This window comes from Mycoplasma testudinis ATCC 43263, from assembly GCF_000687795.1.
GTDB lineage: Bacteria > Bacillota_I > Bacilli_A > Mycoplasmatales > Mycoplasmoidaceae > Mycoplasmoides > Mycoplasmoides testudinis.
The window spans coordinates 1-57671 of sequence record NZ_JHXT01000007.1 but is presented as its reverse complement, the minus strand read 5'-3'; the positions used below and the strand labels follow the sequence as shown (position 1 = coordinate 57671).

Genomic DNA, 57671 nt, shown 5'->3' with positions numbered 1-57671 from the left:
TCAAACATTATTTGAAATGTTAGGTAATTTTTCAATTGGTGATTACTTTAAAAAGCAAGCCATTCATTTTGGTTATGACTTATTAGTTAACCATTATGGATTAGATGTTAATAAACTTTATATTAGTGTTTTTGAAGAAGACGACGACGCATATAATAACTGAATCGAAGTTGGAATCAAACCCGATCATTTAGTACGTTGTAATCGTGAACGTAACTTTTGGGATTTAGGGTCTGGTCCTTGCGGACCTTGTACCGAAATTTTTTACGACCGTGGAGAAAAATATGACCCTCAAAAAATCGGTGTAAAGTTATTTCAAGAAGATATTGAAAATGATCGATATGTGGAAATCTGAAATATCGTTTTCAGCCAATTCAATAATGATGGGAAAAATAATTATAGTGAATTAACGCAAAAAAATATTGATACGGGATCTGGTTTAGAAAGATTAACTAGTGTTCTACAAGAAGTTCCAACTAATTTTGACACAGACCTATTTTTACCAATCATTCAAGAAATTGAAAAATACACCAACCAAAAATATGTTATTGACGATTATTTTTCTAAAGACCCAATCAAACATAAACGCTTAATTTCGTTCCGGGTAATTGCTGATCACTTAAAAGCGTGTGTGTTTGCAATATCAGACGGAGTAGTTCCTGGTTCTAAAGAACGTAGTTACATCATTCGACGTTTACTCCGAAGAGCTTTAGTACACTCTTTTAAATTAAATATTAAAGAAGATTTTTTCGAAACTGTAGTTAAAAAAATCATTGAAATTTACCAAGATTTCTTCCCATATTTAGCAACAAGTAGTGACTTTATTATCAAAACCTTAAAAGCTGAAGAACAAACCTTTAAAACAACAATTAATAATGGTTTAGCAATTTTTAATCAAGCTGTTCAAAATGAATCATTAGATGGCAGGACATTATTTAAATTAGTGGAAACTTATGGCTTTCCTGTAGAGTTAACTAAAGAATTAGCAGCTGAAAAAAACATCAAATTAAACTGGAATGAATTTGACGTTTTATTTAAAGAACACCAAGCGATATCAAAGGCAAAAAACGGTAATGTCATTGGGATTGAAAAACAAAATCCAAATTTACTTGCTTTAGAAGTTAAAAGTGAATTCGATTATTACGCAAACAATATTCAAGCTCAAGTTGTAGCTTTATTTGATGATCAATTTAACCGAGTTGAGTCGATTGTTAACTCATCGGGTTTTGTTGTCTTTGATAAGACAGTCATTTACGCAACTTCTGGTGGTCAACGTTTCGATGAAGGGTATGCCATAAAAGATAACATCAAAGTCCACTTTGATAACGTTTTAAAAGCGCCGCATTTGCAACACTTACATCATTTTACAAACGCTTCATTTAAATTAAACGAAAAATGAACGTTAAGCCACGATCCTGAATGGAGAAGACTAGTTCGAAAAAACCATACTTTAGAACACGTTTTACACGCCGCTTTAAAAAAAATTATAGGACCAACAATCAAACAAGAAGGTGCATTTAAAAGTGCGCAAAAAGCAACCCTTGACTTTACTTATCCAACACGTCTAAGTGATGAACAAATAACTAACGTTGAAAACGAAATTCGCCGGATCATTGCTTTAGATATTCCGATTCAAGTTATTCACACAGATCTTGAGGGATCAAAAAAACTCAATGCCATTGCATACTTCGCTGACGAATATAAAAAACACGACCAATTACGTGTTATTAAAATAGGTGATTATAGTGTCGAATTATGTGGTGGTACTCATTTGGATAAAACAAGCGAAATTGAAGATTGCTATATTTTTGATCATAGTTCTCGAGGTGCTGGATCCTGACGAATTGAAATTTTGAGTTCGTTTGAAACTACCAAAAAATATTTACAACAAAAAAATGAATCCTTTGTAAATACGATTGAAGAAATTAAAAAAGAATATCAGCAATTGAAACTAAACAATCCAGAATTTATCAAATCGTTGCAAGACTTTAAAATTCCTCAGGACATTAAACAATTACGCTCTAGTTTGAGACACTTCGAAACGATATTAGACGATTATCATAAGATTAAATTAGAACACGATAAATCTGTTCGTTTAAACGAAATTCAAAATTACAAAAAACTATTTGTAAATAACATTGAAAACAATGTATCTTTTACCTTCTTACAAAATGGCATAATTCACGAAATTAACGATGCATTAACTGCGGCTGTTAATGAAAATCAAGATATTTTATTTATTGTTTTTAATCAAGAAGACAAAAAGATACAATACTTTGTAGCAACAAAATCTGCAGCTCATAAAATGAACGCTAACCAACTAGTTCAAGAAATTAATAAGAAATTTTTAGGACGTGGTGGAGGCAAGCCTAATTTTGCACAAGGTGGAACAACACAAGTTTTATCACTTAACCAAATCCGAGAGTTTTTAAAGGAAATTATTTAATTCTCAATGCACTATCTTGCAATCGACGTCGGCAGCAAATATTTAGGGTTGGCCCTCTCAGACAGCGAAACATTAATCGCGTCACCGTGAAAAACAATTTTGTTTCCAAAAAATAATTTTCAATTCGCTATTAATCAATTAAAAAGTTTTTTAGAAAAAGATGGCTATCAAATTCTAATTTGTTTTATTGGATGACCACTTAACATGGATGGTTCAAAAAGCCAAACAACTTTAATGGTGGAAAAGTTTAGTTCTCTTTTTGAAAGAATATTTCCTCAAATTCATTATTTGTATGCCGATGAACGACACACCACATTGCAAGCGAAAGAATTACTTTTTGAAATGCAATTAAAGGGTTCGGTTCGAGACAAAAACGTTGATCGGTTAAGTGCGAGCGTAATTATGCAAAACTTTTTTATTAATCATTCATTAGAACTTCATATTCTAAAAACAAGTTTAATCCAAAAAGTTGCTGTGATGCGTGAATCAAACCTACAATTTCTTACACAATATTTAAACACCCGTGATGAAATAAAAAATATTTTAGAAGTTGGAACAGGTTGTGGATATAGTGCTTATCGATTAAGTAAAATCAATTCGATTCAAAAAATAACTTCTATAGAAAAAGATCTGAACCGCTTTAAATTAGCAAGTGATTATTTAAAAGAAAACCCTAAAATAAAACTTATCAACAGTGATATCAACAAATGGCAAACACAAGAAAAATATGACTTAATAATTTTGGATGGACCAAAAAAACAACTAGTTGAAATGTTTAATGAATATCAAAAAAAAGTAACCAACCATGGTGTGCTTGTCATCGATAATATCTGATTAAAACATGTTTATCACGAATATGAATTAACAAAAAATAAACGGTTTGAACCATTAATTGAATCAAACCGTCAACTAAGAAAGTTTTTAAACAATTTAGATATAAATAAATACAATTTAATAATTGATGAAAGTGGCGATGGTTTAGCCATTATTGAAAGAAAATAATTATGCAGCTAATCACAATGCCTTACGATTTAAATCAAGCATTAGAATTCGTTCAAAAAAAGATCGACTGTATTTTAATCGGTCATCGAGACGTTAGTTTGCGTTGTGCAAATTACTTTAAATGAAACGAAATTAAACAACTTGCCAAAAACAATAAACAAACTAAAATTTTTGTATTAGTTAACCAATTCTTTTTTGAGCCACAACTACAAAAACTTGAAAAATTTTTAAAAAAACTTGAGACGTTACAAGTTGATGGCGTCTATTTTCAAGACTATGCAGTTGCTGAAATTATTCAAGATAATAATTTGAAAATTAATTTAATATATCATCCCGAAACACTAGTAACAAGCTACGGACAGTTTAACTTTTTTCAAAAGAATAACATTAATCATGTTGTCCTAGCAAGAGAACTATTTTTAACAGAAATCGCTCAAATTGCTAAACACAAACCGGCAAATATGAAAATTGAATTACAAGCTCAAGGTTTTATGTTTATCATGCATTCGCGTTGGAACATGATTTCCAACTTTGAGAATTATAATCATATTAAAGGTCTTGCAAAGCAAAAGCAATTATGAATTAAAGAAGCTTTGCGAAAATGACCAAACGCAATCTATCAAGATCAAACTGGTACTCACATGTTTAGCGGATATGAACTATGCGTTGTAAGTGTACTTGAAAAATTAATTTCTTATAATATAGATTATATTCGAATCGATAATGTCATGCAAACTAGACAATGGTGCGAACAAATGACATTAATCTACCAAAAATTATTAAACGAACTTGAAGCCAAAAAATTAACTGCTTTAGAAATAGAAGAATCAATTAACCAAATTAAGAAAATATCAAGCCCTCACGCAATTACCCCAGCGTTCTTGGGAAATATCAAAGACATCTATCATTTGGAAAAAACTAATGAAAATGAAAGTAAAAAATAAATTAACAAAATCTGAACTATTAGCACCTGCAGGAGATTATGAAAAAGCTAATATTGCTTTAGAGTATGGTGCTGATGCTGTCTTTTTAGGTGCAAAAGCTTATTCATTAAGATCTCAAGCATCTAATTTTTTTATGAGTGATATCAAGAACACTTGTGATCGTGCTCACGAACTTAATAAAAAAGTATACGTTACAGTAAATGTTATTTGTCACAATGCATTATTAGCTGGGTTTCCTAAGTTTATGGCCGATTTAGCAAAAACCGGGGTCGATGCTTTAATTGTAGCTGACCCATTCATTATCGATTATGTCCACCGAACATATCCACAATTAGAAATACATTTATCAACCCAACAATCAGTTACTAATAGTCTCGCAGCTAAATTCTGGAAAAAAAATGGCTTACAACGAATAGTATTAGGACGTGAAGTTACCATGAATGAATTATCATCATTAATGGAGAACGTCAAGGGAATTGTTGAAATCGAATATTTTATTCATGGTGCTGTATGTATCTCGTATTCAGGAAGATGCATGATGTCAAACAATTGGTCTTTACGTGATTCTAATGTTGGTGGATGTGCCCAATCATGTCGCTGATTATTTGACCTTAAAAACGAAACGCAAACCAAATCTTATGGATCAACATTCACCATGTCACCAAAAGATATGATGTTATTAGATGAAATTAAAAACTTAATGCAAATTGGAGTTATTTCATTCAAAGTTGAAGGTCGAATGCGATCGTTAAATTACATTGCCACAGTCATCAAATCCTACCGGGCAGCAATCGATGCATATTATAAGAATAACTTAAATTTAAAGCAAGAAAAACAATTAATAAAAAACATCAAAAAGACATTAACCTATGCTGAAAATCGCCCGACCAGTTCAGCCTTTAGTCGCGGTCAGCCCGGAACAAAAGCAATGCTATTACATGAAGAAGACCGGAAAGTTAAACAAACATTTGCTTTTGTGATCCAAAAGGCTGAAGGTTCACTATATGAAGTTATTTGTCGCAACAATTTTCAACAAAAACAAATTTTTAGTATTTTTGGACCAAAGCATGAATACCAAAAAATTAAAATCAAAAAATTATATGACGCTAATAAAAATTTAATCGATGTTGCTAAAACGCCGATGCATAAATACTACATTCAATTTCATAAGAAACTAACCCTGCAAAAGAACGACATAGGACGAATTGAAAATAAAGATTAATTTTTTATTCTTATAAAACGTTAATGAATTTAATCCTTTCAAAATAATTTCAATAATGTTGTTAATAGTCTATTACGACCACGATTCAGAATAACAATATAAAATTACTTAATTCTGATATAGAAGAAAATGGCTTGATAAAATTTAATTCAAGTGAAAGGTAAAATATGAAAAAAATAAATAAAGCCTCAAAAGTTTCAGCAGAAACAACTCCAAAAGAAATTAAGAAAAAATGAAACTTCCATTTCAAAACATGAATTGGCATTTGGTCTCTTCTTGGAATAGCGGGATCTATAATTGTTATCGCACCAATTGCCAATTTTCAAATTAACGACCTTCCAAAACTTGAAGAACAACAAGATCAATTAAATCAACAACAAGCTCAACAACAAATGATTGCCAATTTTTATGCTGAACTATCGCGGACCAAAACATATGACGTTAATTCGTCACAAACCAATTTCTTACCAAGTCAATCTACGATTCCAGAAACTACAGACACAACCACTTTTTCTAGATTTATTGTTAATCCAGCAATCCCTAGTTTATCAGTTACTTTAGCCAATCAAGGGTTTGTATTACAATTTATAAAAGGCAGTTCTGATAATAGCAACGGTTCTTTAACGATAAAAGGTGTTTTAACACAAAATTTATCTTCAGGCCAAATATTTTATAACTCTGATGGAACAACAGCTAATTCCATAGAAAATGCGGGAATTACAATAACCCTAACTGGATTTAATACAACAACAAATATCATTCAAAACGCAATAAGCTCCTATTATAAAAGCATTCAACCAATTTTAAAAACCAATAGCGCGCAAGCGAATGTCTTTGCGGATAATCCATCTGTTTTAACAACCACCCCAACAATTAATCAGTTAAATGCAATCTTGGATTCAAGTTCTCAATTACCTGCATTTCCTCAAGTTTTAATTGCAAGTGGTTTTAACATCACCATTACAAAGGGAAATGTAGATCGTAATAATGGGACCATCATAGTAAACACCGTGATTAAAGATGCAACAGGAAAAGCGTACGGAGCAGATGGAAATTTATCTACAGACTCAGGTTTTAACGGAACCGAACACACTATCCAATGATTCAAAGCAGCGTTTCTAACTGCAAGTGTTAATACACCAGCATTGGGATCCAATTTTGTTTTAGCCCAATTAGATAATGGAAAATTAAACGGAATACAAATAACTCCCGATATTATTTCACGTTCAACATTTACTGCAAACGCAACAGGTTTCATTAGCGGCCCATATCAGTTCATTCGTTTTTACCCTAATGCCAATCGAATTGCTTTTTGACAACGTAACGGAAACAGCTTCCAAGGAATAGTTGGAAGTCTACAAATTAGTAATAATGCTATTACTATAAATCTGACTCAAGCACAAATAGTAAGTGTTTCAGCACAAACAGATACAAACGCATTCTTAGCTAATACACCAGGATTTTTAACTCCAACTAATCAATTTTTATCTAACACTAACGGATATGGCTTAAATAATTTAGTATGAAGTTTTGACAATTCAAAATAAAATAATTTAGCTATTATATTTTTAACAAAGTTATACAAAAACATGATAGTAGCCCCAAAAAGTTGGACTAAGAAAACCAACCGAAGGGACCTTTTTCATGAAACTATCATGCTCAATACGTAAAAAAAATAATTGGGACATAGTTTGATCCAGATACAGAAAATAAGAACGATGGTCCGTTAAAACATTATTTGGCACGCAATTTATCTCCTAGCATATTGTTCAACTTTGAGTCACATCACATAAATAACAAAAAAATAGTAGTGCTAAAAATACCAGCTGCTGAAGAGAGTCCAATAACATTTTTACGTGAAATATTTATTCGGATAGGATCAAGCAAAACGTCTCTTCATCGTTATCCAAAGTATACTATTCAACTGTTCAATTCACTTAAATCTAAAGACTTTGCTGAAATTGAATCGCCAGTTCAAGAATTAACATTCGGCTTTTTACAAACTTATTATTCTTCCAAAGGACTAAAATTGAAGAATGAACTTTTTAAAAAAGAATTAAAACTATATATTAGAAACACAAAAAAATATAATCTCCTAGCTTATCTACTAGCAGATAATAATAAGATTAGTACTCGTTTGAATAGTTTTTTGGGAATAGATAAAACATCAGTTTTAAATGAGACCAAAGAGTTTGGAAACAAATGCATTTTAAATTCTTACGAAAGCATATTAAATTTTATAGATTCAAAAAATGTAAACATAGTTAATGAAAAAAACCGAAAAATAGAACGCACAGAAACTGAGTTATTTAACGAATCAGCTTTAAGAGAAGCTTTATTAAATGCATTTATTCATAACGATTATATTGATATGCTTGGACTACAAATATTTGTTTTTTCAAACCGAATAGAAATTTTATCTTATGGGTTACTACCAAGAAATCAAATAGAAGAAGGTTTTTATGATGGCCTGAGTATTCCAAGATCTAAAGAACTATCAGACGTTTTCTTACAGCTAAGGTTAAGCGAAAGGTCAAAAAGAGGCGTAACTAAAATTATAAGAACTTATGGTAAACAAGCTTTTAAATTTGTGGAAAATTCAATCACCGTAGTTATTCCTTTTGCTGCTAATCCCAATCTAGAAAATTTAAATCTGTCTAACCATCGTTTAAATAATAAACAAGATAAAAAATTAAATCAAGAATCCTTAAAAGTCAAAATAACAAAATCCAGAATCATTGACCAAATACTAAATAATCCGTACGTTTCAACTAGTATGCTAATTGAAACAATTGGGTTGAAGAAAACAAAAATCCAAAAATACTTAAAAGATTTAAAGAACGAAAAGAAAATTCAAAAATCGGAAATCCACAAAGTGGATACTGAAAAATAATTGGCAAAAAATAAAGCCCTTTTGATGATGACGTCTTTAAAACGTTATATTTCTAGTTTGATAAATCATCATCGAAATTAATAAAATAATAAAATAACTAATTCGCATGATGAATAATATTCAGCTGTTAGAATAAGTTAGACAGCCACACCAGTTCCATTAAATGACATTAATACTAATCACGAATTTTCATTAGCAGTAGTTACAAACCGAATATATCGACCATAGATATTTGAACTTGAAACATCAATGTCTATAGCTCCATTTGAAGTTGCTGCACCTTGTTTGACAGAAACCCAATTGCTTCCATCAGTAGATACATCAATACGGTAATTACGCCAATAGTGGCCTACATCTGATTGTTCCAAATCAAAATGCGGAACTGTGGAAGCAGCAGGAGCTCCGTTAACAATGTGGATGGTTTTCAGTAAATACAAGCGTCCTAAGTCAGAAGAAATATAATCTCCAGCTAAAAAACTAGGACGGGCTCCACTTGTTCAAACAAATCTAGCATATGTTGTTGTGTCGTTATTGTCGTTTAAACTATTGCTCGCACGACCAACGTCATTAGTTCCACCATTATCAGAATAATCAATTTGAATCGGCGTAAAATTCTTTGGCTCTAAAATTGGACCATTATTGACCCCAACGCCGATAGTACCTCGTAAACTAGTTGCTGCTGGCGCAGGATAAGTTACTTTAAGATTACTAATTCCGTAATTTTGTAAAGATATTACATTTGGATTTGAATAATCAATGTTAGCGATTCGAGAAATACTATTAGCCGAATTTGCTTTGCTTAAAGAAATTGCTCGATTATAAGTTCCCATAAGAGTACCATCTTGAACTGTCAAGGCAACCTCGACGCCTTTAAAATCAGTGGCTGTTTCTTGTCATAAATACAGAATTGTTGATCCTGTAGAATTTTTAACTCAAGCATAATTATATGGCGTACTTGTACCCATTGCCGAGCCGCTTGTGGATGCTGAAAAAACAAAATTATTCATAACAAAATCAAGCGATAAATTAGTTGGGAATGTTCCATACGGAATAATCGTAAACTGTTGGTTTGGAGCAATTGATTCAATGGTATTAGTAAATGATGTCGGATTATTAACTGGTGGCTTATTAAAGCCATTAATTGTAAATGGAGTTCCTGCATAAGAATTATTTATTTCACCAGTTCGATCGTAAACCATTTTGTCTTTCTTTAAGAACGCATTTATGGTAATTGAACCATCATTTGGATTAATTGCTCCTTTAGTAAATGAGACTGCAAATCCAGCGTTACTAAGACCTAAAGGAAGTGTTGGGATCGGACTACTCATCAAAGCATTTACATCATCTAACGAAGGGTTATCGCTAACTGAAATATCTTTAACAAAACTAGAAGTTTTTGATTCAGCTGCTGTTGCATTCAAATTTTGAATAGCATTATAAAAATTATCTACTAGATTTGTCGATTTAGAATATCCTGATAATGAAACATCAACCCCGGCTGTTTGTAAATCTTCGGTAACTCTTCCTGTAGCGTCATAATAAATGTCACCAGTAGGTGTAGTTTGTTTTAAAATTGCCTTTAATTGAATTGATCCTGAATCATTATCAGTTGTTTGTTTATGAAAGAACAAGGAAAAATTTAGGTTATTCAAGTCAACTGAGATACTAGGAACTGGAGTATTTACTGCAATAACTGATGCAAATTGAACAACTGAAGCATCATCTGGCAAAGTGTTATTGCTTGCAATATTGATTCCTTCAGAATTATTAACTGTGAATTTTGAATTTTTTAATAACTCTTGATAATACCCAGTAATCTGTCGTTGTCTTTTTTGTTGCACTTCAAGTTGTTGTTGAGCCAAAATATTTAGTGGTTGCTGATTAATCTGATATCATGCAGTAGGTGCTACGATAACAACAGCACCCACAACACCTAAACCAGCTCAAATAGCAGTTCATGCTTTAACATTAAAGCGCATCAATTTTTTTGGAGGGTTTGAATTAGACATAGTTTTTCTTTCTAAAAAAATCAAAATAAGACGATAAAATATTTAAAAATATGTACATCTTCTAAGGGTAATAATTATTCTAACATTTAAAACATTAATATACAAAAAAGGGTCTGTTTAGACCATCCCTAATTGCTGGTTCTTTTAAAAAGTGTGCAAGATGACTCATCTAAATAGTATATAAACGTTTAGTTTTAATGTTAAAAAATAATCGCCGTATCAAAAAATAGAAAATACTTATTTAAAAAAAATAACCAATGATTAATTATTATGTGACGCGTACGTGACGCGAGAAAAATAACTTTTGGTAATCAAAACCAACAAAAGCAAAGAATATTTGTCAATGTCACCACTAAAAACTACTCTAAGCATTTTAATCCTTAAACTTTATTATTACATTTTATTCCTTTTATCAAACCCTAATTTAAACCCCATTAGGAAATACTGCAGTTGGGTAATTATTAATCCCTTTTTGTTGCATCATTTCTTTGAGATTTGATCGATATGAATTCTTCTGAAAAGGATGACCTGTTTTATCAATTAGATTGTAAGAGTGCATAATTGCTCGACCATCTGCAAAATCTGTATATTCATCTTGGGATTGAGCAAACGGAATGAAAAAGCCCCCATTTTTGCCATCACTAACGCTACCGGCATAAATTCCTATTGGTAGTCCAAAATCGCTCATAACTAACGATCCGCTAGCACCAGAACCTAAAGCTCCATAACTAAAACGTCCTTGATATCCATAATAATCAAATCAGTATTTCTTCATAAAATAGTCAAGGCTCAAATTATCCATACCATTAAATTCAACTCCAGCACTATTACCATCTCGATTTTGCAAATCAATGGCAGCCTCCTGGTTGGTTAAAGTTGTAAAATAATTGTAATTTGGCACTGCAGCAAACGAGCCGCCTGAAGTAACAGGGTAGCCAAAATCAGACAATTCTTGAATAACATTAGCTCCGTTTGTTAGTTTAGTTGGATGCATTCCGTTGTTATGGGTTGCGCTAATATAATCTTGATCCATGTAGGGAATAGATCCACTTGCATTAGGAACTTTTTTAGTCAAAACTTTTGCTATAGAATTATCTAAACTATTTTTGGCATCCATAAACCATTGGTTAATTCTTGTTAAACCTTGTTGCGTCGATGCAAATGAATATGAGTTTACAGAATCCGTGTCTAAAATTTGCAAGTTTTGGTTGCTTAAATCAACGTCTACAGAGAAAACCATAAAATCTTTCATAAAGCCAAAACTCTTTTGGTTTCGTAAATTAGTTATTTTTTCTTTATAGTCAGAATCACCAGAGTTTAAAAATTTGTTTTCAGCGCGATTCTTGAACACATTACTAAACTGAGCGTTAGTGGTTTCGCTCATAAAATCGGCGGCCGCAAATATCATTCTAGGCTTTCCAAGGCCAGGGTAATAAGATCCAAAATCAGCTTGTTTTGATCCGAAGTTCTTATTTGTAATATACGCAACATTAATAAGTCCATTTCTTGCAGTCGGATTAACACCACCGTCCAACGGGTTAAAATTTAAGTCACCTTGTGATTTTCCTAACATAATATCAACTTCTTCATTTGGATTAGTTACATTGTAATCAAAATCTAATCCGGTTGCTGCTGTATTGTGTAGTGGATCACCACCTACGTGAATATTAGTAGCCAAATAAAAAGTAAACTTTTTTAAATTTTCAGGATCTTGATGATAATCTAAAACTCATGAGGTCCCTCTATAATTGGACGGTGCTAGGATATTTCCATTTGCTTGTTTAACGGCAAAGCGAACAGAGAAAGTACGATCATAAATACTTTTTAAAACATCGACTTTTGATTCTCGCGAAATTTGACCATTAATCTGGTTATTATCAATACTTGCTTTAAAATCGGGATCGTTTGGCGTTGCACCATCACTACTTTGGGTCGCCAATTTTTGAGGTGGAAATGTTGCTGATAAATTTCAAGTCCCATCTGATAGCTTATCACCGTTACCAACCGGAACTGGTTTTTCTTTGGGTTCTTCTGGTTTTGCTGGTTGTTGGTTAGGCTGACCACTATTTACATCTGGGTTAGTCTCATCTGGTTTTGCATCCGAAATAACTGTCGATGCAAAACCAAATGCAAGATCAGTGTGATAATTATGATCACCTAATTGCAAACTAACAATTAAAAAGCCGTCGTTAACACTTAATTTAAGAACGATCACATTTGTTTGAAATTGAATGTTTATTTGAGCATCTTTTTGAATTTGTTCTCATTGTAACTTTGCCGAAAATGTATTCAAAAAAGACAAGTAACTATTTAAATCTTTTTGATTGGACTTGATGGTAATTTGGCTTTGTGTTGAAACTAAATTGTCCAAAGCCTTTTTGTCGTGCTCAAAAGCAATTTGCTTTTGGGCGTTTCCGTCATTCATAGCCTGGGCACAAGATCCCAGAACTGGCGCAAGTAAACTAAGACCTGTGAACATTAAAAGAAAAAGTTTTTTCTTATTGTGTTTCATGAGGTCTCCTTTCGAGATTATAGTTAAAGTTATTCGTTAATAACAACGTCAGCAGTTGAACCAATGAAGCTGAATTTTTCAGGATTCACTCCTTTGAATTTTCCGTTGATAATTTCAATTACAGAATCAACGGTTTGTTCTAATGGAACAAAGACTCCTTGTTCTTTTGTGTATGTTTCTGCCACAAAAAATCTTTGGGTAAAGAAGTTTTGTAACTGTAAAGCTTTTTCAACGACGATTTTGCTCTCTTCATCCAGTTCGTCAAAACCTAAGATTAAAATAACGTCTTCGAGTTCTTTATATTTTTGCAAAATCGATTTAGCTTGTAAAATTGCATTAAAATGTTTTTCGCCGATGATATCAATATTCACACTACTTGAATTTGAAGCCAACGGATCAAATGCTGGATACAAGTTTTTTTCTACTTGTTCACGCGATAATACCAACGCTGAATCTAAATGACTGAAAACAGAAACCGCTGCAGGGTCAGTTAAATCATCCATTGGTAAAAACACAGTTTCAAAGGCAGTGATCGAACCACGATCACTAGTTGTCAAACGATCTTGAACAGCTGATACATCACTATCCAAAGTCGATTGATAGCCACCGATTGATGGTTTGTTTCCAAGTGATGATGAAACTTCATTTCCTCCTTGAATATAACGGTAAATGTTATCAATAAAAACGAAGACATTTTCTTTTTGGTAATCCCGTAAATACTCAGCACTAGTTATTCCAAATGGGACAATATTCATTCTTGCTCCTGGAGGTTCATTCATTTGCGAAATATACATAATTGTATTACTCATCAATTTAGAAGCAACTAATTCATTATATAGTTCTAGACCTTCGCGGGAACGTTCGCCACTACCAATAAAAATTGAAGAAACATTGCCTTGAGTTTTTTTAGAGTTAAAAATTATTTCTTTCATTAAAACTGTTTTACCAACTCCTGCACCACCTAAGATACCTAATTTAAATCCCTTAAGAATAGGAATAAAAAAGTCAATAGCTTTAATTCCGGTTTCAATAATTTGTCGATTGGGAACTAGCGAATTAGTTTTTAAAGAAATCGAATTCATATCAATGTAACGGACTGGCTCGCTTGTTTTATTTTGCGTTAATGGAACACCCCGGATATCGAAAACATTATTTTTTGCACCGTTACCAACTGGAACCAATAATCCGTGCATCGTATTTTCAAAAATATCTCCAATACGAATTGGTTCGTCTGTATCAACCACAATTGCTAAAACATTAGTGTCTGATAAAATCTTTTTGATTTGAATAAACGAACGATTCGAGGCATTTTTTAGAATGTGATCTAAAACCAAGTCATTGGATTTTTGATCAAATTGGATTTCAACGACGTTCGTGAATATATTAATTACTTTACCAAACATTATGCATTCTCCATTTTTTTAATTATTGTATTCATTTCCGCAGTTGTAAATTTAATAAATTCAATATCTAAAGGAATATAGTTATCAATCTTTGCGGCTGTAAAATATTGATTTAAAGCTGAAGCGAAATAATTTTTCATTAACACATTATCAAAGTTTTCGCCAGAAACAACCATTTTAAAAATTGCTTCAGCAACTGGATCTTGGTCAATTAATGTCGTAATAAATTTCTTGGCTTTTTCAGAATCTGAAACATATCGTAAAATACCCCAAGTAATTAATTTTGCCATCAACAACAAGAAGCGTTCACTATAGCCAGCTAATCCTTTTTGGTTTAACATCTTTTCGATTTCACGGCCCTTATGAATTAATTCACTAGTTTCTTTATTTAATTCATAATCCAAATTAGCCAAACGAATTTGTTTTTTATAAGCTAAATAAATTTTTGAAATTTCTCCAGCAATAGTTTTTGTTGTTTGGTTTTGCACGGAGTTTCCGGTCCGTGACACTGATAAGTTAAAGTTAATAGCAGGCAATTTTCCTTGCGCAAATAAATCAGTATCAGTAACAATTTGACCATCAGTGATGGAAATAATATTTGTTGAAATCAATCCGGTAACATCGTTGTTAATTGTTTTCACAATCGGAATACAAGTGATTGATTTTCGACCAATGAACTTTCCACTTTTTTCAAGAAGTTTTGAATGGAGATAAAACACATCGCCAGGGAAAGCTTCTTTCCCTATTGGTTTATCAATTAATAGTGATAACTCACGGTAGACATGAGCGTGTTGAGTCAAGTCATCAAATACAACTAGGACATCATCTTCGTACGAAAAATTTTCGGCATGAGCCATCGCCACATAAGGGGCTAGAAACTGCTGGTAGGCACTAGTTGCACTAGCTTCAATAATGATGGTATTTGATAACGCACCATGTTTTTTTAATAAGTCATAAACTGAGGCTAAATTTTCCCGTTTTTGACCAATGGAAACATAAATACATTTAACGTTGCGTTTGATTTGATTAATAATCATATTTAAGGCAATATGACTTTTTCCAGTTTTGCGATCACCCAAGATTAATTGCCGTTGTCCTAAACCAATTGGAGTAAACAAATCAATCCCTAAAATTCCAGTATAAAGTTGGGTATTTAATTCTTGTCTTGCAAGCATATTAACTGGTTTAGATCATAAATCTGCAACATAAGGAACATCATATGTTACTGTACTTGGTTTAGGTAAAATGACATTGCCATAAACGTCAATGATATTTCCAAAGAATTTATGTGACGAACGAACAAATTTTAATTGCGAATTTTCAATTAGCTCATCCCCAATTTTAAGATTGTCTGATTTATTGTCAATTAATAAATAAGCACCTTTTTCTGTTGCAGTAATTAAATAAGCATTAATCTGGGGTTTATCTTTCAAATAAAAGAATTGTCCCTCATGGAAACTATAGTTTCCTTGCACTTCGACAATATTGTCCAAAATTGCTTTAATAATAACTTTATTTTGCATAATTATTTTCCTTTGAGACCTTGCTTTTTAAACCATTTAAAACGAAGGGTAATGATGGTAATCACTAAAGCACCCGTTAGGGCCCCTAACACTCCAAGAACGATTGCTGTCACGTTGGTTGGTGTAGTAATCGTAGCAACGCTTTGCTTAAATTCTTGAACCACTTGGTTTTGATTTTGGTTATCAATTGGAGGTTGATTGGTTGCAAGCTGCATGATGTTAAACAACGGGCGATAGAAAACGTTAGCATTAATTGATAAATTAAGAAGATTGTCAAATCCTGAAATTGCCGTATTGTTTGATGTTAAATCAATGTTTTCCATCGCGTCTGCTTGGGCTTTCAAGCGATTAAACAATAACACTGCATCCGAAGTTGACAAACCTAATTTTTCATAAAACGAATTCAAAAGTAAGCGGTTATCTTCGTATAGTTTTTGGAGGTTATTAATTCTTGAAACTAGTAAGTTACGAATGTATTGGGCTAAAGGAGTGCTGTCTATTTTACTGTTAATAATGTAACTGATAAATAAATTGTGAACACGATTGGCAAAATCATTTAAAGAAGCATCATTACTTCCTTGCTGAATTGCTTGTTCCATAAACTCGGTAATTGTTGTTTGAAAATTATTATTAGCTTGTTGATTAAAAACAATTTTTGTTAAAGCAAATAAAATGTTTGATACCCGGATTTGATCGTCAGGAGTTAACCCTTCTAATTTACTAACATCAAAATTATCAGTCACTTTCAAAGCGTCCTGGATTTTATTGAAAGCTTTTCTTAGAGTTGTAAATTTAGTATATTCTAAATCGGTATTAAATTGCAAAGCACTAGCCGCATTAGGCGCAGCATTAAACGGAACGATGTTAGTAACATTAGCTTGATAATCACGAGTGTTGTTGGCTACTAAATTATCAATTAGATGAACGTTACCTGCAATCGTGCTTCCTGATTGAGATAGATTAGTAAAGGTATAAGTGAAGCGCTTATTAATCGGGTTATCAAAATAGATGATTTGGTCTTTTTGTTCTTGGGTTAAGGCGTTATTGTAGGCTTGAATTAATTGCAAAACAGACATTTGGTCATAACGCTTGTGAGTTAATGGATCTGATAATGAAGTTATCTTTGGATCAAGGTTTGGAATATCACGAATTTCTGTTGCTTTATTTGCTGGTAATGGTGTTTCATTATTATCAATTGTAACGTTTTCGTTGGGATTAGTAGGTGGTTGTTCAGGTTCAGGAACAACTGGCGCAACCGGGGGTGGTTGAATTTGTTGAGATTGTTGACTATTAATGTTTTGGTTTAAATCAAAATCAGCAAAGCGGGGTTTAATTTTCGAAATGATATAGTCATCTCAAGTTGTAATTCCTGAAATATTAAGTGGATCAGAAGCAACAAAGACAATTGAACCGTCGGCCTGAGATTTTGGTGTAAAAACATAATCGCGGCCCAAAACAGGTTGATCTTCTTGATTTAAGAAAATCGTTTGAAAGTCTTTTGTTAAAGCGGCGTTGTAGTCAGTGAAAATTTTGATAAATTCTTCATTTGTCACCGTATTATCTTTTTCACCAGTACTAGTTAAATCACTTGGATTAGCCACTAACTTAGCATAAGTTGGTAACGTTGAATTAGAGTCAGCTGGACTCGCAAATGAAATTTTTTCATAAGTTTTACCATTATAAGTAATGTTGCCCGAATTGATTTTTAAGTTAGTTGCAAACACAGCTGGATAGATTCATTCAAATCCATATTTCATCGGATCTTTTTTAATATTTTCTTCATTATTTTGCAAGAACTCTTTAACTTTTTGTAAGTAGAAAATTCGGGACTGACGTTGTCCGGTTTCTGTTGCTGTAGTTGTTGTATCATCGTTTTGAATTAAAGAGGTAATTTCAGTATTAATGGCAGTATCAATTGTGTTAATTAAAGTGGTGATATCTGTAATTAAAGTTCTTTGGTAATAACCTGCATTTTGTTGCAAAACTGTATCATCGATTGCTGGCTTTGTTGTGGTTTCATTTTCTTGTGAAACTAAACCTAATGCATTTGCAGATGAAAAAGTTTTTGTGTGGGTTGGTTGAACAGCACTGATGACAATTGGTGTAACTACCAATGCTGAAAAAAGACTCAATCCAAGCGTTCATTTTTGTTTATTCTTTTTCATGGTTATACCTCCTAATCGGTTTCTCTTGCAACTAAACTAAATTGCATCATTAATTCGTATTTTTTAAGCTCGATCATCGCTAATTCTAATTCAATTTGATCAGCAATCCCTAAGCCCCAATCTTGTGCTTGTTTTAATTCTTGAATTTTGGTTTTTAATTGTTTAATCTTTTCAATCGGATTTTTAGCTTGGATATTTAGATAATCTTGATAGTAAACTACTAATGGTTCATTTAGATAAAGGTTTATTTCATTACCTTGTTTTTTTAATAAGCTTTTTGATAATAATAAATAGCGAGACCTTTTAGAATGACGATCAAAACGGACAAAAAAGTTTTCGCTTTTAACAAGTACATTATCATCAAGCTCATCCCATACTTGTTCTAAATCGTTATAAACAAAAACAGAATTGGCAGATCATATTTTTGTTTTACCGTCATTCTTAATAAGATTGACTTTAAGTAATTGAAAAGTATTGGTGTTTAATTTATCCATGAGATTGCTCCCCTAACCGCTTGTTACCTTCAGTAATCATAACGATTTCTTCAATTTCTTTTTCCCGCATAATTTTGATTAGATCAATTTTGTTTTTCTTGATTAAATCGTCAAGCTGTTTTAATTGTCGGTTTTCTTCAATCAACTTATTTTTAAAATTGATAAAAGAAGCTTCGACAACCATAGTATCAACAACGTTTTCAAAATAATTTGTAGCCATTGATTCTAAAAATTCGTTGACTCCAGGATAAATTTTAAAGTCCTGTAATTGCATTTTATCAATATCTTGTTGTAATTCATTTAAAGACATTTTGAAATCGAATTTTTTAATGGGAAAAATTGTTGCTACATAATCGTCAATTTTGTTGGTGTTTAAAATGAATTTAACTTCTTGAAATTGGTTTGAAACAATATAAGTTTTAATCAAGCGAGCGAGTTTAGTGGATACTAATTGATTATTAAAATCATCAAATGCGTGCAAAAGGGTTAAATTATTTTGCTTTACAAACTCTTGAGCTTCTTTGCCTAATGTAATGTAAGCGTCTTGACTTTTGTTTTGTGATAATAATTTTTCATTAGTTTTAATATAAAAGTTCTTGGTATATTTTTGGACATTAGTCAAATAGATTCACAAGGTCTTGTGAGCAAAATTATTTTTGGTTTTTTGTTTTGTTAAATCATTTTCATTTTTTCAAATTGGTGAAATTAAATGTTCGCGATTAACCAATAATTCGATCAAATGTTGACTTAAAAGCACGTTCTTTAATAAAAAACGCGTTTTCTTGATCAATTGATTAATTTGAATCATAGAAATGTTTCTTTTTAAAGCAACGATTTTCTTAATTGAAATAAAGTTTTTAAGTCTTAATTTGATTTTTTTAATGTTCATATTTAATTCGCTTTAGCTAATGTGGCAGCATTAAATGCAATTTTTAATTTTGTTGTTCCTTTAATTTTGTATACAACAACATTAGGAATCACTTCAATGTAGCGATTTTCATCAATACAATAAGCATTGATTAATGTGTTATACATTTTAAAGAAGGCATCAAGTGCAGCTGACTCTGTCGGAATTGTAGTATTGAGAGCATCAACATTTGAAGATTCAGGATTGTCTAATGTGGGAATCAATTTTGTTAAACTGATGCGAATGTTACGCACTCACGAAATAACAAAAGAGTTAAACACGATATCATACCGTTTATCGTATGCAGTGGCAAGCATTCGTTTGAAAACATCAACAACTTTACTATCAGGTCCTTCGTTGGTCATTAACATTGTCGAACCCAATAGTTGATTGAAAGAAATAAAATCGCGTAATTGAACAATCTGATCGTATTTATCATAAATATCAGTTTCCTGTTCGAAAACAGTTTCTTTGGATACAATTTTTTTAGCTTTAAAAATGGACATATATTTTACCTACTCTCGTGAATGAATCATTGTTTTTCGAATCATTTTAATTTTCTTTTTCTTCGGATGCAAAGCGCGATATTGTTGATAAACAATTGCACTACTAAGACCAATCAAACCAGCAAAAATTACCACAACTATATAAACTACTAATTCAGCGACAAATGGTAATTGTGATAAGTCTAATGGCAAGATATTTTGGTGATTTATTAGAATCATCCGAAAACCAATTATTGTCAAAACCAAGAAAATACTAGTTACCATAAATGCCAACATCACAATTTGGTAATTACGAATGCGTTTTTTCAAGCGAATTAAAAGATCAAATAATAAAACTCCAGTAGTTCACGCACTACTTCAAACAATTTTATAAACTTCGTTATCAAAACGATTAATATTAACTGATATTAAAGTCATAATCCATGATATCAAGATGACAAATCCAGATAATAAGAATGAATTCAAAACTCCAGAAAATATCGGTAACTTAAGTGATTTTAAGATAAAATAAGCAACCAAAATAATGAGATTTAAAGCCACTACAGCACGGAAGTTATTTAAAGGTTTAATGGTCCCTAAAATCGGATCGAATACAGGAAAAATTCCAAATGCAATTGAACTAAACCAAATTAGAATACTTAAGAAAATAACACCAGCAAAACTTATTATATGTGCAAAGTAATTTCGGGCAGATTTAGTTTCCCGAGCATAAAAGATATTAGCTAAATTATTTAATGAAAATAAAATAAACCCAGCCAAAGTTAAAAAGAAAACAATCACCACAGCGGGTGCTGAAGTGATATTGATTAATAATGCATCAACACCAGAAACCAAAACATTATTGTCAAAGGAATTAAGACTTTGATTTCCAGTAAAAGCCATTAAGCCAAAGACGATATAAAAAATAATTAAGGTTAATAATTTGCTTGCATAACTGATGTACAGCAATTTCAATTTAATGTTATTGTACGGACTTAATTTTAAGAACTTACGTTCCACGATTAAAAAGTGCAATAAACTAACCACATAAATATAAAGTCAGATCAAACTAAAAATGAAAATATTTGTAAACGAAAAATTATCTTGATATAAAAAGAAACTAAAAACTCCAACATAAGCCGGAATTAAATTTAATGTTGTTCATCAAATTATTTTAATGTAATGCTTATTAAATTGGTTCAGGTTTTTATAAGCATTTGAAAATGCGGCTAAAATAATTAAATAAAGAATAACCGAGCGAAAAGCAGCAGCATAATTTTGAAACTTTAACAATGGCGTGTTAATTTTTAAAATTTCTTGTATGCCAATCGTTTTGGCATTAAAGAAATAATCACTTAATCCATATAATGTGATTAAACTAACGATAAATAAAGAACCTAAAATGATAAATTTAATGATGAAGGTCGTTAAATTCGACTTTGTGTTAATTAAACTAAAACTAGCACGTTTTGTTTTTAAGAAAGTGCTTTTAATGGTTTTTATTAAAGGTTGAACTTTAAAAGTGAGTTTTTGCATTGTTAATAAATCATACCTTTTAATTAGTTGATCCAAATAATCATGAATCAGCTAGTGCGTTTTTACCATTACTATCAGTTTGTTTTTGGAGCCATTGTTTAAATGAATTAGTTTGGTTAACGCCTCCACCATTAATTAAGTCATATCCGTATAAAAGATTGTGGCCGTTAGCATCCTTCAATTCAGGACTTACAAAAGCATCAACTAAACCAGTGTTAGCACCCTCCACAGTTCCCCAATAGATTCCAAGAACATTACCATTTCCATCAACAACTAAAGATCCAGATGCACCACCTTGTAAGTTCGTATCATCAACTCCTAAGGTTAAACCAAAACGTTGGTACCAATTACCTTGGTATTTTAAATCAAGCGCACGACGTGCAATTCCGTTAATAGTTGTTGTATCTGACGTATCAACAATTCTACGAATGTCATAAATTCCAGGTAATGATTGATCGTAATTATTAACAAATTGATTATTGGTAGAATTTGCATAACTTTGACCATTATTACGATCAACTGATCCCGTTCGTTTGTTAATTACAGGATATCGTCCAACTGATGTACCACCAGTTAAAGGGAATCCTAAAACATAAATATTTTTGTTATTAACTAAAGTTTGACTACTGTGTCCTAAAACTCCGGCTTTATCAAATTTAAATTTAGGTGTACGATATTTAGTTGCAAAATCAGCAGTGGCTTTTTTAGCAGTTGCTTGATCTGGATAAGTAACCTTAATAACGGCAAAGTCTTTAAAGTAATTATCTAGCGTGTTAAGACTGTTAGGATTACGTTGGTCATAAACGTTAATCGATGATTTATTGTTAATAAAGTCCTTAGCTTCAAAAACAATTTCAGGATAAGTTTCGTGTTGTAATGTTGTAAATTCAGTTGTTTTAGTAACTGGATTATACTTCCCAATACTAATAAATTCATTTGGTTGCAAGTTATTTTTATTGTTATTCATATTCGCAATAACGTGCATGTTAGTTCCATAATACCAAGTTGTTGGATATGAACCATCACTTGTTTTTTGATAGTCTAAAATCCACGCCGTTCCATCTTCAGTTTCTTTGGCAGGAAGACTGCTATTTGGTTGGGTAATGATACTTCCATCTTTACCTTTTTGGTCAATATTCGTGGATACAATGATTTTTGAAGTGTAATCGTTTAAAGCATTATAAATATCATTTGAAACATTATTGTATTGGGGGTTGTCTAAACTAATGTATAAACGACGGTCATTTCCAGCTGGAGATGGAACATTACCTTTATAAATACTATCAAATGCAGGAATGGTACTATTGCCAACTTTAACAGGGGCAACATTTCCTGAAACATCTACTGAAGAATCTGCACTTACTTGGAATGTTCCATTAGCAATAACTGGTGGTGTTGGATTACCTTTAACAGTTGGGTAGGCATTTGGGTTTTTATAAACTTGGTTGTTACCATAATAAATGTATTCAACAGTTTTAGGTCAACTAGCACTTTCAACTGCTTGCTGATTAAATCCAGTTGAATAAGTCGTTCCTTTAGCATCAGTATAGTCGCGTAAATCGATATTACGAATGTATTGTCAAGCGCTATTCGCATAATTATTAATTGTTGCTAAGTTAGCACTTGTCGAGCGGTTTGAACCACCAATTACTTTAACGTAAGCTTGGGGGTTATTTGGCGATGAATTAGCAAAGAACACCCCTTTAGTAACATCGTCAACTTGATATTGAACTTTATCGGTATTGTCAATTTTTAAATTTTGCAAATCAAGTGGTGCAGCAACGCCACCAACTAAAGAAGCATAAGTGATTTTTTGAAATTTCGAGAAATTAGATATTCTTGGGACATTAACGTTATTCATATCCCATTGATTGTTATCTTGGAAATTTCAATTTACTGGATAACCTCCTTCGCCACCAAATGATCCTTGGAATTCACGCCGGTTCTTACCTTGAACATAAGCATAGTTCATAGCATTGGAAATATCTTGTCGTGAAGAATTAGCTTTAATTGATAAAGTATTAAAAATAGCATTGTAACCATAATCAAAAGCAGTCGGATTAACTTTTTGATAAACTCGTGGGTCTATTCGAGTTAAATTTGTTGCTTTATCTACATCCGGATTTTTTTGACCTAACGGAGTATCTAAATCTGTATAAATATTTAATTCTGTTAAGTTGGTACTTGGACTATTGTAATTGGGATTATCAATTAAAGCATTAACAACTTGGGGATTGTTTCAATCATAAAACAAAGTTAATGATTTCACTAAGTTAGGCATACTAGCAATAAATTTAGAACTAATATCAGCTGTTGTAGCATTGATATTCCGAATCGCTACACCGATTCCAGAATTAGGACTAACAAATTGCATCTTACCATTTTGCGCACCATCATTTCTTGCCGCATCGATTAATCCTATAGCAGTTGGCTTAGCTTTGCTTGCCAAATTTTGCATTGAATGAATATTAATGATGTAGCGGTTTTCACGAATGTTGTTCGGTGCTGAAACGCTGGTGTATTCTAACAAGTTAGCAACATCTTCATAGCCTTTAATAGCACCAAGGTCTTTTTTATCATATCCGGATTGACCTTCACCTGCATTTGGTTTAAAGTTCAAATTTAAAATGTCATTTTCGGTTCTTTCTCAATTTGATGTAATTGATAAGAATCGGTTCATATTATCTTGAGTTCTTTTAAATTGCACGGCATTAACAAATGCAGGTCGAGGTTGCGATGTCCCACCAAATGATCCGTCAAGATTCATTAAAGTTGGCATTAATCCTTGCTCTAAGGTATTTAATTCTTGAGCATTAAAAGATAATTTTAAAGTAATGTTTTTAATAGCCTGAACTGATAAATCACTTGGCGAAATTTTACTATCATCAACCATCAAACGCGTTGAATTAGGAACGTTTACTTTAGGAACGCCATTAAAAATATTGGTATTATTAGCGTAATAATCTTTATTTGAATCAAAATTAATGATTGTATTAAAGACATCAAATAAATCTTTTTGTGGTTTGGTTAAACCAGTAATTGGTGTACCACTTCTAAAGGCGTTACCTAAATTAACTAAATCATTTAATGAACCACGAACAACACCCCCATTAAAGAATGAAACTTGAACATTTTCATTAATTTCTTTCAAAAGTTTATCTTTATCGGTTTGGCTATCAAGGTTAATAACTTTTTGTCCTGGAACCCAAAACAAGCTGTTTTCCTTTAATTTTTCAATATCACTTAAAGAAATTGGTTCACTTAAACGGGGCAAATTATCTAAAGTCACACCATTAGCGATTAATTTTCCTAAAACTTCAGCACTATCTTGCGACCCTAATGAAAATGAACCATAATTAAATTTATCGTTAGGATCAGTATTAGAAACTAATCCGTTGCGGCGGATTGATGGAGTTGACGAACCTACTCCGCCAATAGAATGATGGCCTTCAACTAAACTTGCAGATTCACCATTATCAGTTAATCTAGCAATTAATTCAGCTGTTGATTCACTAGGCCGATTTTGGGTTTCACGCGGCGCAGGCAGAACTGCTGGCGTAGGAGTTTCTGGCATTAATTCTGGCTTACTAGCAATAGGGGGGATTGGTTTTGGTTTTTGAACTAAAGCAGCATTTTCAGCACTACTGTCATAAATCACATTTCCATTCGAAAGAGCAGCTTGGTTCGTACCAACGACCACACCAACAGTTGTAAAGCTGGCTGCAAGCGAAACGCCTGCAATCATGCTTAACATTATTTTTTTATTGGCACGCATAGAAGCTGCTCCTTTAAATTGAAACTATCTATTGTACATAGATAGCAAGTGTTTATAAGAGATATAGCAAATCTAAGTTTTAGAAGAAGAGAATTCAAAACGAAGAATGGACTGTATATATGAACAGATTGTGGCTGATTTACTAATGGCTATAAACCACACAAATCAACCAACTAATAACAGAGTGAGAAAGAAGTAAGATTAAAAAAAGAGAAAATTAAAAATGAGAAATTTCCAAAAAAGGAGGAGAACAGAGACAGAATAGTTAGTTATAATGCAAAGACACAAAACAGCAGACGCATTTTTAATCCAGGTAATCTAATAATAAACAAAATGTAAAGATTCAACGTAAGTTAAATCGTAAAGTTAGTGTGGTTGTAAATAGATATTAAATCTGATTTACAAGTCTATTATATCTAGATTTTGCAACTTTTGTCAAATAAAGGCATAAAAACTGGTCCAAAATAATTAAAATTTGGGTAATTATTTGGTTGACAAAATTAAGCTAAAAGCTTTAATTAAGAGACTTTCGATTCTAATTCAAAGACACTTTAATTGCTTTTTTGACGCTTAAAACAATGGTTTCATACCCTTTTTAATTTAATGAATTGAAGATAATTAGCTTTGAAGTGCATTAATGAAAATGCAACTTCAGTCTTTAATTTACTTCGAATTAATAAGAAAAAGACGCCAGATAATACGGGTAAAACAGCAATTATTGATAATTGGGGAAGATATTGCTGATGCAAATTATTGATTGCGGGCGCAAAAGAATTAAAGAAATCTTGACTCACATTTCACTTTTGAGCAGTAAATAAATCTGGGTTATTGGGATCAACTCAACCAATTAAATTGTTTCGAATCTTCAAAAATGTTGTTAAATCTCCATTTAAGGTAGTATTAAACAAGCTCGGATCATTCACTATTAAATCAGCATATGTAGCTCGATGAGCACTTACTCCAGCAGTGCCTATAAAGGCGGTAATGATATCAAGTGCAGAAAAACTAATATAAATGAAAGTCCAGTTAAAAGACGTAAAGTAGGTTACTTGAGATGGATTAAAACCTCATTTATATACAATCACTCCAGAAATGATTTCTGTACCAAAGACAAAAGTAGCTCCTAATAAACCAAAAATTAAAGTAAATGCGGCGACAACTGGAAGACTTAAGCCAATTACTCCGATGCCATATGAAATCCCCAAAAAAGCAGTTCCTAAAATAATCATCACCCCAGCATAAGGAGCAATTTGATATTTTGTTGATGATCATTTAGCAATCGTTCACAATCCAGTGTAAAGTCCTAAAGAAAATAAAATTTGTCATGCAAACTGGTATGTTGCAATACTATTTTCTTGAAGAATTTGTCCAGTGTTTAAATTTCAAACTCCAGCGACATTAGCATCGGTTCGATTTCAAAAATTAGACAAAACTCCAGAGGCTGGTTCAACAATGACATACAATGAAAAAGCAGTTGCCAAACACAAAACCCAAACCCTGCGTTGTTTTAAAATGAAACTAAATTGGTTTTTAGATTCTGGGGCTTTATCTTCAATAAAAATGGAGTTGTGATTGGGGGTTTTAATGTTAAATTGCATTCCAAAAATTAAATAGACAATCATTCCTAAAATAATCACACCAATAATGACCCCACCAATTAAAGTTCATTGCCCAGCAATTCCGTCACGGGTCATCGCATTAATAAATAATAATGAAGCTACAATTCCGGCAATTTCAGCTGGTGCATTAGTAATTTTAGACGCTGCATAGCGTTGTTTTGGTTCAACAAAGAATTTAACAATTAATGGAGCCGTATAAATTAATGAAGCAGGACCACCTACTGCTAAAAAGATTCGAAAAACCAAAAATAAACCATACGAGGCTCTAGAAGCTATATCTTCACTAATTCCCTGGGATAATAAGGATTGTTTAATTTCTGGAGTAAAAACGAAAGGTAAAGAAATAATCATTAATGAAAATGCAAAAATGATTCCATTTTTATGACCAATTTTATGAAGCAATAACCCTAATAAAACAGAAGTTATTCCTCGAGTTAAAGGAATTGATCAAGTTGAAATTCTGGCGATACTAGGATCTGTTGCTGATAAGGGAAACAAAGTAGCAACTGGACCATTTCCAGTGGAATTGGCTTGATTAACACTATTGAATGCTAATTGAGCCATGGCATATACTACAAGAATTGTTAAAAACATAATTCAAGCCCGTAATTTCATTACACGTTGATCCATCAGCGGATTAAAGTGTCATATTAGCCAAGACTGTTTAACATTTAATTTTTTATCAGTAATAACCATATAATTCCAATCACATTTAAGTTCTAAAATCTTTTTATAATATGCAAAGAACAATCTATACCAATGCAAAGATTGTGGATAAATTTTAAAAAAATATTTTTAATTTTCAAGGAAATAAAATAAGTGACAACCTTCCATTTATTAGTTTTTAATTTTCCCAAATAGCACCATAAAAAAATAATGATTCAAGTAATTAGTATTCTAAGAATTATTTTCGATTTCAGGAATTCTGAAGCATAAATAGAAAATTAAAAAAACAGTAACTTTATATATTGTTTAAAATCTGATCATTAATCACAAAATAAGCAAGTATCCTAATTTAGTAATTATATTAAGAAATCTAACAAATAAAGAACCGGTTGGCAATTTATTGGTTTGTTTTTATCTCATATCGAAAGTTATATGAACAAATTGAAAAAAAGTGATTATTTTATCGCGAGAGACGATTGAAGATTTAGTTAATATTAAAAATGTACTTAAAGGAGCGGAATTAATTGGCGAGCCGTTGGATGACAATGAACTAGAAACTCTGTACCGAAGTAAAGATAAGACAAAATGATTAAATGCTCACGATTGTGATATTGAGTTGAAAAGGCACGAGAAGATTTTAAAAGAAGCTGAGAAGATTAAAGATTTGTTTAAAAGCATGGCTGAGACGATTGGGGATCGGATAAGGGAAATTTCAATGTTGAAGATTGAGTTGGATAGGAAGAGGGTTGAGGGGAGTAAGTAATAAAAAAAGAGACCGAAGTCTCTTTTTTAATATACATGGTATAAATTTAGTTGTTGTTTGTTTTCGAAAAATCTTTGTTAGACAAATTGTAGTCTAGATATAAGGTTATTCCAAAATTGTTATCTTTATTAGGGTCTTTTTGATCATTAACATTTAAGTTTATTAATTTACCATCAGCATTTAATGTTTCAAAAATCGAATTGGTTTTTTGAGAAGGGATTTTATTGTACAACGATACAAACAGACCAATTGGGTTTGTATCATTTTGGATATTGAATACGAAGGTTTGAAAAGGGTTGATAAAAATATTGAAATTTTTATTTATAATGTTATTGTTGCTTTTGATTTTTGGCAGATAGTTTATTAATTTAGAAATAAAATTATAATAATCTGTTGAAATTGTTTGGTTTTTTAAAACCAAATGACTCCTACCATCCAAAGTTTTGTAATCCAAAGTATTGCCATTTTTTAAAATAGCATCATAATATTTGTCGAAAACAGTTTCTGAATTTGCATACAAAGCATTCGACCCGTTTGGACCATTTTTTTCTAAATAATTATGAATTTCATCAGAATAATTTTTAGATGCTTCTATTAATTGTTGAGGTGTAACCAAATTATTAATAGTTATTGATTTAGAATTTGAACCATTCAAAGCATTGTTATTTGAGGAAACACCAATTGTTGCTGTAATGGTTCCATCGTCATTATTATATTTTGAGAGATCGACAGAAACTTTGTATGTAAACTTAGTTTGATTCGAACTATTTGGTAATGTTGAAGCATAAGTGTCGCTAATAAATTTTGTTAATGACGAAGGATCTTTATTTTGCAAATATGCAAAATTTTCGGGGATATAATCCTTATCTTCTGTTGTTAATGTGATAGTATTTGGAATTGATTGTAATGCTTTTGTGATTTGGTTTTGTTGAGTACTAAAATTTGATACCGAAATACTTGCGGATGCATTTAAATCGGGGATATTTTGACTTTTGGCTGTAATCCTAAAGTTTGCTGTACCTTGTGTGTCGTTGGCATTTGATTCGGTAATCGTGAAATTTAAACTACTCATAATAGAAGGGATATTAATTTTATTATTTACCGATAAAACTTTATTGAAATTATCGATATTAGAAAGATCGGCGGGGGTTACTAAAGATGGAATCTTTTGAGAAAATTCGTTCGAAGCGGTAGCATTTGCATTTGTTCTTAACTGTGAAAAAAAATCTTGTGTTGTAGATTTTATTTTATCGTAACTTGCAAACCTTTCAACATTAAATTGAATGCCAGCTTCAGTGATATTTGTTGTGGCATCGCCGTTCGCTTTAAAATAAACATTTGTTCCATTACGATTTTCGCTTAATACCATTTTGACGGTTAACCGACCCACACGGTCGTCAACAGAACCACTAACTACACTAAAATTAAATAAATATTGTTTTGATGTAACAAATAATGGCGGAATAGTTGAACTTGAAGTTCCTAACATATTATTGAATTTAGAGTTGATATCATTAGGTGAGGCTGTGGTTTGAAATTGAGCTTGAACTTGACTTGGCAGTTTGTCGCTATCTAAAGCGACAAAATTAGATTTTGGCACATTATTGTAATAGTTCGCTATTTGTGCTTTATCTTGACTTGATAAGTCTACTTGACCTTGAGGATTACCAGGGTTATTTGTTCCAAGTTGATCAAAGTTTTGGCTATTGCCACAAGCAGCTGCGGTAGCTGTAATTGGCAAAGCTAATCCTAACGATAACCCAATTATTATTCTTTTTTTATTTTGATATTTCATTTTCTAGTTTTCCTATATTGATTGTTATTTATTCCTAAAACACGCCATTAAATTTTTGAGTTAATTAAATATATTTTTTAATTATTTTCTCTTCGATATTTTATGAAGGTAGACAATGCCTTTGTAAATCTTTTACCACCAGAATAATTAATCAATTTAACAAATTGACCAAAAGTGTGAATTGGATTATGCCCATTTTCATGTAAATTTGGCTGTCAGATTAAATGATGGTCAAAATCGTTAACATCTGCCATCAAATCATTAGTGCTAGAAAATAAATTTATGTATCTTTCCAGTGTTTGAAGATCCATTTCATAAAGATTTTGATTACTTATTAAACTATCAATTAAATCTATAACAAAAAGAGTTTTTAACGCTTCAGCACCCTTTATTGTTGCAATAGCTGGTTCAATTTCATAATCGTCCCCACCAAATTCTCTTATTCGTGGTTCATGATTAATTGGATCAACAAGACCTATTGTTGTTTCTGCCATTCTAATTCTGTTCACAAGTATTTGTGTTCTCTCTAAAGCTACTCGAATTAGTCATCTAAAAAAATCAATCTTTTGCTCAATTTCAAGAGCGAGCACTCCTCTACTTGTGTAATAACTTCGTAGCAAAGTTTCGATTGCCAAACGTTCTGACATAAAATCTCCTTTAATTTTCTTTAATTATGTTTTTTTTTTTTTTTTGTCAAGCCCCCTCCTGCTGTCATTCATATAAAATATTCAAAAATATGGTCTAAACATGACAATTTTGAACTTATTAAAACTAAAAGAAAAGACCAAACCTTTTTCAATTTTGCTATGAGAAAACCAAAATATTACTAACACCATTGGTTATTTAAACCTACGTAAGAATTAAGAACGTTTTTCTTGTCTCAAATCAAATGAGATTATGACCGTTTGACCTGAATTTTACTCCAGAATGATAGAGGTATCTCCGCTAGCGAATCTATAAATATATGCATATAAAAAAACAAAAAAACGCGAATTAAACCATGCTCTATACCTACTTAGGTATTCAAGTTTTATTTAACTTGTCTACTTTAAGAGGTATAGAGCATAATGAAACGAGTGATTTTTCTTTACTTAGATTGCAAGTAATTCACTATCAATTAAAATAACATCAAAAAAAGGATTTGCATCAGCAAATCCTTATCTTATATTAATGCACTAAGACAATTAGTAGCGGTCTGGATATTCTCGTGACGGACGATATCCGTAAGGTTCGTCTTCTTCAAACCGTCGGGTTGGACGATATCCATCATCTTCATATTGACGGGTATTACGAACTCTGCGGCTATCCCCCCGGCGATCGTAATCACGTGGCGGATAATCATAATTTCGACCTTCTTGGCGGTGCGTATTAACCCGAGAGTCATATTCATCATAACGACCCTTTTTAGCCTTACGGTGTCTTTTACCATATGCAAAGTGGTAAAACATTCACACGATGAATAAAATTAATCCTGCAAATGTCATTCCCATTGCAAAAGGTAAGATATAACCTAACACAATTGGACTAACTCATAGTGGTCCAGAACTAATGCCAGCACTTATAAAAGCATACATTTGGGGAATGCTTCCAAAAATACTGCTATCACCAATAAATTGGGGAGCGGCTGGACTTCAGTCTGGGCTACCATTTCCTCTGGCAAAACTTAATGCTTGAGCACTAAAGTAATTATTTGCCATCGCAATCGGATCATAAAGATTATTAAATCAGAAAGCAGCCAAGAAAACTCAAACTAAGACAGCAAAAACAACTAATGTAATGAGGGCAATAAACAAACGACCGAAAAATTTCATACGTTTCTCCCTGTGAGTATTTATTAATAATATTGCTACTTTTAAATAGAATATAATAATAAGTATACACAAAATATTTATGAAATGGAAAAAAATACATTCCTAAATTAAACACCATTGTCGTCTATATAATAATTATATAAAAGAGGCAAATCGTGGTAAAGATCTTAATCTTTATTAATCAAATCATTGATCAAAAACACTAAAATAGAAAACCTACAGGAATTATTAATTTATAATTGCTTTTGGTTATGGAGGCTTACCCAAGAGGCTGAAGGGGCAGGCTTGGAAAGCTTGTAGGTGTCTAACGATGCGCGAGGGTTCAAATCCCTCAGCCTCCGCCATTAACATTTCAAAATTATTAAAAACTAATAATTTTTCATGGAGATTTACCCAAGAGGCTCAAGGGGGCGCTCTCGAAAAGCGTTAGGTGGGAAACCACGCGAGGGTTCAAATCCCTCAGTCTCCGCCATTAAAATTAGTTTAAAGTCAAACCAGATAGGTTTGATTTTTTTGATATTACCTAACATAAATAAAAAAGTTCAATCTTGGTAGATTGAACTTTAACAAAATATAAATTAAATTGATTAACGTTTAAAATACATGTATAAACGAATGATGTTTCAAATTAAACCTATTAAGCTAAACAATAAATAAAAGCCGTAGCTTAAAGATAAACTGCGCATTAATTGCTTGTTTTCGTTCCCATATAAATCCATAAATTCCGCTTGACGGCGCATTTGACTAACAATATAGGCAATATACAGTAAATAAATTACTCCAGAAACTACGGAACTAATAATCATGACAATGCTGCTAGCACCATTGCCACCATTAACCCCAAAAGCAAAACCCAAGCTGAAAACTAAGGTTCCAATAATTCACGCAATAACTGCAAAGAATAAAAAACGCCCTAAATGTGCTGATGCGCGTTTAGATAAAACCCGGCCAACTAAAGCCATTGCAATGAACATCAGCCCACCAATTGCAAATAAAACCATAATATCAGCTAAATGATATTGATCACTAACAAATTCAGATAATCTAATTGCAAAGAATAAAAGACCAAATCCAATTGCTTGTGCTAAAACATAAAACCCAGTTGCAAAAATCATAAATCCAAAACCAAATTTAGTTAATCTAGGGCGCATGAATCAAGCCATAATGCTAGAAACTAAAATTAGAATCGGACCAATTGCTAATAAACCATTAGCAAAACGAGCAACACCTTCATTAACTGCAGCATAATTAAACAAAAGCTCATATAAGCCATAAGCAATGATAAAAATTAATGCAAAGCAAATACCTGTGACTAGAAAAGATCTAGTCATTAATTTAGTTTGTGCTTGATTAAATGTGTACTTGCCAGTTTGGCCATAACCACCTGAATAATTATTTGAACCATAATTACTCGAAGTTGGGTCATAGCTTCTTGGACCATGCGAATTATATCCGTATGGTTGATTGTAAGGGTTATTTGAATTCAAGTGAAACCTCCGAAAAATGGATTCATTCATTATAACAAATATAATTTATCGAGCTAAAAAAGCCCACTTTTGAGACTTCATAAAAGAAATAGGTGTAAAGAATAAATTTATTTCTTAAAAACTCTGTTTTAGAAAAAAAGTTTAAAAGAATTTAAATCTTTCTGGTTTCATTTCAAAGTTTGCGTATTAACTTTAGCTATTATATTTGCACACCAAAGTCTTGCAAATTTAGATTTTTCAGTTTAGCTGCTCAAATTATCATGTTTAACTATTTAAAGAGTTGGGCTCTAAACACGCTCCACAAAAATCCTATTATAAATTCTAATTACTAGCAATTACAAGGGTTACAATTGGTTTTTATCATATGGTAAGTATAATTAGTACACGAAAAGCCAGGAGATAGTACACGAAAAGCCAGAAACCTAACAAGCGAAAGAACAAACGATACTATGTTTATCTAAGAATGTAAAAGATGTCACTATAGAGTTTTATCTTAGTAGGTAAAAATATTATTACTGAGCTTCAAATAATATTAATCTAGAACTAAAAAAAGTAAATCAGCAAATTTATGGAAAGTTTTTTGTTTTAGCGTTAGTAAGAATTAATTGACAGAAATGTTTTTCACAGGTCTAACGTGAACAACAATTGCCTTAGAAAACTTATCAGCCTGATAAAAATAATTATTATGTTAGAAATTAATTGACCACATAAGCATGAGTATAAGAACAATTAAAACAGCAACAAACAAATTGTTAGATTATTTCGTAAACCCTACGATTTTTAAAGTAGGTAACTTTTGCTGATATTCTCTAATTTCGTCTTGATTTTTTGTGATAATTTCTTTTCCATTTTGATCAATAACTACTTTAATTTTTTTGGATGAATCATATGATTTTGCTAATCCAAGAATAACACTAATTTCGCCAGTTTCATCCATTGGAACAAAAGCCAAATCTAAATAGACATTAGCAGGTAATGGCGGAAGATTATTATTAGCTAAAGAACTAAATAATTTAAAATTCAGAGCCGATGTTCCTTTCAAGTCGTTAGAATCTTGACCCTTAGGAAAAACTATCTTATCTTGTTCACTATAAGCTTCATTTGCTTTTTTAACTTTAACATTAGCGCTTGCACTTACTTGCAAATCCTTAACTTTTGCATGCCAAGATACAACTGTATTTTCTTGTTGATCAATTGGTTGAATCCCATCGTTAGGATTTTGAGTGGATGGTTGTTGACTACCAGGCTTTTGGTTTGACTGTTCAGGATTAGCGCAAGATATAGCTGTGGTTGCAATAACTCCACTAAGTCCAAGAAAAGATAAACTCCCAATTAACATACGTTTTTTCATTTTAATCATCGAATTAACCAATTAAACTTTCATTCTAATTTAAGCATTCCCATATTCTAACAAATAATCAACAACAAATTAATAAATCTCGTAACTTTTTAAAAACAAAATTTCTAATAATGTGAAAAGGGGCTAGAAAACATAAAACTAGTATTAAAATCAATAACAATTGAGGTTAAAAATCATGACTGAACACAAAACAATCAAATTAAAAAATTACGATGCTTATTACTCGTTTCAAGACACAAATAAACCTAAAGTACTTTTCATTCATGGCTTTGGTGGAGATCATACACGGTTCATTGAATTAAAAGAAATAAATAAAGAATATGACTTAATTGCAGTGGATTTACCCGGGCGGGGTAAAACCCAATCAACAAATAAAAATAAGCAAGAATTTTTACCAGCAGATTACCAAGAATTTATTATCGACTTTATCCAAACTTTAAATATTAAAATCGATTTAGTAACAAGCACATCACTTGGAGCTTTAACAGCATTATATGCACTAGATGCCAATTTAATTGCTAAGGGATTGTTGTTTTCTCCATACAATTACGTTCCAAACCCCAAAGAACGTAATGAAATTTTGCAAAATTATTTAATTCCCGAAAATGAACTAATAGCTAAATTGTCAATACTTGATTTAACAATCAATCGAAAAAAAGATTTTTTAGAAAAACTTGATGCAATCACAATTGGAATAATGAATAACAAAACCTTTAACGAAACAACTTTTAAAAAATTCGTAAGAATGCTTGTTGATGAAAAATTTGTTAATGAAACAGTTAAACCTTTATATATCAGAAATGCTAAAAAAATTGTTATCGCTAATGCCGATCATGATTTTTATATTCCATTAACAAATGTAAAAATCCTGTGTCAAGAATTAAAAATAAAACTTCATGAAGTACCCTTTGCCGGGCATCTGATTTTTGCTGATAATCCAATTGAATGCAATCGGTTAATCAATCTCTATATTAAGAAATAAATATTTTCTTCAAAAGACGTTAATCTTCATCAAAGGGAGAAAACGGTGTATTATCACGAACTTTAGTTTTGGTGGTTTTTTGGGATTGATCATTCAGAAGTTGACTATTTTCTGATTTTGTTTTGTTTTGTAATATCCCCGTTTTGGTTTCGCGTTTTAATTTCGTCTGTTGTTTCATTTCTTGGGCTTTTTATAATCTTTCAAGTTTTTGTTTTTCTTTAGCTTTCGCTGCAGCTTTTTTCATTAAATACCGAAATGCCATTTTAAGTAAGTCCATACTTGTGCTCCAAATTCACATTTTAAACTACGATTATTTTAAGCCTTTTTTATTAATGAAAAATAAAAAAAGCAAACCAAAGATGGTTTGCTTCTTTATCAAATAAATTACAACAAAACTTTTTAGGCAAATAACAGAATTAAACTGCAAAGAATTATTCCAATAAATAAACCAATAAAGGTCAATGTAATCACTAAGATCACGTGAAATCAGTTTGTATTTTCATGAATTTTTCTTTTTTGATATCGACTAGAATTAGATAACAAATTGAGTTTGATATCTTTTTTTAGACGTAATGCTTCAAGAGAACTTTCGTGTTTTGTAAAACCAGATTCTTTGGAATCTAAAACGATCTTATTTTCTTCAAGTGTTTTGTTGTCGTTCATAAACGGTTAGTGCCCTTTAGTAATGCGCTTGTCAGCGTAATAGCCACATGAACAAACTCGGTGTGCTTTTTTTAAAGCACCACAGTTTTTGCAGGTGTTAACTGTTGGACCACTTAAAGCGTCATGCGAACGGCGTTTATCGCGGCGGTGTTTACTCGAGCGACGTTGTTGTACTGCCATAATAACTCCTTAGTGAATCACCAAGTAGTTTTAACTACCTAGGATTATTAAAATTGATTGGATAAATCCTATTTAACTTCAACAGTTGCGCCTGCAGCTTCAAAGCGTTTCTTTAATTCTGCAGCTTCTTCAGGCTTAATGTTTGCTTTTACAGTTAAAGGTGCTTTTTCAACACCAGCTTTAGCTTCCATTAAACCTAATCCAGAGATTTCTTTATAAAGTTTGATAACTTCAATTTTCTTATCTCCAGCATTAGTCATAATTACGCTAACTTCACTGCTTGCAGCAGCTACAGGTCCAGCAGCCGCAGCAACTGGAGCAGCAGCAGATACACCGAATTCAGTTTCGATTGCCTTAATAACATCGTTGATTTCAACTAATGTCATTTCTTTTAGGCTTTCAATAAATTGTTCTTTTGTTAATTTTGCCATTGTTATATCCTTTTAAATATATGGTTTAGTTTATTTCTTTTCGCCAACTGATTTCATTGCGTACATCAATTTGCGTAAAGGAGCTTGTAACACAGATAAGAACATGCTGTATAGTTCTTCACGAGAAGGTAAAGATGCAATTTGATTTAACTCATTAACATCAATCACCTTTTGTTCTAGATAACCAAATTTGAATTTGATGTGATCTCGGTCTTTAGTTATCTTGAAAACAGCTTTAATGGGTTGGAATGCATCATTAATCCCAAATGCAATCGCCACTTGTCCAACTAATAAATTATCTGGAACAGTGATGTTTGCTTGAGCAATAGCACGGCGTAAAATATTATTTTTTAAAATAAACATTTTATTTCCTGCTTGGTGTAATTCGCGACGAATTGCACTAGCTTCGTGTGCGGTCATTGTGCTGTATTGGAATACAACAAAAGATTTTGCTTGACTAATAACGGCGCCAACTTCATTAATGCGGTCGATTTTATTTTGAATGACTGCTTTCATACTGACTCCTCATTAAAAATGCAATATTAAGAAAAAATTCTTTTGGTAACCAAAAGAATTTCAGTCCATCACAGACAAAAGTGAGAAACCTCGGTAACAAATTAAGGAAAAAATCCAGTTACTTTCTTTGGTAATTGCATATGAATAATACCATAAAATAACTAAGATATCATATTAAGTAGACCATAAATAAAAAGTCACCCCATAATATGAGGCGACTTAATTTATTTTTATGCTTAAAAATTAAGCTGAATATAAGAAATCAATTATTTGCTTAGCAATAGTGTTTTGAATTTTAATTAAAGTGCTTCTTTCATTATCATCAAAATCAAGGGAATGCTTAAAAGTTAAATACGAAATACAAAATTCGTCAATAACTTTTGAATCCCGCTTGAATAACGCCAAGATATCTTCGGTTCCGTCACTTTCAGAGATGACTTTTAAATTTTGTTTAAAGTAAGCTTTTGCATCTCCAGGATTAACTTGCTGGCAAACGCATTCCATAATTTTTTGCAATTGGGCCAATTTAAAATCCATGTTTGCTGCACCGTCAGTTTCGTAAACATCTTTAATAAAGTCTAGTTTCACGCGATGGTCAGCACACATCTCGTTAAAAATCTGAATCGCTTGGGTAATTTGATTACTATAGTTTTTAGATTGTGACATTTCTATTCCTATTTTATGTAGTGATTAATGTATTAATATTTAAAATGATCCAAATAAGACTTTTTTAAATCGTTCTCTCTTCGCAGTTTGAATGCAATAAATGATGTTTTATCAAACTTCGTGATATGGTAAACATCTTCACGGTTGGGTAGTGACTATTTAAAGCATAAGATCAAATACTTTGATATTGGTGATTTGTTCTTATTAACATACTATCATAATAAAAATAAAATATCTTTAAAAATCTAACGTTTTTAAATTTGAACTACAAAGCACTTATTTACTAAAAGGGTTCATTTTGCCAAAATTTCATAACTCTAGGAGTTATTTTTGAAAAAAAGCCAATAAATATGGCCTTTTTTGATTATTCTACTCTTACAAAATGTATAATTTATAACAACAAACCTAATATAAGGGGTATATTATGCTTACAAAAACCGAAATTTTCCGGATTATTTCTGAATGTACAGGAATTCCAACAAAAAACGTTAAGACCATTTTTGATATTTATACAGATTTAGTAAAACGCGAATTAAAAACTGAAGGAGAAATTAAATTACCAGATATTGGTAAATTTAAAGTCGTAATTAGCCGTGAAAGAATTTCACGAAACCCAATTACTGGAGACCAAATTAAATTACAACCTAAAGCCCGCGTTAAATTTGTTCCAATTAAAAATATTAAAGAAGAAATGACAAAGGTTAAGTGACGTTACGTTGACGAAGAATAAAATTCGGATCCTTTTCTAGGTTCACAACCAATAATACTAAAAACCTGGTGTTAACGGGTTTTTATTTTTGACTAATAACTCTAAAACATCTTGGAGATTTAAAACTCCAGGAAAGATTAAATCAATTTGATATGCATACTTTTCAAAGTATTCGTATGGAATTGATTTTTTATCGTTATTTTCTTGGATATATTTTATTAATTGACTGGTTTCTAAGACAAAGAACTTTTCATAAGTATTAAATAAAACAATTAAGAAAGAAACGGCTTGATAATTAATGATATTTTTTAAATGATTTAATTGATGGGGTGCTAAATTTTTTAAAGGAAAAGATTTAAGCGAAACCTGTTTGGCTTCAAAATCAAAATAATATCCTTTATAAACCCCGTAATAATCGCTTTGAGTTCTTTCTTTCAATCACCCTTGAACCCGTTGTCCTTGAAAAGCATAAACCTTAATTGGAAGATAACGTTTAGCAAAGTAAGCAATTTGACGATTATTAAAATAATCAATAGTCCGATTGATTATCGTTTCTAAAAACATTCCACGATTTGCATTCATTTTAAGCCTCCATATATATAAATGCTAAAAACCATCAAAATTTAAGAAAAAATATTTATCTTTTTTTTAAAACAAAAAAAATAATTCATTTTCACTTTAATCAAGCGAAAATGAATTATTTGCTTCTTTTACAATATAAAAATTTATTTTTGTTTTGGAACTCGATATTTTTCAGGGTGTTCTTTCTTCATCTTTTTAATGAATTTATCTTTATCCATTGATCCGTATTCATTCATTAATTTAACACATTCTTGATATTCATTAATAGCTCAATTAACGTCTTTGAAGCCCGTGATGACAACTGATTTCTTTTGTAGTATTTTGTATGTTTCAAAAAAGGTTTTAATTTCAGCTAATAAATGCGGGCTTAAGTCTTTTAAATCATTAATGTGGTTATATCTTGGATCACAAGCAATCACTCCAATTAATTTAGTATCAGTTTCCCCGCTGTCAATCATTCCCATTGCACCTATAATTCGTGTGGGAACACTAACACCAGGCATAAAAGGTTGGTCACTAACAACCAAACAATCTAGTTCATCACCATCTCAATCTAATGCTTCTTTAATGAAACCATAATTTTGTGGATAATGATCAGATCCGTATAAAATCCGGTCAACAGAAATTTGATTTGTTTTGCGATCGTATTCGTATTTCACGTTTGAGTTTTTAGGAATTTCAATCGTGATGTTTAATTCAATATTTTTTGCCATTAAAATAACTCCTAAGCATAATATGAAAATTATAAATTAAAGCCATTGAACTAATCTTAATTATTTCAAATGAAAAAACTTCTTTTATCTAACGAACGCCAATCCCGTTTTTTCACATCCAATTAGTTTTATTATTTAACTGACTGTAAATAACAACGCGGAAATAAGTGTAAAGCAGATATTTATCGGCTGCAGAAAATTGGAGATCATAATTTTTAGTTGATCACAAAACACCTTCTTTGTTTAGTTTGAAAGCCAATGAATCTTTGAATTCAATACGAAAGTGAAAGACCATGTCTCCCACAATAATTGCTTGATTAGTAATATAAATTTTTAAATTTTGGGCAATTGTTTTAGATACACCGGTTTCAATATCAATTTGTTTTACGCTTACTTCTTCCATCGAAAAATAAGCAGTTTCTTTTGGGTGTTGATTTAAGTCAAAATCAACAATTAAAGCTTTCAAAGAACGCGTTTTTGCAAAATCCAACGAATTAATGTGACGTAAATACGCTTGTTCTTGTGTAGTCAAAAACTTTGTTAGCTGTAAATTTTTAACAATTTTATTTAGATGATCTGTATACCAGGTACTATAAAATTCGTTTTTATTAATTCATTGTTTTAAAACATCAAAACGATATGCTAAATAATCATTTTCTAAGCCAAACGTATAATACTTGGAAGTATGTCGAAACGATCAATTAATAATTGTATTAATATTTAATTTATCTTTTAATAAAACAAAAATTTCTTTTTGCTTTTTAGAAGAAGTATAAGGTCGGTAAAAAATCTTTAATTCTTTTAGATGTTTTAAAAAATTAATCATAGATGTTTAATTTTACTTAAAAAAATAAAAATCCAAACACTAATGTGTTTGGCTTAAAATAAATTGGTTTAAAAATGGTCCTGGGAATGAGACTTGAACTCACAAGGTATTGCTACCGGTGGATTTTGAGTCCACTGCGTCTGCCATTCCGCCATCCCAGGATAACCTTTAGTATTTTAACTTATTTTAACCATCTCGAAAATTTTATTATTTAAATGTTTTGAAGATTTAATAATCATTTTTGAAACAGTAATTCAGTTTTAAACTTTAGTGTTATATAAATTAGACAGTCCCGGATAATAAAAAAACACTTAATTTAAAGATGACATCAATTTTTAAATTTGAATTAGTCATTATTTTTTGGATTCATCAATAGGATGGGTGCTGAATTCTCGTCTCCAACTTTTCCCTTGTAAGTGAAACACATTATTCCCTACAAGTTCATAAATTCGATCGATTAACCTTGATGCAGCTTTTTCTTGAGAAGCATCCTTTGTTTTATAGGCATTAGGTTTACAATAATGTCTTTCTAATTCTGCAAGACTAAAGTTACTAACAAAAATTGTCATTTTATCTGAACTCATTCGGTTATTAATAATTCTTAAGAAATACTCGTTTACAAACCAATCACGATATGTCTCAGCACCTACATCGTCAAAAACTAGAACGTCAGCACTTATCATTTCATTTAATGATGTATCAAATTCTGATTTATCATCACTAAAACTCTTTAGCAAACGCAACAGCAAATCAGGGAGAAATACATATGCTATTTTTTTGTTGGTTTTTGCCAAGTGGTTGGTAAATAAACAAGTGATATAACTTTTACCAACACCACTTGATCCATAAAGATAAAATCCACCGGTTTTTTTGCCTTTGAATTGACCATTCATAAAATTTAATAGTTTCTTGCGAGATCCATCTCATGAAGCATCGATTGATTTATCACAAAACTTAATATCCAAAAATCTTTCAGGAAATCCCCGAATCAAATAATTTCTCTTAAATGCATTTTGTTCAAGAACTTTTTTTTGTTTTTTGCAAATCACTTGCTCGATTAAAAAGCGCTCTCCTTGAATTTTCACACACATATGAAATCCCGATGGATTTAAACATTTCTTTTCTGAGCTTTTTAAGCAAGCTTCATTATCTAAATATACCTTCCATAATTTTGGTAGATATAGACTATATTGAACATCTGATAAATTTAAACTTTTAAAAATTTTTGAACTTTTTAAAATTTGAATCCGTTGTTCAGCATTCGGAAAATACAAATTAGAATGAACGTAAAGTTCATCTATTTTAGACTTTGTTTGGGTGTTTTTTAAAGTATTTCTTTTTGAAAGTTTATCAGTAGCCATCATAGTTATAGTACTTCGACAGTGCTCCAATCAAATTCATCGTCATCAATTGTAGATGAACTAGTTTTATTAGAATCAGCTTTTTTAGTATAAGTTATTTGGGTTGGGGTTTGTTGTTCAAACGAAATATATTCATCAGTTGAATAACGTTTGTTTTTTAATCCTTCGCAAACACTCCTTAAATAGTTTAAAATTTTATCTAAATGGGTTAAGCCTAAACGATTAACTGTTGTAGCTAATTTTTTTAAATACTTAACACTATATTTACCATTAGTTCGATAAATCATGAAATCAGTAAGTAAATTAATTACGCTATCAGTTAAGTGCGAACTTTTTCTTAAATAAGAAATAGTTTTCTTTTGATCTAAATCTAATGCTTCTTTTTGGATACTTGCCAAATAGCGTTCTGCATTAAAGTTACGGTAGTCGTTAAAGATGTGATTAATTTCATTTTGATCATCAATTAATTCATAAAAAATTGTTGGATTGCGATAAATTTCAATGTTATCATTCATTTCTAAATTAACAGCTGCAGCAGTCAAATTTTGAAAGTTTTCTAATAGTAGATTTTCATCAATCATAAATGTTCCATTTTTTTCTCGGTAAGCAGCTTGATAAACACATTTTTTAATTTCGTTGACTGATAAGTTATGGGATTTAAAGTAAGTTTCGATAATTATTTTTACATTTTCTGTAAGAACGACAGGTTGCTTGAAATCAGCGCTTAGTAACTCGTGTAGGCTTTGGAAATTAAATTCCATAATCCCGTTAATATTTTCTGAACCAAAGACTGCTTCAAAAGATGCAGAAATATTAACGGTATCATTAGGAATACGACGGTTGGTAAAAGCAAGACTAATTCTTTCGTATTCAGAAATCCCAATTTTATTAATTAATAAATGCTTAAACTTTTGATTACTGTTAAAACGTTTTCAATTTAATGGTTCATTTACTGAAATGTGCATAATTTTATCTGTCGCAGTGATTTGAGTATGAGTTGTTATTAAATTAATTGCTTCTAATTGACTACGCATTTCAGCAAACTCTGATTGCGTACAGCCTAAACAGTGAAAAATCCTCGATAATGGGCTTTTAATACCTTTTAGAGTGGTTTGCACGTTAAACTCATTAATCAATCATTGGTAAAAGCCAATTGCTCCAGAACCAACAATCGGAGCATATATGTATGTTAATTGCTTTTGAGAGCAAGAAAAATCGAATGGACGATAGATAATATAAGTGATTTTTTCAAGTTCTGAAGAGTTCATAAATAACCGCCTTTTATTATTAATATCGTCCGCACCTTCAGATGAATAGGTGCTATGTTCACGATATAAGTATATAAGCAAAATCACTATTGAAAATTTTGTTCAATGTTAGAAACTTAAAACAAGCAATTAAAGTTAATTATCAAAGAGGTTATCCACAATCTCAATGCTTTATATTATATATAAGGACTTTTCCACAATATTTGGGAAAAGCTTTCCCATACAAGAGATTTGCTTTTTTTAAAACGAAAATCCCTTTAATTTATCAATAAATTTGACGCTTTTTTTAACCTTTATTGTTTTTAAATAAGAAAGAAGTTCATTGGCAGCAGTATCAATCGAATAATTATTGCAAAGAACATACTGAAAATCTTTTTCTTTAAATTTATAAATTAGGCTTTCTTGAGATTGAGTTGACAAATGAGAGAAACGTTGCGTAAGTCTTTTTTTAATTGTTTTCAAATCACATTTAATAAGTACACTTGCATCAAAAAAACGTTGATAGTTTTCAAGATTAAATGAAGAAGCAGCGATTTCAACAAGATATACTTTATTGTTTGATTGAACATTTAATGATCATAAAATCATACTTATTAATGGTTGCAAGCACTGATTTAACTTAGCTAACTCAACCGAATTGCTAAAAACTAATTTACCTAATTTTTTACGATCGACACCTTGCTCTGTAATAAATCCAGGACCAAATGTTTTTTTAATAATATTGTATCCAGGGTAATCTGGTTGATACAATTGATGTATTATTTCATCCATATGAAAAACTGAATACTTACTTAATAAAGAACTTTTAAGAATTGTGGACTTACCAGAACCACTTAATCCTGTTACACAAACTAACATAATTGTTTACTTACCTTTTTGACATTTAGGGCAATAATAAGTGCCACGACCATTTACTTTCACCTTTAAGATAATTGTTTTACACGTTGGACATGGTCATTTTACTTTAGTATGAACTTGCAATTTTTCTTGAAATGAACCGATGTGACCCTTTTTAAATTTATATGAGGCTATTGTAGTGCCATTACATTCAATGGCCCACAATAAAATATCACGGGCTTTTTTAGCTATTAGGTCTGCTTGTTTAATAGTTATTTGATTAGCTGGAGTTAAAGGATTAAGATGGCATGCAAATAAGATTTCATCTGCATAAATATTTCCGATTCCAGCAACATTTGTTTGATCTAAAATTGTGGTTTTAATAGCGCGATGAATTTTATGAATTTTCTCGTATAAATACTTTCCATTAAAATTTGGATCAATTGGATCCAATGCCAATTTACTTAATTCCTTAGATTTTAAATGATCATCATTTAAATAAATATTAAAGGTTCCAAACCGGCGCGTGTCGTGATAACGTAATTCTTGCTTGGCAAAAACAAATTGAAGTAAAACGTGTTTTTTATCATAATCATCTTTTTTATTTTCAAAAAAATACTTGCCTTCCATTCGTAAGTGAGAAACCATTTTTTTATGGTGCGTCAATTCAAAAATTAAATATTTTCCCATTCGTGAAATATGCGTTATTTTTTCGCCAATTAAAAATTTTTTAAATTGTTCTGGAGTACAATTTTTTAACAATTTTACGGCATTAATCTTAATGTCAAGAATCTTTTTATTTAATGTGCATAAATTTAATTCATTAACAACCGTTTGAACTTCTGGCAATTCAGGCATACTTATTATTCTCCTTCGTCAAATAATTGGACTGAGCGATAAATTTCATTTTCTAAATTCCGAATTTGGTATTTTTGCAAAAATCCTGTAAGCTTTTCAAGATCAGCAGTTTTTCTTAAAAATTCATTTAGATTAATCGCATCATAACAATCACATTTAATGGTGGCGAGTTTTTTGCATAAATAAGCTGTTTTTTTATGCTCGTTAAAAAGTTTTTGTTGGGCTGGTCTAAGCTCACTTAAGTTTTCGTAGATGTTGTCCAAAGAACCATACTTTAATAATAAATCTATTCCGGTTTTAATTCCAATACCTTTAACACCGGGAAGTTTATCTGAACTATCTCCCACTATTGACTTAAATTCAATAACTTGTGCAGGATTAAGTCCATAATACAAACTTGGAAAATTTTCTTTAGTGTAAACAGTCATTTCACTAATACCTTTTTTAGGTTGCATAACATTAGTATATTCATTCACTAATTGCAGCATATCCTTATCAGATGTATAAACATAATTAACAATTTTATGAGCCGTGGTTTTGCTGACAAAACTTCCGATCAAATCATCCGCTTCCACACCAATTTGTGTGCGAACGTTATATCCAGCATAAACTAATACTTCTTGCAGCAACTGAAGTTGCGATCGTAATTCGTCTGGTGAGTGTGGCCTTCCTGCTTTATAATCATCAAATAAATCATCACGAAAGGTTTTTTGCCCAGCATCAAAAGCAATTAAAGCATATTTAGGATTATGCTCATTTAAAATTTTTAGAGAAATTAATAGCATTAGCTTAATAGCATTGGTTGGTTGCTTATTTGTTTCTTTATAATATTCCATTTGTTTTAAAGTCGCATAATAAGCCCGGTAGGTCAAGGAATGACCATCAATTACAACTGCACAATTTCTCATTATTTGTCCCCTTCAAATTCTTCCAACTGTTGTGTGGTTTCATTATAAATTTTAACTAATTTCATAAGTACTAATCCCCGACCATCGTGCTTGACACTGATTAAACAAACCAAATCTGTTTTTAAAACGTTTTTGATATTGTCAAACGATTGCGGTCAAACAGTAACGCTTGATTTATCAGTATCGTCTTTCACCGTTAAAAATGCCATTTCTTTATTTGTTTTTGTTGTCGTCTTACGCATTCCATTAATTTTTACAAAAACCCGACCAAATTTAGGATCACCATTTTCGTTCGATTCTTTCATTGCACGCAAGTCGATTAATTTTTCATCTTTAACTTTTAATTTAAGTTTTTTAAACGGATGATCTTGAAGATAAATTCCAATTGTCTTAGCTTGAATTTCATTAAATTCGATAACTTCACTAGGGCTCATATTTAATTCATCTAATTCAATTTCAATACCTGTAGCAAATAACTTACTACGTTTTAAATCATTTAATGTACTGGCTTTTTTTAAATTATGCAACAAGGTTTTACGATTAAATCCAAAATTATCAAAAGCACCTGCGTAAATTAAAGATTCAATCATTTTCAATGTCACTTTATGTTCCAATAAAAAAGGCAAAGCCTCTAAATAATTTTCAAACTTTTGGTTTAGTGCAGCAGTTCTGGCATTCAGAATTTTTTTAATGGCTTCGTTCCCAATATTTTTAATAGCGTCAAAACCAAACAAAATAGCATTTTTATGAATGGTAAAAGATTCTTGGGACAAATTAATGTCTGGTGCTAAAACCTTGACCCCTTTTTGTTTAGCTTCGTTAACATAAATCCCAATTTTTTCATTACTACCAGAATTTGCGCTCAATAAAATAGTCGCAAATTCTAAAAAATAATTTGCTTTTAAATATGCCAATCAATAACCAATTAGTGAATAAGCAACGGCATGAGAATGATTAAAACCATAATTAGCGAAATTATAGATATACTCAAAAATTTGTTCAGCATCAGTTCGCTTTAATTTATTGCTAATTGCTCCATCAATAAAACTTTTACGCAGTTCCCCTAATTCAGATTCATGTTTTTTAGAAATAGCTCTTCTAAAAATATCTGCTTGGGCGACTGAAAATCCCGCAACCGATTGAGCAATTTGAATAACTTGTTCTTGATACACAATTATTCCATTTGTATCTTTTAATATAGGGATTAATTGATCAGCTACAAAAGTTGTTTTTTCTTTTTTATTTCTTCTAGCAATAAAAGTTGGGATATTTTCTTGTGGGCCTGGACGAAACAATGATGATGTAATTGAAATATCTTCAATCGTTTTGGGCTGCATCTTGATTAAAGTTTTACGCATCCCAGGAGATTCTAACTGAAATATTCCGTTTGTATCACCATCACATAAAAGATTAAAAGTTTTAGTATCATCTAAAGGTATTTCGTTTAAATTTATATGGATGTTTTTAGTTTTTTTAATCGTTTTAACAACAGCATCTAAGATGGATAAATTTCGTAAACCAAGCAAATCCATTTTAAGCAGTCCAAAACGTTCTAAGTATTCCATTGAAAATTGAGACAAAGGATTATTATTCATTCCTGTTTGCACGGGAATAATGTCTGTTAAAACAGCATTTGATAAAACTATTCCCGCGGCATGAGTCCCTACCTGCCTAGGCATATTAATTAGTTGGGTGGCAATTTGAAATAACGTTGGGTAAATCAACACTTTTTCTTTCAACTTCTTAGAATTAGCAATGGCACCATTTAAATCTTCATCGTATTGCATGCCAATTAATTTAGTAATTTCATCAATTTCTTTAATTGGGATTGCAAGAACTCTGCCAACATCACGTAAAGCCATTTTTGCTTTCATCCGTTGAAACGTAACAATATGAGCCACGTGGTCTTTGCCATATTTATTGAACAAATAACTAACAACTTCATCGCGTCTAGTATCCATAATATCAGTATCAATATCTGGCATGGTTTGTCTTTTTGGGTTTAAAAATCTTTCGAAAATCAAATTGTATTTAATGGGATCAACATCAGTTATTTGTAAGACATATGCCACTAAAGACCCTACTGCAGAACCACGACCGGGACCGACTATAATTTCATTCTTTTTGGCAAAATTAATAAAGTCATAAACAATTAAGAAATAATCGTCATATCCCATTTGATTAATAATATCTAATTCTTGTTTTAAACGCTGCTCGTAAATTTTAGGAATTACTCTAGTTTTTTCAAAACGTTTTTTAAGGCCTTCCACACAAAGAGCTTGTAAATATAATTGGCTTGTAACTTTTTTGGGAGTTGGATATTTAATTAGGTTAGTGTGAAATTCGTTTAAATCCCAATGACATGACTCTAATAATTTTTCTAAATTTGATAACTGAATTTTAGAAAAAACCTGCTTTGCTTGGGATTCACTTAAATATCATGTTTCTTCGCTTACTTGGTATAAACTATCTTCTTCAGATAACGTTTTATCATTTTTGATTGCTTGCAAAACATTTAACAAAAAAGCGTCATCTTTCGAATGACACGAAACTTCACTCATGGCAATACTATTTTTTTGATTATTTGCAATTGTATACCATACTGCCTTTTTAGGCACAAAACTGCCTTCTTTAACAATTACATAAACATCATTTAATCAATCTTCTAAATTATATGGTTGATCAAGCATAATGAAACTTGAAACCTTTAACAAGTTTTTATATCCTGAATTAGATTTTGCGATTAAAACTAAGTTACTAGATGATTCTTGATGAAAAATTTCTAATCCAATAATTGGTACTAAACCATTTTTAATAGCGGCATCAAAAAATTCAACAGCTCCATAAAGAGTATTAAAATCCGTCAAGCAAACGTATTTTTGCTTATGCTTTAACGCAAAGTTAACAATGTCATCGATTGACAATGTTGATAACAACAAAGAATAATGAGACCTAACATTCAAATTAATGAACATACGATCTCACTATCGAAAAAGTAAATATAGAAGTTAAATTACTTTCCACTTTTCGCAATTTTTTTCTCCAAAGCTTTGATTTCGCTTTTTAAATCGGCAATGACTTTTTTATCTTTAGCGCTTTTTAATTGCATTTTCAAATCTTCCAAATGAATAGAATCAACATTTAATTTGCCGTCCACATTCATTACTTTGGTTTCTTCCAATTTAACTCGTTCAAAACGATCAAGATCTTTTGAAGAAGATTTAAATTTTAAGGTTTTTTTGTTATCGTTATTCATTGCTATCGTTTATCCTTGGAATACTTGTACTTTAAGATAATAAATTATAACATAATTAAGAAATCAAAAAAGTGATCTCAACAGCGAAAAGATGACTGAAAAAAATAACTCGATGCTTAAATATTTTATAAAACTGTTTCAGGAATCGATTCAAACCGACCGGTATTGATTTTGTATATGAATCTGTACGCTCTAAATAACAAAGTAATATATGTAATTCCGTTTTCCATCGCTTCATTAAATTTAGCTTTTGCCCATTCAAAAACATTTTCATTATCTATTGGAACATTAATTAAGAGCATTTTTTCTTCATTTGAATTTTTAAATGCAGCAAACCCAAAAAGATCTTCAATTTTTACAAACGAAGCATTTAAAATAAATTTAATTGTTTCTTGTCGGTATTTTTCGGGTTCAAATTTAAATGGTTTATCATCAGCAACTTCTAAGGCCTTGAAAATTCCATTTAATCAAAATGGATTACTAAACATATCACTTAAAGAAAATAAAATACTATTAGGACCATATTCTTGTCAATTACGGGTTAATGTTCCGGTAATATCAAGCGCTTCGTAAACTGGACCATATGAATCATTAGAAACAATAAAATGACTTTCAAGTTCGCTAACAAAATCTATGAAATTTTGTTCGCTCAAAGCCCGTAAAGCTAAAATTGTAAAGAAATCAAAGAAAAAAGTTCGACATGTCGGATGATCAAGTTTTGTCGAAAAATTTGTTAAGAAAATTTTTGATAATCGTAAAATTTCAACAACTTGATAATTCGATGTAGCGTCAGTCAAAAAGGCATTAATAATCCGAGAAAATTTCTTGCTTTTGAAATAAAGCTGTTGAGCATCCAAATTAAGAATTTTTGAAAACTCCGAAAGTAAAAATAGTAGGATTTTACGGTAATTTTTAGGAGTTTTAAAATCATTAACATCTACCACCAAAAAATTCCCTCGACCCCAACTTGGATCGTATAATTGTTTTATTTCATAATCGTTGGCAATATTTACCGTATATATAACGTTATTATTAAGATGCTTTAAGACCACAAACAATTTAACTATTTCTTCGTAATCTTTATCAGAAAATGTTATCTCGTTATAAAAATAATTACTACTAGTTGAAATTTTAAATTTATTTCTTTGATGTTTTGGCACAATCCCATTTGGAATGTTTTCGGGCAAAATAAAGTATTTATCAATTATCTTTTCGAAAACCACATCAGCGCTTTTAGAAATTCTTAATAATTTGTTATAGCGGATTGTTGTAAACAAATAAAACATCAATGAGATGATTCCAACAACAATTAAAACGATACAAAAAGAAATTAATGTTGCAAATCCGCCTTCACCGATTAAGCGCAACAATTGATCCACCCGTAACAATGTAATTGATAGTAAAGGTACACCAATTGAAGTTCCTAAAGTTGAAACTGTTGTTAAAATAGGAAATAACGATTGAGCTCTTGTTGCTAAATACTGGTTTGATTCAAGATTATTAAATTCGTCAAACATTTTAACGATCTTTTTCTTTTTGCTTTTAGCTTTTTGATTTTTGATAATTTTCGAAATATCATTAGAAACAAAATTTTCAGTTTTAAGATTAACCTTCAAGTTATTAGTAATATCAGCAATCACCCGCCGGTGGCTTAAAGAAGCGACTTGCTGATAAGAACAAAAAGGTTCACCATCAGAACTTTTTCTTAAAGACTGATCTTTTTTAACTGGTAAAACTTCTTTTTCACCACCGGGTTTATATGATTTAAATTCATATAATGAATTAAGCATCCGAGTTTTGCGATTGTTAATTTTCCCTGCAATCGCAATAACGCGTTTATTTTCAGCATTATCTAATTGCTCAAGCAATTTTTCAAGTTGTAAAGGATTAATTTTTTTAGGAACGATCATGATTATTAATTAAGTTAAATTAGAAAGCGTTTATCAAGGTTATTTTACGATTAAAATTCCAATATATCTGTTTTTTATATATAGTATACCTACATTTTAATTATTTCTGATCAATCTGTCACTAAATGTTACAGAATTATCTTCAAAAATTTAAATTAATTGAAAAAAATCAAATAAGTTTTATAAAATTTAGGCATTCAATTAGGGGAACTCCGGTGCGAATCCGGGACAGTGCCAGCTACGGTATTTCAGTTATCTGATAAGTCCGATTACCACGTGATGCTGGGCCACATCTTAAACAGTTTTATCTTTATAAATGTTTAAAAGGTGGTTTCTTGCCCAAAGGAATTACCTTTTTTTTAATCCCTATTAATTGAATAAAGAAAAATTATTAGGGAAGTTTATGCAGAAAATAAAAAAATAATCAAAAAATACATAAAAACAATTTATGAGCAGAATCTTAAATTACATCTTTATATTTAAGATATATTGTCTTTTGAACAACGGATTTATATCAAAGTATTTATGGTTTTAATGTCTCTTAATATGAATGGTGAGGCAGCAAAATCTCTGACACGCAATCTCAGTCTGTCGCACCATTCACATTAGGGGATTAAACATTTGGATTGAAACTATACTTTAAGATAATATAAACCATCATTTCAACTATAAATTACAGCAAACAAACAAATCGAAATACTTCACTTTAAGAAAATCAATTTATTAAACCGATTTTCAATTAATTTTCAGTGAACTTAGCAAAACTATACTATCTTCAAAAAATAGTTAAATTCTCAAAACAAAAATAATTAATTCCAATATTAATTTTTTCAAAACTCCGGTTCAAAAAGATAAAAAAATATAAAATATACTCAATTTCAAAGGGGAACATCGGTGCGAATCCGAGACAGTGCCAGCTACGGTATTTCAGTTATCAAACTGATAAGTCCGATCACCTAATGATGCTGGGTCACATCTTAATCAGAAATAACAGTACTATGATTAAAAAAGTGTGAAACAAATTGTGAATCTTTTTTAATTAACATTCCCTTATCTTGAAATAAAATTTTTTAAAGGAACAATTTATTTATGACTAAAAAGAACAAGAAAAGTAAATTTTCAATATTTTTCGGTTTGTTTTCTATCGTTGCAACTACAGCTGGAATTGCAGTTTCTTGCGCTCAAGGTTCCACTCCTTCAAACTTGAACCCACAGCAAGAAAAAGCAAAAGATAATTTTCAAGCGATAACAAAAAACGACAATAAAAGTAATGTGATTTTATTAAACGATAATGATTTCACATTGCGAAATGATAGTTTTTTGGGCGTAGACTATGCAATAAATGCCATTGCTGATGGAATTTTAGGTCCAGATAATAAAGTTAGTAAAATGTCGATTTTTGATTTATCACATTTAAGCAAACTTTCCGCTAACAATTTTAATTTCAGCGGCGAAGATAGAAGAACAGCAAATAATTATGATTTTGTGGCTAATTACGCTCCATATTTGGGTAATTTGGCGGCAATCGGCTTTCTGCCAACAACAGTAATCAATTTTAACAAGGAAACAACAGTTCCAAGTTACATTCAAAAAATAATTACCGACAATAAAGTAAACGAAGAATTCAATACAGGACCTGCAACATTCGGAAATAATGAAGCAACAAGTAAAGCACAATGAGTGAGCAGAAATCCAAATACAATATTAGATTTTTCAAAATTATCAAAGCCAGATGAATACGGATTTAAAAATTCTTTAGCAAACCCAACATCTTTCGGAGCAGATATCTCAAAAGAAATTCGAGCTGAAGGGCAAACTGCAATTAACACTGCAAAACTATGGGATTTAATGCCAGCGATAAAATCCTTGATCCAAGAGGTTTCAAACGTTGTTACCAACAAAGACGGTAGCAACATTTTTGGAATTACAGGGACAAATCCTGCTGCCGTTTTGACTACTATTCAAAAGAATTATGACGCTAAAATAAAAGAATTCAAAGATGAAATGAATGCTCGAAAAATTGCTACACCAACCGTTAGTTTTTGAGGAAAAGGATACGGACCTAATACAGTCAACAATTCTGAATCTTATAATGAATATGGTCCAGGATATAGTGCTGGTTTTTTCCCATCATGATTATATGGAAGCGCCGATAATGAATTAGGGTTTAAACTAGCTGTTCCAGAAGATTCTAATTTCAAGTTTGGTGTATTTGATAATGGTGGATTTAATAGTGCTGGATGAATCACAACCGGATCTTATAATCCAAATGCTGTTCAAGCCGCGTTCAAAAAATCAAGCGACTACGTATTTGTTGCGCTTAATTAAAATAATTAAAAAATGACACACCTAAAGAAAAGGTGAATTATAACCACCATCATTTTATTAATTTTATCAGTTGCTATTGCACTGATTGCTTTTTCAATTGATACTAGTGGAAAAATAATATTTTTAGTGACTGTTAATGGTTCTAATCAAATCGCATTTTTGGTAACGGGAATAGCTGTAATTGCCGGCATTTTAGTCGCTTTTTCACTAAACGTAAGTGGAGAGATATCACAGTCTTTAACACGAAATCAACTTGCTTCTCCTTTCACTTTAGGGATGACGTCATCAATTAGTTTAGCATTCGTAGTAAGCGCCACTAGTCCGAGTTCAATTCCAGTATATGCTATTGCATTAATGGCTTTAGCTTTTACCATTGGGTTTAATCTAATTCCAACTTACATCTTATCAGTTAGCCGTTATGCTAAAAGTACGAACACAATGATTTATTTCGGCTTAGCTATCTCGCTGTTGTTAAGCTCTATTATTGTCGCAATAAACCTTTCACAAAATCCGACTAACATCAATTTTGTAGGATGGCTGGTTATTGAATCAGTAGCATTTAGTAAGAATAAATTAATAGTCGGATCTATTTTTATAGCGGTTGGACTTATTATTGCCTTACCAATCCTTAAAAAAATTCATTTATTAGAAAATAATTATTTCAAAGCAGCTAGCGTTGGAATTAATCTTCCTTTGCTTAATTTTTTAGGTTATGGAGCGATGGCCACGTTAACAATTGGTGGTTCTATAGCGTATGCACCATTTACCTTACTTGGTTTTGCAATTCCCTATTTAACGAAACGTTATGTTTTAAACCATTATGATTTTCGGGTTTCACTAATTCCTAGCAGTTTAGTTAGTATTTGCTTAACGCTTCTAACCATTATCACAATATCTTACTTACATTCTAATGCAAATGTAACACTCATTATTTTTATGCTTCCTTTCTTGTTGCTACTGATGTTCAATTACAAACCAAAAAGGAAACAGCGTGAATATGCATACCAACTATAATTCTTTTTTTATATTCAAAAAAAATAGTTTAAATAAACAAAATTGTCTCAAATGAGTAATTTTGCTTATTTTGACTTTAACTTTGAGTTTAATTCTTTTGTTTTTTTATACTGACCCCGTTGGATTAAGGCTGCCCCTTAATAACAATTATCTTATTTGAAAATTAAAATCTCAATCGCTTTTAAAAACTTGAATTAGTGGAATCGCAATTGGGTTGAGTAATTATTTATTGCAATTTTTAACCCGGAATAAGCTAGCAGATACATCAATTTTTGGAATCAATTCGTTTCAGCAAATAGCCGTTGCTTTATTCGTATTATTAAGCGCTAACTTCTTTCTTGCTAATGAACAAACTTATATTTTTGGTTTTATATATCTAGGCATTGGTTTAATTAGCGGTATTTTGTTTTATTTAATTTCAAATAAAAATCATTTGACGTCTAGAGCTGTTATTATTTATGGAATTGTTCTCAATGTTTTTCTAAGTGCCTTTGCATTTTTTATTTTATCTTCAGATGGAATACGAATCAACTTTCAAAATGTTAGATTTGCAAATTATTTTAATAAAGTTTTTGGAGGGATTCAAGTTAGTTTTGACTTTAGTGGAATTATTTTTTCAATCATTTTACTTTTTGTCTGCCTGGTATCTACTTTAATTCTTCGCATTAAAATTATTGCCCAAGCATCTGCCATTCAAAAACAAAATACATTAGGATTAAAACCACAGAAAATACGATTCAGTTTAGTTATTTTAATTAGTATATTGGGTTCAATTATATTTGCCAATATTGGTTTTGTTGCTTTTGTAGGAGTTGTGATTTCATTAATCTCTAATCGTCTTTTCAACAACTTTAATAATCGTGTCTTTAGTTCGATGACAATTTCAATTATTTTCATTTTGATATCGCAAATTATTCAGATTGGTTTTACTCAAATTGCAGGATTGTCAATTTCGGTTATAATTTCTATTATTAGTTTTCCGATATTTATAATTTTTGTCATCATTAAGGATTAAATATGGCCATTTCAATTGACATTCCATTCTTAAAAATTAGTGATAGATTTAATTTATCTAATATCAAATTTGAGATACCAGATAAAAAAGTTACAGCATTAGTTGGAAATAACGGCACAGGAAAAACGACACTATTAAATTGTCTAGTTAAAAATCAAAAAATCAAAAAAAATCAAATCTTAATCGACGGAAATGACATTACTAAAATTTCTTATAAAATGCTTGCAAAACAAATTGCATTCATTCCGCAAATAAACGATATTTTCAAGGATATATCAGCATATGATTATTTGAGTATGGGAAGGCTACCACATACTAACTTTTTAGGAATCTTAAATAAAAATGACAGAAAAATTATTAACGATGTAATTACCGAGTTAAAAATTGAAAAAATCGTTACGCAGCCGATTGGAAAATTGTCAGGTGGTGAACGCCAGAAAATAATCATCGGAAATGCTTTAGTACAACAAACACCAATCATCGTCTTAGATGAGCCATTAAGTTATTTAGATCTTAAGTCCAAAGAAGAAATAATTGGTTTAATTTCACAGTTTAGCAAAATCCACCAAAAAACGATTGTTATTGTAATCCATGAACTAGAACTTGCAGCAAATATTGCTGATCAAATTGTTGTTTTTTATGATGGAAAAACATCATTAATTGGTGAACCAAAAAATGTTATTACATCTACAAATATCAAAAAATATTTTGGTGTTGAAAAACAAGTAAAATTTGAAAACAACAAATTTTATATTCTTTAATTATTTTGCTTTATTTGTATATGATTGTGATTTAAAAATCTTTGGTTCTTCTTTATTTAATTGTCTAATGTATAAACCTATTAAATAAAAAAGATTAGATAAAATATTTAAGCAGTCAAAAATTAAAATATTGACTTTTGAACCAGGATTATTTTTTTGGACATAGAATAAGGTTCGAACTGCATGCTTAAATTTATTTCGAATAATTTCTGAAACGCAAGCAGACGTAGAACCAACCGGAAGAATAAAATTCTTAAAATTACAAGTAAGTTTGGATTTATAATTTTTAAGTTTTTTATTAAGTGCTGTTACTGTCGCTTTGTTGATACAACACTTGCCACGAACGGATCCATTAAGATTCCAAGTTAATGTGCATAGTCATTCTAAGTCTCTTTTTAATTTTGAGTTTTCAACATAGCTTCTTAGTAAACCAATAAAGGATGCTATTTCATCTGTAATTATTTCATAATCCACTATTTTTTGATCCTCATATAAAAAAGGATATGCACATGCGTCGTTGCTGCTAAATTTCATATTTAATTCCATAATCGTTTTTATCAACTTCTTCAAGTTTGATTAAATAAATTGTAATTAAAATTATTTAACTAAGCAAAAACGAAATCATAAAAGTTTTAGTCTTCAAAACTACATCTGTCAAAATAATAATGTAAAAGATAAAGTTTTATGAATATCTTTAAATTTCTGTTTATCTAAAATTTTTGAATAAATATATATTTGTTCAATTAAATGTACAAAAAACATCAACTCCAAGAAAAAAGGGAAGTAATGATTTAAGTGTGTTAATGTCTAGATTTCTTTGAAACCATTGACATCGTGTTATTAAAAGTATACTAAAAAACGGAAACGCTTTCGCAATTTTCCGTTTTTATCATTATTTAAACGCGCAAATCTTTGACTCTTGGTCAAGATTGAACAATAAATTAAGTGTTTGTATTTATTCTGGTTGCAAATCTATATCAAATAGAATTTCGAGTTGCTGAATTATACTTTGCCAATTACGAACTTTCATTTGCCTATCGTCGCGTTCGTAATTCATGATGCCTAAATAA

The 57671-nt window shown here is 31.0% G+C and carries 47 protein-coding genes, 3 tRNA genes and 1 other annotated feature (1 of these 51 running past the window's edge); of the genes, 15 read left to right on the top strand and 35 right to left on the bottom strand.

Features of this window, described 5'->3' with window-relative positions; genetic code table 4:
- From alaS to T384_RS06245, 6 genes are all read left to right on the top strand, one after another.
- Window positions 1-2446, top strand: partial view of an alanine--tRNA ligase gene (gene alaS / locus T384_RS0102490; RefSeq protein ID WP_027119707.1) — the 3' portion only. The gene continues 251 nt to the left of window position 1, outside the view; 2446 of the gene's 2697 nt are visible here — the last part of the coding sequence; its start codon lies beyond the left edge, outside the window; its stop codon occupies window positions 2444-2446.
- A gap of 6 nt (window positions 2447-2452) precedes the next feature.
- Entirely contained in the window at window positions 2453-3448 is a 996-nt protein-coding gene (gene ruvX / locus T384_RS0102485; RefSeq protein ID WP_027119706.1) for a Holliday junction resolvase RuvX, read from the top strand.
- 2 nt (window positions 3449-3450) lie between these two features.
- The gene (locus tag T384_RS0102480) at window positions 3451-4392 is read left to right on the top strand and encodes a U32 family peptidase (RefSeq protein ID WP_027119705.1); all 942 of its coding nucleotides are present in this window, start codon (window positions 3451-3453) and stop codon (window positions 4390-4392) included.
- Window positions 4370-5614 (top strand): peptidase U32 family protein, encoded by a 1245-nt coding sequence (locus T384_RS0102475; RefSeq protein WP_027119704.1) that lies wholly within the window; start codon window positions 4370-4372, stop codon window positions 5612-5614. The genes T384_RS0102480 and T384_RS0102475 overlap by 23 nt, the downstream gene beginning before the upstream one ends.
- A 167-nt stretch (window positions 5615-5781) precedes the next feature.
- On the top strand, window positions 5782-7161 hold the full coding sequence (locus T384_RS0102470) for a hypothetical protein (RefSeq protein ID WP_027119703.1): 1380 nt from the start codon (window positions 5782-5784) through the stop codon (window positions 7159-7161).
- Window positions 7162-7352: 191 nt separating this feature from the next.
- Entirely contained in the window at window positions 7353-8507 is a 1155-nt protein-coding gene (locus tag T384_RS06245; RefSeq protein WP_334290801.1) for an ATP-binding protein, read from the top strand.
- 137 nt (window positions 8508-8644) lie between these two features.
- On the opposite strand, the gene T384_RS0102460 is transcribed toward T384_RS06245, so the two are convergent.
- The 11 genes from T384_RS0102460 to T384_RS0102410 all read right to left on the bottom strand — a co-directional run bounded on the left by T384_RS0102460 (window position 8645) and on the right by T384_RS0102410 (window position 27550).
- Window positions 8645-10516, bottom strand: a complete 1872-nt coding sequence (locus T384_RS0102460) for a discoidin domain-containing protein (protein ID WP_027119702.1) — start codon at window positions 10514-10516, stop codon at window positions 8645-8647.
- Between the two features lie 424 nt (window positions 10517-10940).
- Window positions 10941-13028, bottom strand: coding sequence for an MIP family Ig-specific serine endopeptidase (locus T384_RS0102455; protein WP_027119701.1), 2088 nt, complete (start codon window positions 13026-13028; stop codon window positions 10941-10943).
- 29 nt (window positions 13029-13057) lie between these two features.
- On the bottom strand, window positions 13058-14431 hold the full coding sequence (locus tag T384_RS0102450; RefSeq protein WP_027119700.1) for an MSC_0618 family F1-like ATPase beta subunit: 1374 nt from the start codon (window positions 14429-14431) through the stop codon (window positions 13058-13060).
- Window positions 14431-15954: an MSC_0619 family F1-like ATPase alpha subunit gene (locus T384_RS0102445; RefSeq protein WP_027119699.1), complete on the bottom strand. Its 1524-nt coding sequence runs from the start codon at window positions 15952-15954 to the stop codon at window positions 14431-14433. Before T384_RS0102445 ends, T384_RS0102450 begins: the two co-directional genes overlap by 1 nt.
- A gap of 2 nt (window positions 15955-15956) precedes the next feature.
- On the bottom strand, window positions 15957-18119 hold the full coding sequence (locus tag T384_RS0102440; RefSeq protein ID WP_027119698.1) for an MSC_0620 family F1-like ATPase-associated subunit: 2163 nt from the start codon (window positions 18117-18119) through the stop codon (window positions 15957-15959).
- Window positions 18120-18130: 11 nt separating this feature from the next.
- Window positions 18131-18613 (bottom strand): MSC_0621 family F1-like ATPase epsilon subunit, encoded by a 483-nt coding sequence (locus T384_RS0102435; protein WP_027119697.1) that lies wholly within the window; start codon window positions 18611-18613, stop codon window positions 18131-18133.
- Entirely contained in the window at window positions 18606-19502 is an 897-nt protein-coding gene (locus T384_RS0102430; protein ID WP_027119696.1) for an MSC_0622 family F1-like ATPase gamma subunit, read from the bottom strand. The genes T384_RS0102435 and T384_RS0102430 overlap by 8 nt, the downstream gene beginning before the upstream one ends.
- A gap of 2 nt (window positions 19503-19504) precedes the next feature.
- Window positions 19505-20026: an MSC_0623 family F1-like ATPase-associated protein gene (locus T384_RS0102425; protein WP_027119695.1), complete on the bottom strand. Its 522-nt coding sequence runs from the start codon at window positions 20024-20026 to the stop codon at window positions 19505-19507.
- Window positions 20027-20035: 9 nt separating this feature from the next.
- Entirely contained in the window at window positions 20036-21541 is a 1506-nt protein-coding gene (locus tag T384_RS0102420; RefSeq protein WP_027119694.1) for an MSC_0624 family F1-like ATPase-associated membrane protein, read from the bottom strand.
- Window positions 21542-21560: 19 nt separating this feature from the next.
- Window positions 21561-25316 carry an MIP family Ig-specific serine endopeptidase gene (locus tag T384_RS0102415; protein WP_027119693.1) on the bottom strand — a complete coding sequence of 1252 codons (3756 nt, stop codon included), beginning with the start codon at window positions 25314-25316 and terminating at the stop codon, window positions 21561-21563.
- Between the two features lie 551 nt (window positions 25317-25867).
- Window positions 25868-27550 (bottom strand): hypothetical protein, encoded by a 1683-nt coding sequence (locus T384_RS0102410; RefSeq protein ID WP_169734577.1) that lies wholly within the window; start codon window positions 27548-27550, stop codon window positions 25868-25870.
- Window positions 27551-28052: 502 nt separating this feature from the next.
- Here T384_RS0102410 and T384_RS0102405 point away from each other — a divergent pair.
- Window positions 28053-28364, top strand: coding sequence for a hypothetical protein (locus T384_RS0102405; protein ID WP_027119691.1), 312 nt, complete (start codon window positions 28053-28055; stop codon window positions 28362-28364).
- 46 nt (window positions 28365-28410) lie between these two features.
- Here T384_RS0102405 and T384_RS0102400 read toward each other — a convergent pair whose 3' ends face one another.
- The 3 genes from T384_RS0102400 to T384_RS0102390 all read right to left on the bottom strand — a co-directional run bounded on the left by T384_RS0102400 (window position 28411) and on the right by T384_RS0102390 (window position 31970).
- Window positions 28411-30159, bottom strand: a complete 1749-nt coding sequence (locus tag T384_RS0102400) for a lipoprotein 17-related variable surface protein (protein ID WP_027119690.1) — start codon at window positions 30157-30159, stop codon at window positions 28411-28413.
- A 77-nt stretch (window positions 30160-30236) separates the two neighbouring features.
- On the bottom strand, window positions 30237-30806 hold the full coding sequence (locus tag T384_RS0102395) for a hypothetical protein (protein WP_027119689.1): 570 nt from the start codon (window positions 30804-30806) through the stop codon (window positions 30237-30239).
- 537 nt (window positions 30807-31343) lie between these two features.
- Window positions 31344-31970, bottom strand: coding sequence for an MG319/MPN454 family protein (locus T384_RS0102390; protein WP_027119688.1), 627 nt, complete (start codon window positions 31968-31970; stop codon window positions 31344-31346).
- A 253-nt stretch (window positions 31971-32223) separates the two neighbouring features.
- Between T384_RS0102390 and T384_RS0102385 the strand changes: the two genes are divergently transcribed.
- Window positions 32224-32314: transfer RNA gene (locus T384_RS0102385), tRNA-Ser, on the top strand.
- A gap of 39 nt (window positions 32315-32353) precedes the next feature.
- A tRNA-Ser gene (locus T384_RS0102380) sits at window positions 32354-32442 on the top strand.
- 115 nt (window positions 32443-32557) lie between these two features.
- On the opposite strand, the gene T384_RS0102375 is transcribed toward T384_RS0102380, so the two are convergent.
- Entirely contained in the window at window positions 32558-33457 is a 900-nt protein-coding gene (locus T384_RS0102375; RefSeq protein WP_027119687.1) for a Bax inhibitor 1 family protein, read from the bottom strand.
- 757 nt (window positions 33458-34214) lie between these two features.
- Complete coding sequence (locus T384_RS0102370; protein WP_156933119.1) at window positions 34215-34808, bottom strand: hypothetical protein; 594 nt, start codon at window positions 34806-34808, stop codon at window positions 34215-34217.
- 184 nt (window positions 34809-34992) lie between these two features.
- Between T384_RS0102370 and T384_RS0102365 the strand changes: the two genes are divergently transcribed.
- Window positions 34993-35799 (top strand): alpha/beta fold hydrolase, encoded by an 807-nt coding sequence (locus T384_RS0102365; RefSeq protein ID WP_027119685.1) that lies wholly within the window; start codon window positions 34993-34995, stop codon window positions 35797-35799.
- A gap of 19 nt (window positions 35800-35818) precedes the next feature.
- Here T384_RS0102365 and T384_RS07260 read toward each other — a convergent pair whose 3' ends face one another.
- The 6 genes from T384_RS07260 to T384_RS0102330 form a co-directional block, all read right to left on the bottom strand.
- Window positions 35819-35977, bottom strand: coding sequence for a hypothetical protein (locus tag T384_RS07260; protein WP_156933118.1), 159 nt, complete (start codon window positions 35975-35977; stop codon window positions 35819-35821).
- Between the two features lie 221 nt (window positions 35978-36198).
- Window positions 36199-36462: a hypothetical protein gene (locus tag T384_RS0102350; protein WP_027119684.1), complete on the bottom strand. Its 264-nt coding sequence runs from the start codon at window positions 36460-36462 to the stop codon at window positions 36199-36201.
- A gap of 6 nt (window positions 36463-36468) precedes the next feature.
- Window positions 36469-36642 carry a 50S ribosomal protein L32 gene (gene rpmF, locus T384_RS0102345; protein WP_027119683.1) on the bottom strand — a complete coding sequence of 58 codons (174 nt, stop codon included), beginning with the start codon at window positions 36640-36642 and terminating at the stop codon, window positions 36469-36471.
- Window positions 36643-36710: 68 nt separating this feature from the next.
- The gene (rplL, locus tag T384_RS0102340; RefSeq protein ID WP_027119682.1) at window positions 36711-37073 is read right to left on the bottom strand and encodes a 50S ribosomal protein L7/L12; all 363 of its coding nucleotides are present in this window, start codon (window positions 37071-37073) and stop codon (window positions 36711-36713) included.
- A gap of 30 nt (window positions 37074-37103) precedes the next feature.
- Complete coding sequence (gene rplJ, locus T384_RS0102335) at window positions 37104-37589, bottom strand: 50S ribosomal protein L10 (RefSeq protein ID WP_027119681.1); 486 nt, start codon at window positions 37587-37589, stop codon at window positions 37104-37106.
- Between the two features lie 22 nt (window positions 37590-37611).
- Window positions 37612-37738, bottom strand: a sequence feature (ribosomal protein L10 leader region).
- A 94-nt stretch (window positions 37739-37832) separates the two neighbouring features.
- The gene (locus tag T384_RS0102330; RefSeq protein WP_027119680.1) at window positions 37833-38255 is read right to left on the bottom strand and encodes a DUF1951 domain-containing protein; all 423 of its coding nucleotides are present in this window, start codon (window positions 38253-38255) and stop codon (window positions 37833-37835) included.
- Between the two features lie 424 nt (window positions 38256-38679).
- On the opposite strand from T384_RS0102330, the gene T384_RS06240 reads away from it, so the two are divergent.
- Window positions 38680-38985, top strand: a complete 306-nt coding sequence (locus T384_RS06240; protein WP_052663447.1) for an HU family DNA-binding protein — start codon at window positions 38680-38682, stop codon at window positions 38983-38985.
- 36 nt (window positions 38986-39021) lie between these two features.
- Here T384_RS06240 and T384_RS0102320 read toward each other — a convergent pair whose 3' ends face one another.
- From T384_RS0102320 to T384_RS0102265, 12 genes are all read right to left on the bottom strand, one after another.
- Window positions 39022-39546, bottom strand: coding sequence for a Holliday junction resolvase RecU (locus T384_RS0102320; RefSeq protein WP_027119679.1), 525 nt, complete (start codon window positions 39544-39546; stop codon window positions 39022-39024).
- 143 nt (window positions 39547-39689) lie between these two features.
- Window positions 39690-40259 (bottom strand): inorganic diphosphatase, encoded by a 570-nt coding sequence (locus T384_RS0102315; protein WP_027119678.1) that lies wholly within the window; start codon window positions 40257-40259, stop codon window positions 39690-39692.
- Between the two features lie 88 nt (window positions 40260-40347).
- The gene (locus tag T384_RS0102310) at window positions 40348-41085 is read right to left on the bottom strand and encodes a hypothetical protein (protein ID WP_027119677.1); all 738 of its coding nucleotides are present in this window, start codon (window positions 41083-41085) and stop codon (window positions 40348-40350) included.
- A 75-nt stretch (window positions 41086-41160) separates the two neighbouring features.
- A tRNA-Leu gene (locus tag T384_RS0102305) sits at window positions 41161-41246 on the bottom strand.
- A 192-nt stretch (window positions 41247-41438) separates the two neighbouring features.
- A complete protein-coding gene (locus T384_RS0102300; protein WP_027119676.1) occupies window positions 41439-42446 on the bottom strand; it encodes an ATP-binding protein in 1008 nt (335 codons plus the stop codon).
- A gap of 5 nt (window positions 42447-42451) precedes the next feature.
- The gene (locus tag T384_RS0102295) at window positions 42452-43714 is read right to left on the bottom strand and encodes a hypothetical protein (protein WP_027119675.1); all 1263 of its coding nucleotides are present in this window, start codon (window positions 43712-43714) and stop codon (window positions 42452-42454) included.
- 240 nt (window positions 43715-43954) lie between these two features.
- Window positions 43955-44572, bottom strand: coding sequence for a dephospho-CoA kinase (gene coaE, locus T384_RS0102290; protein WP_027119674.1), 618 nt, complete (start codon window positions 44570-44572; stop codon window positions 43955-43957).
- A gap of 6 nt (window positions 44573-44578) precedes the next feature.
- Entirely contained in the window at window positions 44579-45409 is an 831-nt protein-coding gene (mutM, locus tag T384_RS0102285) for a DNA-formamidopyrimidine glycosylase (RefSeq protein ID WP_027119673.1), read from the bottom strand.
- 5 nt (window positions 45410-45414) lie between these two features.
- Window positions 45415-46317 (bottom strand): 5'-3' exonuclease, encoded by a 903-nt coding sequence (locus tag T384_RS0102280; protein ID WP_027119672.1) that lies wholly within the window; start codon window positions 46315-46317, stop codon window positions 45415-45417.
- Window positions 46317-49292 (bottom strand): DNA polymerase III subunit alpha, encoded by a 2976-nt coding sequence (locus tag T384_RS06235; RefSeq protein WP_052663445.1) that lies wholly within the window; start codon window positions 49290-49292, stop codon window positions 46317-46319. Before T384_RS06235 ends, T384_RS0102280 begins: the two co-directional genes overlap by 1 nt.
- Window positions 49293-49330: 38 nt before the next feature.
- On the bottom strand, window positions 49331-49573 hold the full coding sequence (locus T384_RS0102270; RefSeq protein WP_036498882.1) for a hypothetical protein: 243 nt from the start codon (window positions 49571-49573) through the stop codon (window positions 49331-49333).
- A gap of 125 nt (window positions 49574-49698) precedes the next feature.
- Window positions 49699-51483: a hypothetical protein gene (locus T384_RS0102265; protein ID WP_027119670.1), complete on the bottom strand. Its 1785-nt coding sequence runs from the start codon at window positions 51481-51483 to the stop codon at window positions 49699-49701.
- Between the two features lie 1089 nt (window positions 51484-52572).
- Between T384_RS0102265 and T384_RS0102260 the strand changes: the two genes are divergently transcribed.
- From T384_RS0102260 to T384_RS0102240, 4 genes are all read left to right on the top strand, one after another.
- Entirely contained in the window at window positions 52573-53811 is a 1239-nt protein-coding gene (locus T384_RS0102260; protein WP_027119669.1) for a hypothetical protein, read from the top strand.
- Window positions 53812-53823: 12 nt separating this feature from the next.
- Window positions 53824-54825: an iron chelate uptake ABC transporter family permease subunit gene (locus T384_RS0102250; RefSeq protein WP_084266111.1), complete on the top strand. Its 1002-nt coding sequence runs from the start codon at window positions 53824-53826 to the stop codon at window positions 54823-54825.
- A gap of 61 nt (window positions 54826-54886) precedes the next feature.
- A complete protein-coding gene (locus T384_RS0102245; RefSeq protein WP_169734576.1) occupies window positions 54887-55840 on the top strand; it encodes an iron chelate uptake ABC transporter family permease subunit in 954 nt (317 codons plus the stop codon).
- Between the two features lie 2 nt (window positions 55841-55842).
- Window positions 55843-56601: an ABC transporter ATP-binding protein gene (locus tag T384_RS0102240; RefSeq protein ID WP_027119665.1), complete on the top strand. Its 759-nt coding sequence runs from the start codon at window positions 55843-55845 to the stop codon at window positions 56599-56601.
- Here T384_RS0102240 and T384_RS06965 read toward each other — a convergent pair whose 3' ends face one another.
- Window positions 56602-57135 carry an ATP:cob(I)alamin adenosyltransferase gene (locus T384_RS06965; RefSeq protein ID WP_052663443.1) on the bottom strand — a complete coding sequence of 178 codons (534 nt, stop codon included), beginning with the start codon at window positions 57133-57135 and terminating at the stop codon, window positions 56602-56604. It lies immediately after the preceding gene.
- Window positions 57136-57671: the final 536 nt, after the last annotated feature.